Source organism: Pseudomonas sp. P1_F7 (genome assembly GCF_056405655.1).
The window spans coordinates 57,672-115,342 of the sequence record NZ_JBFUBR010000017.1 but is presented as its reverse complement, the minus strand read 5'-3'; the positions used below and the strand labels follow the sequence as shown (position 1 = coordinate 115,342).

Below are 57,671 nucleotides of genomic sequence, written 5' to 3'. Positions count from 1 at the left end.
ATGCGCTCGGTCAACGCTTCGAACGACTCGCCGTTCTCGTTGGCCCGGTTGATGATCTTGTCGTCGATGTCGGTGATGTTGCGCACATAAGTCAGGTCGTAACCGCTGAAGCGCAACCAGCGGGTCACCAGGTCGAACGCGACCATGCTGCGGCCGTGGCCCAGGTGGCAGTAGTCGTACACGGTCATGCCGCACACGTACATGCGCACCTTGTTGCCATCCAGCGGCTTGAAGACTTCTTTGCTCTTGGTGAGCGTGTTGTAGATCGTAAGCACGTTTATTGCCTATTTATAAAAGCCGGTCAGGCCTGTCGCTAAATCACTGGCCCCACGAATCACGCAGGGTCACGGTACGGTTGAATACCGGCTGACCTGGTTTCGAGTCCTTGAGATCGGCGACGAAGTAACCTTCGCGCTCGAACTGGAAACGGTCTTCCGGCTGTGCGTTGCCCAGCGAGGGTTCAGCACGACAACCAGTGAGTACCTGCAGCGAATCAGGGTTGATGTTGTCCAGGAAACTGGCGCTGTCTTCGGCCTTCTCCGGGTTCGGAGAACGGAACAGACGATCGTACAGACGCACTTCGCACTCGACGCTGGCGGCGGCTGGCACCCAGTGGATCACGCCTTTGACCTTGCGACCTTCCGGGTTCTTGCCCAGGGTGTCCGGATCGTACGAGCAGCGCAGTTCGACGATGTTGCCATCGGCGTCCTTGATCGCTTCGTCGGCACGGATCACGTAGCTGCCACGCAGACGCACTTCACCGGCCGGTTCCAGGCGCTTGTAGCCCTTCGGCGGCTCTTCCATGAAGTCGTCACGGTCGATGTAGATTTCACGGGCGAATGGCAGTGCGCGCACACCCATGTCTTCTTTCGGGTGGCACGGCAGTTCGAGGTTCTCGACCTGGCCTTCCGGGTAGTTGGTGATCACGACTTTCAGCGGACGCAATACGCACATGGCACGCGGGGCGCTGTGGTCGAGGTCGTCGCGGATGCTGAATTCGAGCATGCCGAAGTCGACCACGCCGTCGGAACGGTTGGTGCCGATCATTTCGCAGAAGTTGCGGATCGACTTCGGCGTGTAGCCACGGCGGCGGAAGCCCGACAGCGTGGACATGCGCGGATCGTCCCAGCCGTTGACGTACTTTTCATCGACCAGTTGCTTGAGCTTGCGCTTGCTGGTGATGGTGTAGTTCAGGTTCAGGCGGCTGAACTCGTACTGGCGCGGGTTGGCCGGCACCGGCAAGTTGTCGAGGAACCACTCGTACAGCGGACGGTGGCTTTCGAACTCCAGGGTGCAGATCGAGTGAGTGATGCCTTCGATGGCGTCCGACTGACCGTGGGTGAAGTCGTAGTTCGGATAGATGCACCACTTGTCGCCGGTCTGGTGGTGGTGAGCGTGACGGATGCGGTACATGATCGGGTCGCGCAGGTTCATGTTCGGCGAGGCCATGTCGATCTTGGCTCGCAGCACGCGTGCGCCGTCCTTGAACTCGCCGGCCTTCATGCGGGCGAACAGGTCCAGGTTCTCTTCAACTGAACGGTCACGGAACGGGCTGTTCTTGCCCGGCTCGGTCAGGCTGCCACGGTATTCCTTGGCCTGCTCCGGGGTCAGGTCATCGACGTAGGCCTTGCCGGACTTGATCAGCTCAACGGCCCAGTCATGCAACTGGTCGAAATACTGCGAGGCGTAGCGCACTTCACCGGACCACTCGAAGCCCAGCCATTTGACGTCGCTTTCGATCGCGTCGATGTATTCCTGGTCTTCCTTGGCCGGGTTGGTGTCGTCGAAACGCAGGTGCGTGACGCCGCCGAACTCCTGGGCCAGGCCGAAGTTGACGCAGATCGACTTGGCGTGGCCGATGTGCAGGTAGCCGTTGGGTTCAGGCGGGAAACGGGTGACGATTTGCGTGTGCTTGCCCGAGTCCAGGTCTGCCTGGATGATCGGCCGCAGGAAGTTGACCGGCACGGCAGGGCCGGTCTTGGCATTCGAGGTAGGGTCGACAGTGGGCTTGCTCATAGGATCCTTGAACGTACAAGTGCGTGGCCGTAATGAAGGCCGGACAAAACAAAGCCGCTATCATAGCCGATGCCGTCAAGTACCTGACAGAGCGCACTCTGTAAACCGTCGCATTTAATAGGCCGTAAATGAAAAAACAGCCTCGAAATTCGTGCCTGTCACGCTAAACTGCGCACCTTGGCCGAGACAGGCTGAACCGGTTGCGGGATGGAATGTCCCAAAACCACGAATTCCTTAGATATGCTTCATCTCAAAAGAGTACCGATCATGACCCAAGTCAAACTGACTACCAACCATGGCGACATCGTCCTCGAACTGAACGCCGACAAAGCCCCGATCACCGTGGCCAACTTCGTCGAGTACGTTAAAGCCGGTCACTACGAAAACACCGTTTTCCACCGTGTCATCGGTAACTTCATGATCCAGGGCGGCGGTTTCGAGCCAGGCATGAAAGAAAAGAAAGACAAGCGTCCAAGCATCCAGAACGAAGCTGACAACGGTCTTTCCAACGACAAATACACCATCGCCATGGCCCGCACCATGGAGCCGCATTCGGCTTCCGCACAGTTCTTCATCAACGTGGCGGACAACAGCTTCCTGAACCACAGCGGCAAGAACGTGCAGGGCTGGGGCTACGCGGTATTCGGTAAAGTGACCGCAGGCACCGACGTTGTCGACAAAATCAAAGGCGTGGCCACCACTTCCAAGTCCGGCCACCAGGACGTACCAGCAGACGACGTGATCATCGAGAAAGCCGAGATCATTGAGTGATATTGCTGATTTCAGATTTGCATCTGGAAGAGGAGCGCCCGGACATTACCCGGGCGTTTCTGGATTTGCTCGCCGGACGCGCCCGCTCGGCGAGTGCGTTGTACATCCTGGGCGACTTCTTCGAGGTGTGGATTGGCGACGACGCCATGACACCCTTCCAGCGCTCCATCTGCCAGGCCCTGCGCGACCTCAGCGACAGCGGCACGGCCATTTTCCTGATGCACGGCAATCGCGACTTCATGCTCGGCAAGGCCTTCTGCAAAGCAGCCGGCTGCACCTTGTTGAAAGATCCGAGTGTCGTGCAGTTCAACGGCGAGCCGGTGCTGCTGATGCACGGCGACAGCCTCTGCACCCGCGACGAAGCCTATATGAAGCTGCGCCGCTATCTGCGCAACCCGATCACCCTGTTCATCCTGCGGCATCTGCCGCTGCGCACCCGGCACAAGCTGGCGCGCAAGCTGCGCAGTGAAAGCCGTGCGCAAACGCGGATGAAGGCCAACGACATCGTCGATGTCACGCCTGAAGAGATTCCGCGGATCATGCAGGCATTCGGCGTGAAGACCTTGATCCACGGGCACACCCACCGCCCGGCGATTCACAAATTGCAGCTTGGCGAGCAAGCGGCCCGGCGCATTGTGTTGGCTCCTACAGAGTGTACACATGCCTCTGTAGGAGCTGCCGAAGGCTGCGATCCTGGCTAATCAGTGCCCTGCCGAAGCAGGCCCGGCCTTGGCGGTAAACGGTGGCTTCGCCAGCCACACGATCAATATCAACCCGAAGAACATCCAGCCCAGCAAGGTGAAGTAATCCACCGTGGACATGATGTACGCCTGGCTGATCACCATCTGATCCAGTTGCGTATAGGCCTTGGCCCCTGCTCCACCCAGGTTGGTCAGCGCTTCTCGGGTCGCAGGATCGAACGGGGTGATGCTTTCGGTCAGGTAGGCATGGTGTTGATCGGCCCGACGAATCCAGATCCAGGTGGTCAATGACGCCGCAAAACTGCCGCCCAGGGTCCGCAAGAACGTCGCCAGCCCCGAGCCATCGGCAATCTGGCTCGGCGGCAGGTCAGACAGCAGAATGGTCAGGGTCGGCATGAAGAACAGCGCCACGCCGATCCCCATGAACAGCTGCACCATGGCGATGTGCTGGAAGTCCACTTCATTGGTGAACCCGGCGCGCATGAAGCAACTCAGGCCGATGGCCAGGAACGCCCCGCCCGCCAGCACGCGCATGTCGAATCGCGGTGCGTACTTGCCGACAAACGGCGACAGCAGTACCGGCAGGATCCCCAGCGGTGCCACGGCAAAACCGGCCCAGGTCGCGGTGTAGCCCAATCGCGTCTGCAACCATTGCGGCAGGATCAGATTGATCCCGAAGAACCCGGCGTACCCCAGAATCAGCACAATGGTGCCGTAACGGAAGTTGCGATGGGCGAACAGGCGCAGGTTGACCACAGGGTGCTCGTCGGTCATTTCCCAGATCACGAAGAACGCCAGGGCCACCACCGAGATCACCGAACCGATCACGATGAAACTGGACTCGAACCAGTCGGCATCGTTGCCCTTGTCGAGCACGATCTGCAACGCGCCGACGCCGATGATCAGCGCGATCAAGCCCACGTAATCCATCGGTTGGCGGCTGGTGACCACCGGGCGCTTTTTCATCTGTTGGGTCACCACCCATGCCGCGAACAGGCCGATCGGCACGTTGATGAAGAAAATCCACGGCCAGCTGTAGCTGTCGGTGATCCAGCCGCCGAGGATCGGCCCGGCAATCGGCGCGACCACCGTGACCATTGCCAGCAACGCCAGTGCCATCCCCCGCTTCGCTGGGGGGTAAACCGCAATCAGCAGAGTCTGGGTCATCGGGTACAGCGGCCCGGCCACTACCCCCTGCAAGACCCGAAAGCCCACCAACTCCGGCATCGATGTGGAAATCCCGCACAAAAACGAGGCCAGAACGAACAGCAGTGTCGCCCAGACAAACAGCTTCACCTCGCCAAAACGACGACTGAGCCAACCGGTCAGCGGCAAGGCGATGGCGTTGCTCACCGCAAACGAAGTGATCACCCAGGTGCCCTGCTCCGAACTCACACCCAGGTTGCCGGAAATCGTCGGCAACGCCACGTTGGCGATGGTGGTGTCGAGCACTTGCATGAAGGTCGCCAGCGACAGGCCGATGGTGCTGAGCAGCAGGCTGGGCGGCGTGAAAGACGCGTTATTGCTCATCGCGAATCCTTTGGAGCTGAATTTTTTGGAGCGGGGCTCGCGCTGCGCCGGTTACCGGCGCAGCTGACGGATTGGCGAATCAGCGTTGCGCGGTCTTGCTGACTGCAGCGCTGTTGTCGTGGATCAACTGGGTGATCATCGCGTCGGCCTCGGCCAACTGACGGTCGTAGACATTGGTGCTGAACGAAGCCTTTTGCGGCGGCTGTTGCGCCAGAACCGGGCCGCTCTGGTCGCGCAGGTTCACATCGACCATGGTCGACAGACCGACCCGCAACGGGTGCCTGGCCAGTTCTTCGGCGTTGACGTGGATCCGCACCGGTACGCGCTGCACGATCTTGATCCAGTTACCGGTGGCGTTCTGCGCCGGCAGCAGGGCAAAGGCGCTGCCGGTCCCGGCACCGAGGCTGTCGATGGTGCCGCTGTATTTGACGCTGCTGCCGTAGAGGTCAGTCTCGATCTCCACCGGTTGGCCAATGCGCATGTCACGCAGCTGGGTTTCCTTGAAGTTGGCGTCGATCCACAGCTGATCCAGCGGAATCACCGCCATCAGCGCGGTACCCGGTTGCACGCGCTGGCCAAGCTGTACGGTACGTTTGGCCACGTAACCGGTCACCGGTGCGATCAAGGTGCTTCGGGCGCTGTTCAGGTAGGCCTGGCGCAGTTGCGCGGCGGCGGCCATCACGTCCGGATGCGATGAAACCACGGTGTCATCGACCAGCGCACTGGTGGTCTTGAGCTTTTGCTCGGCATTTGCCAGGGCGTTTTGCGCCGAGGTCAGGTCGTCGCGGGCGTGGGACAACTCCTCCTGGGAAATCGCCCCACCAGCGGCGAGGTTCTTGCGCCGACTGAAGTTGTCCTGAGCCTTTTGCACTTCGGCTTTCTGGGCGTTGACCTGGGCTTTCATGCCATCCACATCGCTGTACAAACCGCGCACCTGACGCACCGTGCGGGCCAGATTGGCCTGGGCGTTTTGCAGGCCGATTTCGGCATCGTTCGGATCGAAGTTCACCAGCACCTGGCCTTCATGGACCAGGTCGCCGTCGTCGGCGCCGATACTGACCACGGTGCCGGTGACCAGCGGGGTGATTTCCACCACGTTGCCGTTCACATAGGCGTCGTCGGTGCTTTCGCTCCAGCGCCCGTAGAACTCGTGATAGGCCCAGACGCCCGCGCCGCTGAGCACGACGACGGCCGCCAGGATCAACAGCATGAATTTGCGCTTGCCCGAGTTGGGATTGCCTTGAGTGTTTTCAGGGGGTTGAGTTGTATCGGCAGTGGCCATGACAAGTACCTTGAATTAGTGGGTCAGCGTGGCTGGCGTGGCGGTGGCCGAGGCAATGGCCTCAGGCTGGAAACCGCCGCCCAGCGCCTGCATCAGTTGGATCGACAGATCAATCTGCTCGGCATTCAGGTTGGCCAGCTGGCGCTGGGCCTGGAGCAATTGCTGCTCGATGCTGAGCACGTCCAGGTAGTTGCCGATGCCGGAACCGTAACGCTGGACCACGGTGTTGTAGGAATCCTGGGCGATGTCGGTGGCGTGCTGCTGGGCAGCGATCTGCCGGCCGATATCACGCAGCTGGTTGATGCTGTCACTGACATCCCCCAGCGCCTTCACCAGGCTTTTGTTGTACTGCGCCACGGCGAGGTCGTAATCGGCGTCGCGCGAATCGAGGTCGGCGCGCAGGCGGCCGCCATCGAAGATCGGCACCGAGATCGTCGGTGCGATGTTGAAGAAGCGGCTGGCCGAACCAAACATCGCATCGCCCAACAAGGATTCGGCACCGGCAGCGGCGCTGAGGTTCAAGTTGGGATAGAACCGGGTCTTGCCCGCGTCGATGCTTTTGCTCGCCGCCTCGACCCGCCAGCGCGCGGCCACCAGGTCCGGGCGACGCCCGAGCAGTTCGGCCGGCAGCACCGAAGGTAGCGCTACCGCACCCGGCTGAAGAATGTTCGGGCGGGCGATTTCATTGCCGCGGTCCGGGCCTTTGCCGAGCAGCACCGCGAGAGCGATTTTCGCGCTGTTCAAGCGCTTTTCGGCATCGATCAGGTTGGCCTGGGAAGTGGCTTCCAGGCTTTCGGTCTGCTGGAACTGGTACTGGCTGTCGATCCCGGCAGTGAGGCGCCGCTGGCTCAGGTCGAGCATTTGCCGGGTGCGCTTGAGGTCTTCGTTGGACAGGTCGTAGACGATGTGTGCCTGGCCGAGATCGCTATAGGCCCGGGCGACATCGGCGGCCAGGGTCAGTTGCGCAGCCTGCTGGTCGACTTCGGCGGCGCGGGCCTGGCCGAGGGCCGCTTCCCAGGCATCGCGCTGACCGCCCCACAGGTCGAAGTTGTAGTTGAAACTGGTGCTGATATTGCGAACGGTGGCGTACGCGTCACCCTGCCCGCGCGGGTCCTGGTCCCGGGCCAGGCGCGAGCGGCTGACACCGGCGCTGGCATCCAGGGTCGGCATCCGCTCGGCGTCGGCGGCGGAAGCGGCAGCGCTGGCCTGATGGGCACGGGCGTCAGCGATCTGCATGTCCGGGCTGTCGCGCAGGGCCTCGCGGATCAGGCCGTCGAGTTGCGGGTCGCCGAGGCTTTTCCACCAGTCGCTTTTCGGCCAGGCGGCGGGGGACAAAGTCACACCACTGAGGGATTGCCCGGCCTTGAGGGTCTTCGCGTCGAGGCTGACACCTTCGGTTTTCAGGCCGCTGTAATTGGCGCAACCGGCGACGCTCATGGCCAACAGCACAAGGCTCAGGCCGGTGCGCAAGGGGTTACTGCTCATTTGTCACCTACCCGCAGCAGGGTGATCGCGTCACCGGCTGCCAGCAAAATTTTCTTCAGGATCAACTCCAGGGTTTTCAACTCTTGCGGAGTGATGGCACCGGCCAGTTCATTCATGGCTTCGGCGCCGATGTGCGGCAACAGCCCGGCGAGCTTCTGCCCTTCTTCCGTGAGCACAAGCTGCACCTGACGGCGATCCGCCTCGGAGCGTTGGCGGGCAAGGAAACCCTTCTGTTCAAGACGATCGAGCATGCGCGTCATCGAGCCGCTGTCGAGGGACAGGTGACGGCACAACTCGCCCGGCGAATCGACGCCGTACTGGGCCATGATGATCAACACCTTGAACTGCGCGGCGGTGATGCCGTGGGGTTCCATGTGGGTGTCGATGATCCGGTCCTTGAGCAGCGCGGCACGTCCGAGCAGCAGGCCGAGATGGCAATTCTGGAAATCTTCTGGAGAGAAATGTTTCATCTGACCACCAATTAGCTGCCTAGGCAGTGAATGTATGTCGAGATGTTACTGCCTAGGCAGCGAATGTCAACGCAATAGTTAGCATGCTTGGTAAATAGCTGATCAATGGCGTCGGATAATGCAAAAAAGATTTAAGCGGGCCTAGAAATCCCGCTTGTAGAAGATGTCCAGCGAACTCGCCACGCCGCCGGCGGCTTCGAGGTAGACCTTTTTGCTCAGCTTGTAGCGCAAGGCAATGGTGTTGGCCGGTTCGAACACGCCAACGCCATAGCGCAGGCTGAGCTTCTCGGAAATATTGCCGCTGGCCACCACACTGGTGGCATCGCCACTGCCCTGGGTGTCGAGCTGGAAGTCCTGAATGCCCAGGTTCTTGGCGATGCCGCTGGTCACCCCGGAGCTGCCCATCAAGCCCAGACCGAGGGCCGCCTGGGCGAGCATGTTGTTGTCTTCGCCATTGCTGCTCAGCGGACGCCCGAGCACCAGATAGGACAGGGCCTGCTCCTGGCTCATGGCCGGCTCGGAGAAGATCTGCGTGGTCGGCTGTTCGGCGCTGCCACTCAAACGAATGCCGGCGATGATGTCGTCGGTCTTGCGAATGGCCTCGATGTCCAGGTACGGCTGATCGATGGGGCCGGCAAACAGCAAGCGTGCCCGGCGCACCGAAAGCCGCTGGCCGTAGGCGCGGTATCGCCCGTCGTTGAGCCATAGCTCGCCACGGGTGTCCATGTTGTCGCCGATGTGCACATGCCCCTGCACATTCGCGGTCAGACCAAATCCTGCAAAGCTCAGCTTGTCCTCGCCGACCACCACTTCGATATCCATCTTCATCGCCAGCGGCGGCTTGCCCTCCTCGGTTTGCTGACCGACGATCACCGTGTCATCGGAGACCTTGACTGTCGATGGCGGCAACTCGCGAATGGTGATTTCGCCCTTGGGCACCAGCACTTTGCCGGCGATGGCCAACTCGTCATCCTTCATCGAGATTTTCAGGTCCGGAGCGACTTCAAGCTTGGCGTAAGGCTCGACGGTGACCGGCAACTGCGACCCCTTGAGCGCCAGATCCACCACCAACGCCTGACCCCAGGCGATGTTGCCGTTCAGGCTGCCCTGCCCGGCCTTGCCGCTGTTCCAGCCGCCGTTCAGTTGCACGCTTTCACCGGCGATGAGCGCTTGAACGTGCAGATTTTGCAACTCCATCGGCAATTCAGGCCCGGCAACCACACCATCGCTGAGTTGCAGACTGCCATTGACCTGCGGCGCCAACAGCCCGCCGGAAATCGTGCCACTGCCATTCAGGCGCCCGGCCAGCTTTTCGACCATTGGCACAAACGGCCGCGCCACCGACAGGTCGAGCCCGCTCAAGCGGAACGAGCCGCTCAACGGTTTGTTCTTCGGCAACGGATTGAGCTGAGCCTGCACCATCAGTTCGCCGAGTTTGCCACCGACGAAATTGAGCTCGGTGTCGATGCGTTTGGGCGTGAGTTTGCTGGTGAGTTTCAGGGTCTGGTACGGGAAGTCCAGCCACTGGTCCTTTTCCTTGATGCGCAAGGTGCCACCGCCGGCATCGACGCTGATCTGGCCATTCGGGCCACTGGCCGGCAGGTCCAGTTGCAGGTCGGCGTTGAGTCGACCCTGCCAGGCGAAATCCTTCGGCAACCATTGCGCGAGGCTGTCGATCGGGAATTGCTTGAGGTGATAACGCAGCTTCGGCTCGGGCATCAGGCGCGAGTCTTCACCGCACAGGCTGGCCTGGCCGGATGCCCAGCAGTGGGTGCCAAAGTTGATTTTGCCGTCCGCCAGCCGTTCGAGTTTCGCCGGCCCTTGCAGCTTCCAGTCCTGGCCACCGGCCTGGATATCACCGCTGGCCAGACGTCCGCGCCAATTGCCTTTGTCCAGCGCACCGTCCAGGCCCAGGGCCAGTTTCAACTTCGGCCCTTGCAGATCGAGGCTCAGCTTCTGGTTTTTGATGTCGCCCTGGCCGCTGGCAGTCAGCGTTCCCAGTGAAGTGTCGCCCGCCCGGATGCCGCTGCCCTTGAGGTCGATCTTCGCCCGTTGCGCGCTGTCCAGCGTGGCGTCCAGGTTCAGGCTTTGCAGGCGATTGTCCTGGAACACCAATTGCGAGCCTTGCAGGTCAAGCTTGCCTTGGGGCGCCTTGAGTGTGCCGGCGACATCCACGCGGCCATTGAGTTGGCCGCGCAGTTGCGGCCAGAGCTGGGCCAGGCGCGGCAGCTTGAGATCGATCTGGCCGGCGAGTTTCTGTTGCAGGCTGCCCTTGCCAGTGATGCTGTTGTCGCCGAGGCGAACTTGCAGGGCGTTGAGGTTCCATTGCTCGCCGCGACCATCGGCCTTGGCCTGGATCACCGCTGGTTGACCGCGCAGTTTGCCTTTGAGGTCCAGGTCGGCATTCAGGCTGAGCACTTCGTTCTTCATCTCGCCCTGGCTGCGCAATGGCCCGGCCAGTGTGCCCGGCAGCTCCGCGACCCAGTACGCCGGGTTGATCGCCGACAAGTCCAGCGCGGTGTCCCAGGCAATGCCGTCGGCGAATTGCAGGTTCAGGTGCCCTTCGGCCTTGCCCTGCCCGGCCTGGAGTTGAATCTGTTGCAGGTAGATTTTCGTCAGATCGCCCGCGAAAGGGCTGGCCAGGGTGAAAGCGCCGGCCGGACCATCCGCCGCGGCGTCGAAATGACCGAGGTACTTGCCGTCGGTGTAGGACACCTCACCGTTGAAGCGGCGCAACGCCACCTCCGGCTCGTCGATCAACGGATAGAGACGGTGCCACGGGAAGTCCAGCCAGTCGATCTTCGCCTCGGCGCTCAGGCCTTTGCTCCAATCCAGCTGTCCGGTGAGCTTGAGGCTTTGCTTGTCGTTGACGATCAGGTCCAGCGCGGCGATCTGTGCGCCATTGGCGTCGACCTTGCCTTGCAGTGCCAAGGCGACCGGGCCTTGTTCGGCGGGCAACGTGGCTTTGCCTTGAAGTGCATAGCCGTTCTTCAAGTCGCCAGCACCCGTGAGCTCAAGCTGATTGAGTTGCAGGGTGTCCGGCAGATCGGCACTGGGCTTGAAGCCATCGGCGGTGATCCGCACCTGGGCCGGCAGGTTTTCCACCAGCGGTTGCAGTTCGCCAGTCAGTTGCCCGTTGAGGTAACCGCTGCTGTCGGCTTTCAGGTTCAGGGTCTTCAGCAGGTCGCCGTCGATCTTCAATGCCAGCGCCAGGGGTTCAGGCGTCGACAACAGGGTCAAATTGCCGGAGGCGCCGAGGGGCCAGTTGCCGGAGGGTTGTAGCAGACCGGACAGGTTCAGGCTCAGGTCATCGCGCTGTAACGACACCGAATCGATCTTCAAACCAGCCGCCGTCCAGTGCGCCGCCAGTTGCAAGCCCTTGAGCTCTTCGTTGCCATTGAACAGCAGGCGGCCCACCTTGACCTCGCCCAATTCGATGGCCAACGGTAACTTGAGCTCCGGGAGCGTGATCGGCCCGCTGCCTGGCGCCTCGGCACCCGGCGGGAATTGCAGGCTGACCTGATCGGCCTGCAACTGCTCGATGCAAAGGGTTCTGCGGGTCAGGCACAACGGCGACCAGGCGAAAATCACCTTGCTCAGTTCAATCCGGTTGTTGTCCTGCTGCCACAACACCCGGTCGGCACTCCACTGCCCGCCCAGCCGGCCCTGGAAGTTGTCCAGGGTCAAACCCGGTACGAAACCCAATGCCCAGCGGCTGCCCGTCGCGGTGCCCAACACTGTGGCCAGCGTCAGGACAACCAGCATCAACAGTGCTGCTATCGCCAGCAGCGCTACTTTCAAACCACGCGTCACAACTCAGGCCCCATGGAAAAGTGCAGTCGAATGCCGCCATCGTCGTCCAGCGCGTGGGCCAGGTCGAGGCGGATCGGCCCCACCGGCGAGACCCAGCGCACGCCGATACCGACCCCGGTCTTGAGGCTCGGCAGTTCGAGTGTGTTGAAGGAGTTGCCCTGATCGACAAAGGTCGCGATCCGCCATTTTTCGGCAATGGAATACTGATACTCCGCGCTGGCAGCCACCATGTAACGGCCACCGATGCGGTCGCCGTTGGAGTTTTCCGGGGACAGGCTCTGATAGTCGTAACCACGCACGCTCTGATCGCCACCGGCGAAGAAGCGCAGCGATGGCGGCACCGATTTGAAGCCGTTGGTGGCACTGCCGCCGACCTGCACGCGTCCAAGGAAACGATGGTTGTCGAACACCGTGGTCAGGCCTTTGACCAGCGCCGTGCCGTAGATCAGGTTGCTGTCGGAACCCAAACCTTCCTTGGCCGCTTTGGATTCAAATTGCAGCCGATAACCGTTATGCGGGTCGATGCGGTTGTCGCTCTTGAGGTACGAATAGCTCACACCGGGCATCAGCAAGGTACTCAGGCCCGAGTCGTCGCCCAGTTGGTAGTCCTCGCGTTGCCACTTCAGCGATACCACCCGTTGCCAACCGCTGGGCAACTTGCTGTGCCATTCGGGGCCGAGGGTCAACAGCTTGCTGCGGGTGTCCTTATCGGCGATTTCTTCATTCTGGTAGCCACCGGCAAAACGCAGTTTGTCGGTCAGTGGCGGGTCCAGCGGAATGTCGTAGAACAGCCCGACGTTTTGCCGCGGCGCCGAGACTTCGGTCTCCCAGCCATAACTGTGCCCTTGCGCGTTGACCCAGTGCCGGGTCCAGTTGGCCTTGGCCCGTGGACCGACGTCGGTGGAGAAACCCAGGCCCAGGCCCATGGTCCGGGGCTTGCGGGTTTCGAGTTTGACGTCCACCGGGATCGCATCGTCCTTGGACGCCGCCGGCGCCGCGTCCACCCGCACGCCTTCGAAGTAACCGCTCGACTGCAGGTTCTGATTGAGTTCGGCGATCAGTTCCGAGTCATATGGCGTACCAGCCTTGAATGGCACCATGCGTTGCAGCAGCTCGTCATCGAACGGCGTATCCCCCTCGAAACTGACTTTGCCCAAGGTATAGCGCGGACCACTTTCATAGATCAGTTCGATATCGGCGACGCCGGCCCGCGGGTCGACCGACAATTTTGAACGGGTGAAGTGGCCGCTGAAAAAGCCATACCGCGAAGCCTGATTCTGGATCAGGCGCTTGGCGTCCTCGTAACGGCCATGATTGAGCACGGCGCCGGGCTTGAGCGCGTCGCTTTTGGGGATTCGAAAGGACTTGAGGGAGGCTGCCGGACCGTCGACACGCACCGTGACGTTACGCAAGTGCACCGGCTCGCCGGGGTCGACCGTCAGCACCAGGCGCGGCTTGTCGCCACCCTTCACTTCGCTGTCGATGTGCGGCTGGTAATAACCCAAGGCCTGGGCGGCCTTGCGCGCCTGTTCTTCGGCGCCACGGCTGAAGCGCAGCAACGCCTGTTCGTCGCGATCGCCGAGGCTGCCGATATAGCCTTCTATGTTGGCCTTCAGCTCATCATTGGACGGTTTGATCCGTACATCCAATTCACTCTGAGCCAGCGCCGCACAGCTGGTAATCAGCATCAGTACGCTGCTGGTAATTCTTCCTGGAAACTTCATAGGCGCGGATGCTATCACGAGCTTGAGAGCGTGATAGAGCCTGACATGCCCGGAAAGTTCGTCACTTAAGCCGATGCGGTATGCAACACCTGGGGATTGGGGTGAAAAAACACGTGCTCGCGAATCGGTCCTACGGCGACCTCACCGATTTCCTCGTAGCCCTGACGCTTGTAGAACTCCAGATAACGCGGATTCCCGGTGTCGAGAATCACGCCCTGGGAGTTTTCATCCACCGCGCACCAGTTGTGCACGGCTTGCAGCAACTGCTCGCCGAAATGTTTGCCCTGGAATTGTGGATGCACCCCCAGCAATGGCAGGACGTGTACCGAGTCGTTTGGCACGCAGGCCTCCACGGCAGCGTGATATTCGAGGTAGCGACGGGTGCAGCGAAACCCCGTACTGAGCACCATGCGCAGGCGCCAGGCCCAACTTTCGGTGACGCCAAGGCGACGTTGCGGCGGTGCAATCAGGGCGATGCCGATCAAGCGGTCGTTGACCAGCAGGCCAATGGCCGGCAGGTCCTGGAGAAAATGCTGGGTCACCAGCTCACGCACGGTGGCGCGAACCCGCTGTTCGTAACCGGGGCGTTCGGCTTCGAACAAATAGCCGAAAGTCGGCTCGTGTCGATAAGCCTGGTACAGCAGCGAACGCGCTTCGCGGGCGTAGCCGCTGTCGAGCATATGTATATCGGCGATGGCGGTCGAGGTTTCGGGCATGACGGTTGATCTCCCCGGCACAGCTCGGGTGGCTGCGCTCTTGTTGGTACGAACTGATCGGCGCTGACACAGTTCCTTACAGATTCGCAATCAGTGTAGGCAATGAAATCGCCTTCGCGAGCAAGCTCGCTCCCACAGGTTTCGTGCCGTTTCAGATCTTGTGGTCAATACAAACCAGTGTGGGAGCGAGCTTGCTCGCGATGAGGCCATTGTTGCCGGCACAAAGCTGACAGAACACAGTAAATCCCCCCACCCCACACTGGCCCGATTCCCACATGTCAGCTAGCATCGCCCTTTTGCCAGGACTGCCGACCATGAAGATCGTCTCCTTCAACATCAACGGGCTGCGCGCCCGCCCCCATCAGCTGGCGGCGCTGATCGAAAAGCACCAACCCGATGTGATCGGCTTGCAGGAAACCAAGGTCCACGACGACCAGTTTCCCCTTGATGAAGTCAGAGCACTGGGCTATCACGTGTATTTCCACGGGCAAAAAGGCCATTACGGCGTCGCCCTGCTCTCGCGCCAGGAGCCGCTGGCCCTGCACAAGGGTTTCGCCACCGACGAAGAGGATGCCCAACGGCGCTTCATCTGGGGCACCTTCGCCGACGCCAACGGCGTGCCGGTGACCATCATGAACGGCTATTTCCCACAGGGCGAAAGCCGCGACCACCCGACCAAATTCCCGGCCAAGGAACGCTTCTACAGCGACTTGCAGCAACTGCTGGAAGGCCAGTTCAAGAACGACCAGCCACTGGTGGTGATGGGCGATGTGAACATTTCCCCGGAAGACTGCGATATCGGCATTGGCCCGGACAACATGAAGCGCTGGCTGAAAACCGGCAAATGCAGCTTCCTGCCGGAAGAACGCGAATGGATGGCCCGTCTGAAAAACTGGGGCCTGGTGGACAGTTTCCGGCACCTGAACCCGGATGTCACCGACACCTTCAGCTGGTTCGACTACCGCAGCCGTGGCTTCGAAGACGAACCCAAGCGTGGCCTGCGCATCGACCTGATCCTCGCCTCCCACGGCTTGCTGCCACGAGTGAAGGCCGCGGGGGTGGACTACGAACTGCGTGGCATGGAAAAACCTTCGGACCATGCGCCGATCTGGCTTGAATTGAGCTGATTTCTAACGGCCACATCAAGACCTTGTAGGAGCGAGCTTGCTCGCTCCTACAAGTGTCATTTTTCGGAAACCTTACTGACTTAATCTCCCGACACCTCCTTTGGCTATATAAGGTGCCGGCATGATGCTGCGCGTGTTGTTCCTTTTGATGCTGTGCATGGGCTTGCCGCGGGCGGCCTCGGCCGGCGACTTGCCGATACCCGAACACGGCACGGTGCTGCGCATCCAGGGTTCCAACACCATCGGCGCGGCATTGGGGCCGGCACTGGTCGAGGGCCTGCTGAGCGAACAGGGCCTGCGCAGGATTCGCCGCGAAACCCCGGCCACCGCCAACGAACTGCGAATTGTCGGCGAAACCGTTCAGGGCCGGCGGGTCGTCGTGGAAGTGGCGGCCCATGGTTCCAGCACCGGTTTCACCGCGCTAAAAGCAGCCAGCGCCGATCTTGCGGCCTCGTCGCGCCCGATCAAGGACAGCGAACTGGCCAGCCTGCAATCCCTCGGTGACCTGAAAAGCCCGAGCGCCGAACAGGTCATTGCCATCGACGGCCTGGCGATCATCCTGCATCCGGATAACCCGCTGAACCAACTCGACACCGAGCAACTGGCGCGAATTTTCAGTGGCGAAGTGAAAACCTGGGAAGACATCGGTGGCCGCGGCGGGCCGATTCACCTGTATGCGCGCGATGATCAGTCCGGAACTTACGATACGTTCAAGGAACTGGTGCTCAGTGGCCGCGGAAAAACCCTAAGCAGCGCAGCGAAACGCTTCGAATCCAGTGAACAACTGTCCGATGCAGTCAGCGCAGACCCACAAGGCATCGGTTTTATCGGTTTGCCCTACGTGCGCCTGGCCAAAGCCGTGGCCATTGTCGACGGGCAATCGCAAGCCATGCTGCCACTCAACAGCCTGATTGCCACAGAAGACTATCCACTGTCCCGCCGTTTGTTCTTCTACCTGCCACCCAACGGAAAAAATCCCTGGGCCAATGCGCTGGTGGCCTTTGCTCAAAGCAGTAACGGTCAGGCCATAGTCGCGTCCAACGGTTTTATTGCCCAAACCGTCCAGGCCATGGCCGTGCCCCCCAATGCGTTGATGCCCAAGGGTTATCAGGCGCTGAGTCGACATGCTCAACGGCTGTCGGTGAACTTCCGTTTCGAGGAAGGCAGCGCCACCCTGGACAACAAGGCCCGACAAGACCTGTGGCGGGTGCTCGACTATATAAAGCAGCACGACAAGACCGATGGACAGGTCACGCTGGTGGGGTTTGGCGATACCAAGAGCGACCCGGCGCGCGCCGATCTGTTATCGAAGCTGCGGGCCATGGCGGTACGGCGGGAGTTGGTGAAGAGCGGCGTGGTGTTTCGCGAGATTCGTGGATTCGGTGCCGAAATGCCGGTGGCGGCCAATAGCGCCGATGAGGGAAGGATCAAGAATCGGCGGGTTGAGGTTTGGGTGTATTGAAAAGATCGCAGCCTTCGGCAGCTCCTACAGATGTACGCATATCCTGTAGGAGTTGCCGAAGGCTGCGATCTTTTAGCTTTTCTTAATTCCCGCTGCGCATCATCTCTTTCGGCACATACTTGCCGATTTCAAACTTGCCAATCGCCGCACGGTGCACTTCGTCCGGGCCGTCGGCCAGGCGCAGGGTGCGCTGCATCGCGTACATGTAGGCCAGCGGGAAATCGTTGGAAACCCCTGCCCCGCCATGGATCTGGATCGCCCGGTCGATCACCCGCAACGCCACGTTTGGCGCGACGACCTTGATCTGCGCGATCTCGCTTTTCGCCACTTTGTTGCCGACGGTGTCCATCATGTACGCCGCTTTCAACGTCAGCAGGCGTGCCATGTCGATTTCCATCCGCGAGTCGGCGATCTTGTCGATGTTGCCGCCCAGGCGTGCCAGAGGCTTGCCGAACGCCGTGCGGTTCACCGAGCGCTTGCACATCAGTTCCAGCGCACGCTCGGCCATGCCGATCGAACGCATGCAGTGGTGAATCCGGCCAGGGCCAAGGCGACCTTGGGCGATTTCGAAGCCGCGTCCTTCGCCCAGCAGGACGTTTTCGTACGGCACCCGGACGTTTTCGAACAGCACTTCGGCGTGACCGTGAGGAGCGTCGTCGTAGCCGAACACCGGCAGCGGACGCAGAATTTTTACCCCGGGGGTGTCCACCGGCACCAGAATCATCGAGTGCTGCGCGTGACGTGGCCCGTCCGGATTGCTCAGCCCCATGAAAACCAGGATTTTGCAGCGCGGGTCGCAAGCACCCGAGGTCCACCATTTCTTGCCGTTGATCACCCACTCATCGCCATCGCGCACCGCACGGGCGGCCATGTTGGTGGCATCGGAGGACGCAACGTCCGGTTCGGTCATGGCGAATGCCGAGCGGATCTCGCCGCGCAGTAAGGGTTCGAGCCAGCGTTGTTTCTGCTCCTCGTTGGCGTAACGCACCAGCACTTCCATGTTGCCAGTGTCCGGTGCCGAGCAGTTGAACGGCTCTGGCCCCAGCAGCGAGCGGCCCATGATTTCCGCCAACGGCGCGTATTCGAGGTTGGTCAGGCCGGCACCGAGTTCGGACTCAGGCAGAAACAAATTCCACAGGCCTTCGGTCTTGGCCTTGAGTTTGAGCTCCTCCATGATCGCGGTCGGCTGCCAGCGATCGCCTTCGGCGACCTGGCGCTCGAACACGGCTTCGGCGGGATAAACGTAGGTGTCCATGAACGCAGTCACGCGCTCGCGCAGTTCCTGAACCTTGGGCGAATAAGCGAAATCCATGAGCAAGATACCTTCTGGGGGGAGGTTGTTTAGATCATGCAATCGATGCTAGAACAGCCATGAAAATTTACCTAGCCTATTCTCGGCGTGTATAAACATTCATCACCGATATATGATCGACTGATCGTCAAGGTTAGTCCGCCCACACAATAAGAGAGCCGCGTAATGAATCTGAGCAAGGTCGATCTCAACCTTTTCATCGTCTTCGACGCGATCTACACCGAAGCCAACCTGACCCGCGCCGGGCAAATCGTCGGCATCACCCAACCGGCGGTATCGAACGCTCTGGCCCGGTTGCGCGAGACCTTCAACGACCCGCTGTTCGTGCGCACCGCCCAAGGCATGGTGCCGACGCCCATGGCCCAGAACATCATCGGCCCGGTGCGCAACGCGCTTTCGCTGCTGCGCGTGTCGGTGCAGGAAAGTCGCATTTTCAACCCGCAGCAAGCGGTCAAGACCTACCGCATCAGCATGACCGACCTCACCGAAGCGGTGATCCTGCCGCCGCTGTTCCAGCGCCTGCGTCGCCTGGCGCCGACGGTGATCATCGAAAGTTTTCTGTCCAAACGCCGCGAAACCACCAAGGAGCTTGCAGCCGGACGCCTCGACTTTGCGGTCGATGCACCGCTCAACACCGACCCGCAGGTGCGTCACGTCAAGTTGATGGAGGACCGCTACGTGTGCGCCATGCGCAAGGGGCATCCGCTGACGGGCAAGGAGAAGCTCACGCTGGATGATTACCTGGGCCTGACCCACATCCATATTTCCAGTCGCCGCAGCGGCCTCGGCTATGTCGACCTGGCGCTGGGCAAGATGGGTATCCAGCGCAAGATCGCTCTGCGCTCCCAGCATTACCTGATGGCCTCGCAAGTGTTGCAGCAGACCGACATGGTCATGACCGTGCCGGAGCGCTTCGCCCGCCGCAACGACCTGCACGCCTTTTATCTGCCGGTCAACGATGTGCCGCCAGTGGAAACCCATCTTTACTGGCACGAAAGCACTGACCAGGACCCGGCGAACCGCTGGATGCGCGAGCAGATGATCGAGTTGTGCCAGCAGGTGACGGCGCAGGAGAAGAAGCTCGACACTAAAACGGTGTAAAGCCGTTCAAAAGATCGCAGCCTGCGGCAGCTCCTACATGGATATGCATTTTCCTGTAGGAGCTGCCGCAGGCTGCGATCGTTTTTCGCCACTTGACGTAAACGTCAACCTGCCATTAGCTTAGCGCCATGACCTTTTGCGAGCGCGCCCATGAGCAGCCAGACCTACAGCATTTCCGATCTCGCCCGCGAGCTCGACATCACCACCCGCGCCATTCGCTTTTATGAAGAGCAAGGCCTGCTCAGCCCCGAGCGTCGTGGCCAGGAACGCATTTACTCACCCCGCGACAAGGTCAGCCTGAAGCTGATCCTGCGGGGCAAGCGTATCGGCTTCTCGCTGGCTGAATGCCGCGAGCTGATCGAGCTCTACGACCCGTCCAGCGGTAACACCAAACAGTTGCACAGCATGCTGGCGAAAATCAGCGAGCGCCGTGAACAGCTTGAACAGCAGTTGCTGGACATCGAACAGATGAAACTGGAGCTGGATACCGCCGAGGAGCGCTGCGTGCAGGCGCTAGAGCAGACCCTCAAGAGCCAGGAATCGATTCAGTAAATCCACACTATCCACTGTGGGAGCGAGCTTGCTCGCGATAGCGGAGTGTCAGTCACCAAAAATGTTGAATGTGATGCCCTCATCGCGAGCAAGCTCGCTCCCACAGGGTTCTCAGCGCATTCAGACAATTACAACAGGTCGAACCCCATGCCCCTCCCCACCCACGTACGCATCGTCGAAGTCGGCCCGCGCGACGGCCTGCAAAATGAAGCCAAGCCCATCAGTGTTACCGACAAGGTGCAACTGGTCGATGCGCTGACCGCAGCCGGACTTGGTTATATAGAAGTCGGCAGTTTCGTTTCGCCCAAGTGGGTGCCGCAGATGGCCGGTTCCGCCGAGGTCTTCGCGCAGATCCAGCGCAAACCGGGCGTGGTCTACGGCGCGCTCGCTCCCAACCTGCGCGGTTTCGAAGATGCCCTCGCCGCCGGGGTCAAGGAAGTGGCCGTGTTCGCGGCGGCATCCGAAGCGTTTTCCCGGCGCAACATCAATTGCTCGATCAGCGAAAGCCTGGAGCGTTTCGGGCCGATCATGGACGCCGCCAGACAACATGGAGTGACCGTACGCGGGTATGTGTCCTGCGTGCTGGGCTGTCCCTATGAAGGTAACGTCGCCCCGGAGCAGGTCGCCGTGGTCGCCCGCGAGCTGTATGCCATGGGCTGCTATGAGGTCTCGCTGGGGGACACCATCGGCACCGGCACCGCTGGCGCAACCCGCAGGATGTTTGAAGTGGTATCGAAAGATGTGCCCCGGGAGAAACTCGCAGGGCACTTCCACGACACCTACGGCCAGGCTGTGGCCAACATCTACGCCAGCCTGCTGGAAGGCATCTCGGTGTTCGACAGCTCCATCGCAGGTCTGGGCGGCTGCCCCTATGCCAAGGGCGCCAGCGGTAACGTCGCCACCGAAGACGTGGTTTACCTGCTCAACGGCCTGGGCATCGACACCGGAATCGACCTCGACGCCTTGATGCTCGCCGGCCAGCAGATTTGCACAGTATTGGGTCGCCCTACCGGTTCCCGCGTGGCCAAGGCCCGCAGCGCACAGTGAGTGGGGCGTGTGTGTCCGGGTGTTACCGCACGGACTCAAACGTGGGCGCAAGCGAGTAACACGGAAACAAAATGTAGGGTTTTGCCTGAGGCGCAAAACCCTACAAAACTACAAACCATTGATTTTAAAGGCTTTTAAAAAGTTGGCACGGCTCCTGCTATCTCTATCGCACAACAAGAATAAAAAAATTGCGGCAAACCTAATAAAAACAAGACGTAACGACTCTGACATAACAAAAACAACACGGCAGAGACGCAGCTAACAGATTTTTTTGGAGAAGATGTGCTTTTCAGGGTGCTTTTCGGAGTCACCCGCGACCAGACAGAGAATAATAAAACTACCTTCAGGTAGCTCCCGTACTGGTTGGATCGCTCAGCGAGAAAGTAGATCAGCGCTCAAAAAAATACGTTTGCTCTTGATCCTGAATGGGGATCGCCAAAAACAGCGGTAAAGGGCAACGGTTGCCAAAAACAACAACAGACCGACCCTCAATAATAAAAAAAGAGCACGCGCAACGAAATTAAAGGGGAGCTTCGGCTCCCCTTTGTGCTGTCTGGCGTTTGAGATCTCCAAGAGAATTACAACCTTGTAGGAGCTGGCGCAGCCTGCGATCTTTTGATCTGACCGTCGCCAACCCTAAAAGATCGCAGCCTTCGGCAGCTCCTACCGTATCGCTTTGAGCTCCTCGATACTGATCTCACGCATCCGGAATTTCTGGATCTTGCCGGTCACCGTCATCGGAAACTCCTCGACGAACTTGAAGTAACGCGGCGTCTTGAAGTGCGCGATGCGCTCCTTGCACCAGGTTTGCAGTTCTTGCTCGGTGGCGGTGTGGCCGGGGTGGAACTTGATCCAGGCGACGATCTCTTCGCCGTAGCGCGAGCAAGGAATGCCGATCACCTGCACGTCCGCAACGGCCGGATGAGTGAAGAAAAATTCCTCCAGCTCCCGCGGGTAAATATTCTCACCGCCGCGGATGATCATGTCCTTGTTGCGTCCGGCAATGCACACGTACCCCTCATCGTTCATGCTCGCCAGATCACCGGTGTGCATCCAGCCTGCCTGATCGATGGCTTCTGCCGTGCCTTCGGGGTTGTTCCAGTAACCCAGCATCACGCTGTAACCGCGGGTGCACAGCTCACCGATGGTGCCACGCGGCACCAGGTTGCCCGCTTCATCGATGATCTTGCTTTCGAGTTGTGGCTGGGTGCGGCCGACGGTGGTCACGCGCAGCTCCAGGTCGTCTGAAGGACCGGTCTGCAACGACACTGGACTGGTTTCCGTCATGCCGTAGGCAATCTGCACTTCACTCATGTGCATTTCGCTGATGACCCGGCGCATCACCTCGATAGGACAGGTTGCGCCTGCCATGATCCCTGTGCGCAGGCTCGACAGGTCGAACCCGGCACGTTGTGGTTGATCGAGCATGGCGATGAACATGGTCGGCACGCCGTACAGCGCCGTGGCTTTTTCTTCCGCCACGGCGCCAAGGGTCAGCAATGGATCGAACGCGTCGTTTGGATAAATCATCGTGCTGCCATGGGTGATGCAGCCGAGGTTGCCCATGACCATGCCGAAGCAGTGATACAACGGCACTGGGATCACCAGGCGATCGGCCGCCGTCAGCCCCAGGCTTTCGCCGACCATGTAGCCGTTGTTGAGAATGTTGTAGTGACTGAGGGTCGCGCCCTTGGGGAAACCGGTGGTGCCGGAGGTGTACTGGATATTCACCGGCTGATCGAAATGCAGGCTGTCCTGGCGCTCATGCAGTTGCTCGACCGTCACGCTGCCCGCCAGATCGGCCAGTTGCGACCATGGCAGGAACCCCGACGGTGGCTGCGCATCCAGGCTGATGACGCCACGCAACTGCGGCAGTCGCTCGCAGTGCAGTATGCCGATGGATTGCTCCGCCAGCTCCGGCACCAGGCCTTGCAGCATCGCGTGATAGTTGGAGGACTTGAAGGCGCCAGCGCAGACTAGCCATTGGCAACCGGATTGCTTCAGCACGTACTCGAGTTCAGAACTGCGATACGCGGGATTGATGTTGACCAGGATCACGCCGATTTTCGCGGTGGCGATCTGAGTGATGCACCATTGTGCGCAATTCGGCGCCCAGATGCCGAGGCGATCTCCGGGTTGCAGCCCCAGCGCCAGCAGGGCTCTGGCGTGCAGGTCCGCGGCCTCGGCCAATTTCCGCCAGGTGTAACGCAGCTGTTGATGGCGCACTACCAGCGCCTCCCCGTCCGGGTATTGCGCGACGGTGTTATCGAACGCCTGGCCGATGGTCATCGCCAGCAAGGCTTTGTCCTGGGAACCACGGGTGTAACTGCGTTGCGGGCTTGCACTGGGTTGATCCATGACGACCCCTATTGTCTTTATTTTGTAGGAGCGAGCTCGCTCGCGAAGAACGTCAGGGCACCGCGTTTATCCAGACAACACGCGTTATCGTTGACGTCCTTCGCGAGCAAGCTCGCTCCTACAGAATCACCCAAGTTGACGTTAACGTAAAGGGTGATTGACAGCCATTCGTCACAGGCTTACGTTAACGTAAAGGTGAGAACCAAATCACGGCCCTCCCCGCCCTACAAAAAAAGCCAAAAGGTGACCCATGAGCTATCCATCCCTGAACTTTGCCCTCGGTGAAACCATCGACATGCTGCGCGATCAGGTTCAGTCCTTCGTCGCCAAAGAGATCGCCCCGCGCGCCGCTCAGATCGACATCGACAACCTGTTCCCCGCCGACCTGTGGCGCAAATTCGGCGACATGGGCCTGCTGGGCATTACCGTGCCGGAAGAGTACGGCGGTGCCGGCCTGGGTTACCTGGCCCACGTGGTGGCGATGGAAGAAATCAGCCGTGGCTCGGCCTCGGTGGCCCTGTCCTATGGCGCGCACTCCAACCTGTGCGTCAACCAGATCAACCGCAACGGCAACCACGAACAGAAAGCCAAATACCTGCCCAAGCTGATCAGCGGCGAGCACATCGGCGCCCTGGCCATGAGCGAGCCAAATGCCGGTTCCGACGTGGTCTCGATGAAACTGCGTGCCGACAAACGCGGCGACAAGTACGTGCTCAACGGCAGCAAGACCTGGATCACCAACGGTCCGGATGCCAACACCTACGTGATCTACGCCAAGACCGACCTGGAAAAAGGCCCCCATGGCATCACCGCCTTCATCGTCGAGCGCGACTGGAAAGGCTTCAGCCGCAGCAACAAGTTCGACAAGCTCGGCATGCGCGGTTCGAACACCTGCGAGCTGTTCTTCGATGACGTTGAAGTGCCGGAAGAAAACATCCTCGGCGTGCTCAACGGCGGCGTGAAAGTGTTGATGAGTGGTCTGGACTACGAGCGCGTGGTGCTCTCGGGTGGCCCGACCGGGATCATGCAGGCGTGCATGGATTTGATCGTGCCGTACATCCATGACCGCAAGCAGTTTGGCCAAAGCATCGGCGAATTCCAGCTGATCCAGGGCAAGGTCGCCGACATGTACACCCAACTCAACGCCAGCCGCGCCTACCTGTACGCCGTGGCCCAGGCTTGCGAGCGCGGCGAAACCACGCGCAAGGACGCCGCCGGCGTGATCCTCTACAGCGCCGAACGCGCCACGCAAATGGCCCTCGACGCGATCCAGATTCTCGGTGGTAACGGCTACATCAACGAATTCCCGGCCGGGCGTCTGTTGCGTGACGCCAAGCTGTACGAAATCGGCGCGGGCACCAGTGAGATCCGTCGCATGCTGATCGGTCGCGAACTGTTCAACGAAACCCGCTAAACGGAGCTGCCCATGGCTACCCTGCATACCCAGCTCAACCCCCGTTCAGCGGAGTTCGCCACCAATAGCGCGGCGATGCTCAAACAGGTCGACGCCCTGCACACCCTGCTCGCCCAAGTGGCGCAAGGTGGCGGGCCGAAGGCTCAAGAACGCCACACCTCGCGGGGCAAACTGCTGCCCCGCGAGCGCATCAACCGTTTACTCGATCCGGGCTCGCCGTTTCTGGAAATCAGCCAGCTGGCGGCGTACGCGGTGTATGGCGAAGACGTTCCAGCGGCTGGCGTGATTGCCGGGATCGGCCGTGTGGAGGGCGTCGAATGCATGATCGTCGCCAACGACGCCACGGTAAAAGGTGGCTCGTATTACCCACTGACGGTGAAAAAACACCTGCGTGCCCAGACCATCGCCCAGCAGAACCGTCTGCCGTGCATCTATCTGGTGGATTCGGGCGGCGCCAACCTGCCGCGCCAGGATGAAGTGTTTCCCGACCGCGAGCACTTCGGGCGGATCTTCTTCAACCAGGCCAACATGAGCGCCATGGGCATTCCGCAGATTGCCGTGGTCATGGGTTCCTGCACCGCTGGCGGCGCCTATGTACCGGCGATGGCCGATGAAGCAATCATGGTCCGCGAACAGGCGACGATCTTCCTCGCCGGCCCGCCGCTGGTGAAAGCCGCGACCGGTGAGGTGGTCAGTGCCGAAGACCTCGGCGGGGCCGATGTGCATTGCAAGATTTCCGGGGTGGCCGACCATTACGCCGAGAGTGATGAGCACGCTCTGGCGCTGGCCCGCCGCAGCGTCGCCAACCTCAACTGGCGCAAGCAAGGTGAGGTTCAGCAACGCACGCCGATCGCCCCGCTCTACAGCAGCGACGAGTTGTACGGCGTGGTCCCGGCCGACGCCAAGCAACCGTTTGACGTGCGCGAAGTGATTGCGCGGCTGGTGGACGGATCGGTGTTCGACGAGTTCAAGGCGCTGTTCGGGACAACGCTGGTCTGCGGTTTTGCTTACCTGCACGGTTACCCGATCGCGATCCTCGCCAACAACGGCATTCTCTTCGCTGAAGCGGCGCAGAAAGGCGCGCACTTTATCGAACTGGCGTGCCAGCGCGGCATCCCGCTGCTGTTCCTGCAGAACATCACCGGCTTCATGGTCGGCCAGAAATACGAGGCCGGCGGCATCGCCAAGCACGGCGCGAAACTGGTGACGGCGGTGGCTTGCGCCAAGGTGCCGAAGTTCACCGTGATCATCGGCGGCAGCTTCGGTGCCGGTAACTACGGCATGTGTGGCCGCGCCTACGATCCGCGTTTCCTGTGGATGTGGCCAAACGCACGCATCGGCGTGATGGGCGCCGAGCAGGCTGCAGGCGTGCTGGTGCAGGTCAAGCGCGAACAGGCCGAGCGCAGTGGCCATGGTTTCAGCGCCGAGCAGGAAGCCGAGATCAAGCAACCGATCCTCGACCAATACGAAGAACAGGGTCACCCCTACTATTCCAGCGCGCGCTTGTGGGACGACGGTGTCATCGACCCGGCCCAGACCCGCGATGTACTGGCCCTGGCCTTGTCCGCGTCGTTGAACGCGCCAATCGAACCGAGCCGCTTCGGCGTGTTCCGGATGTGATTTTTTTTGTAGGAGCGAGCTTGCTCGCGATGGACGTTAACGATAACGCGCGTTTTCTGAATAAACGCGCCGCCCTGTAATCCATCGCGAGCAAGCTCGCTCCTACAGGGACCGTGGAGACGGACGAATATGAGCGACTTCAACACCCTCGAACTGCTGAGCGATCCAAGGGGTTTTGCGACTCTCTGGCTCAGCCGTGAAGAAAAGAACAACGCCTTCAATGCCGAAATGATCCGCGAACTGATCCTCGCTCTCGACAAAGTCGCGAGCGATGCCAGCCTGCGGTTTCTGATCGTGCGCGGTCGCGGCAAGCATTTCAGCGCTGGCGCCGACCTGGCCTGGATGCAGCAATCCGCCGAGCTCGATTACGCCACCAACCTCGATGACGCCCGGGAACTGGCGGAGTTGATGTACAACCTGGCCAAACTGAAAGTCCCAACCCTGGCGGTGGTGCAAGGTGCAGCCTTTGGTGGCGCGCTGGGCCTGATCAGTTGCTGCGACATGGCCATCGGTGCCGATGACGCGCAGTTCTGCCTGTCGGAAGTGCGCATCGGCCTGGCGCCGGCGGTGATCAGCCCGTTCGTGGTGCAAGCCATCGGCGAGCGCGCTACCCGTCGCTATGCCTTGACCGCTGAGCGCTTTGGCGGGCAACGGGCGCGGGAAATCGGCCTGTTGTCGGAGAGCTATGCAAGTGCCGAGCTGGAACAGAAAGTCGATCAATGGATCGACAATCTGCTGCTCAACAGTCCGGCCGCGATGCGCGCCAGCAAGGACCTGTTGCGCGAAGTCGGCGACGGCTCACTGACCCCGGCATTGCGCCGCTACACCGAAAACGCCATCGCCCGCATCCGCGTCAGCCCCGAAGGCCAGGAAGGCCTGCGCGCCTTCTTGCAAAAACGTCCACCGAGCTGGCAAGCCGAAACCACCAAGGAGCCCCGTTGATGAGCGCACCTGTCCTCACCACCCTGCTGGTGGCCAACCGTGGCGAAATCGCTTGCCGGGTGATGCGCACCGCCAAGGCCCTGGGCCTGACCACCGTGGCCGTGCACAGCGCCACCGACCGTGACGCCCGGCACAGCCGAGAAGCCGACATTCGTGTCGACCTGGGTGGCAGCAAAGCCGCCGACAGCTATCTGCAGATCGACAAACTGATCGCCGCCGCCAAGGCCAGCGGGGCCCAGGCGATTCACCCCGGCTATGGTTTTCTGTCGGAGAACGCCGGGTTCGCCCGCGCCATCGAAAACGCCGGTCTGATATTCCTCGGCCCACCCGCCTCGGCCATCGACGCCATGGGCAGCAAGTCCGCCGCCAAAGCCTTGATGGAAACCGCCGGCGTGCCGCTGGTGCCCGGTTATCACGGCGAAGCCCAGGACCTGGAAACCTTCCGCGCCGCCTGCGAACGCATCGGCTACCCGGTGCTGCTCAAGGCCACCGCAGGTGGTGGTGGCAAAGGCATGAAAGTGGTTGACGACGTCAGCCAACTGGCCGAAGCACTGGCCTCGGCCCAACGTGAAGCGCAATCGTCGTTCGGCGATTCGCGGATGCTGGTGGAGAAATACCTGCTCAAGCCACGTCACGTGGAAATCCAGGTGTTCGCCGACCAACACGGCAACTGCCTGTACCTCAATGAACGTGACTGCTCGATTCAGCGGCGGCACCAGAAAGTCGTCGAAGAAGCCCCGGCACCGGGCCTGAGCCCGGAGCTGCGTCGCGCCATGGGTGAGGCCGCCGTGCGTTCAGCGCAGGCCATCGGCTATGTCGGCGCTGGCACCGTGGAGTTTCTGCTGGATGCGCGCGGTGAATTCTTCTTCATGGAGATGAACACCCGCCTGCAAGTGGAACACCCGGTCACCGAAGCCATCACCGGCCTCGACCTGGTGGCCTGGCAGATTCGCGTGGCACGCGGCGAAGCATTGCCGATGACTCAGGATCAGGTGCCGCTGGTCGGACATGCGATCGAGGTGCGGCTGTATGCCGAAGATCCGGGCAATGATTTCCTGCCGGCGACCGGTCGCCTGGAGTTGTATCGCGAATCCGCCCAGGGGCCTGGGCGTCGAGTGGACAGCGGCGTTGAAGAAGGCGACGAAATCTCGCCGTTCTACGACCCGATGCTCGGCAAGTTGATTGCCTGGGGCGAAGATCGTGAACAGGCGCGCTTGCGCCTGCTGAGCATGCTGGACGAGTTCGCCATCGGCGGGTTGAAGACCAACATCAATTTCCTGCGGCGCATCATCGGCCACCCGGCGTTTGCCGCTGCCGAACTGGATACCGGCTTCATTCCGCGCTATCAGGAACAGTTGCTGCCGACGCCAGCGGAACTCAGCGACGATTTCTGGCAAGCCGCCGCCCAGGCGTTTGCCCAGAGCCAGCCACATGCAACCCGCGCCGATGACCCGAGCTCACCGTGGGCGGCGCGTAATGGGTTGCGTGCCGGTTTGCCGAGAGAAATCACCCTTCACCTGAGTTGTGAAGGCCAGGACCGTGCGCTGACGCTGGGCGACATCAATGCCCACAGCGCTCAGCTCAAGGGCGAGCATCTGCTGACCGAGCAGGCGGGCGTGCGCCGTCAGCACCGCGCAATACGCCGTGGCGAACATGTGTATTTGCAGTGGGATGGCGAGTTGCGTCGCATCGAGGCTTACGACCCGATCAGCGCCGTCGAGGCCAGCCACAGCCATCAGGGCGGACTGACCGCACCGATGAACGGCAGCATCGTCCGTGTGTTGGTGGAGGCCGGGCAATCGGTCGAAGCCGGGGCGCAATTGGTGGTACTTGAGGCGATGAAAATGGAGCACAGCATCCGCGCGCCCCACGCCGGGGTAATCAAGGCGCTGTATTGCCAGGAAGGCGAGATGGTCAGCGAAGGCAGTGCGCTGGTCGAACTGGAAGAAGCGTGAAATGAAGATCGGTCCTACGCATCGCGAGGACCGATCTGATCAGAACTTGGCTGTTGCCTGAACCACTACGCCGATGATTCGACATTCTTCGGCGTACAAGGCCTTCGGATACGTCGGATTGAGCGGGACCAGATAACGCTGCCCGCCCTCTTCGATGAGCTTGCGGAACGTGGCTTCGGCGCTGTCCGGCCACTGGGCAATAACCAGTTTGCCAGGCACGGCCTCCACGGCCGGGTCCACCAGGATCAGCATGCCTTCCGGAATGCTGATGCCATTGGGTGCGGTCATCGCATCGCCTGCCACTCTCAACCAGAATGCCGGCCCCCGGGCGTGATAGTCGGACAATTCAAAGTGCCCTTTCCCATACACCGCGACCTCGCCGTCGCGCACTTCGGCAGGTTCGCGCCAGTCACTGACCGGGTAGCGAAAATACGGGTTGTACTTCTGTGTCAGGGGGATTTCGTCGTCCGTTGACGCCTGCGGTTCCCGGATTACCAGCGCCACTTCGAGAAACTCAAGGCCCAGTGCCCGCAAGACACGGTTCATGTCTTCGATGCCGGGTTCACGACGTTTGTTGAGCCAGTGGCCAATGCCGCCCTGGGACATCCCGAGGCGCTCGGCGAGTATCTCTTGAGTGATTTTGAGTTCACTCATCTTGGCCTTGACCAATTCAATCCATTTATCCATGTGCGGCACGATACGTGGGCGACTCCGACCATCAAAACACAAATTGTAGTATTTAAATACTCGTCACAAATACAGTTCGTATTAGGATCGACTCACGGATCTGAATCCAACACGGAGCTTGCCATCGCCATGAACCCACCCGCCAATGACCTGCCGGACATGCAAATCGACACCACCTTCACCTCGCCCCTGGATTCAGCGGCGGCACAACGCGCGCTGGACTATTACTTGAAACCAGCTATTTCGGAGGAAGTGACCGAGCCGCGTTTTTTTGATGTGAATCGCAACATCAGCGGCGAAGAGGCGCTGGTCCATGCTTTGGACCTGCTGCGCTGTGCTGCCGCCACCGCGTACGAGTCAGCCAATCACCTGCAAGGCGCAAACCGCGATCTGGCGTTTTCGACGGTGCACATGATCGACATGGCCAAGGCGATGGTCGATCGATCACTGGAGAAGTATGAAAACGGTTGAGGTGAGAAGGCAAATCGAGAGGACAGGAAAGAATTTTCCTATCGCGCAGGTAAAAACGTTTGACTTGCAAACGAGAATGATTACTATTGCATCAGCTGGTCGCGAGATCAGTCGATGGACCAGGTGACCTTAGGTCGGTCTCCTGGACTATCTCCTCATCAGGCTAATCACGGTTTTTGACCCGGCTTTTTGCCGGGTTTTTTTTGCCAGTTTTCTGGCTTTTGGCTTCAGGCTAATGAAGTCTTCAGGTGTCGCAAATTCGATGGCGCGGATGATATCAAAAGAATACTAGTTGGCAAGAGAAGCCCGGCATCATGGGTTCAAACCAGCGACAGATAGCACTTGAGAATCAATCGCACAGTCTCTAAGCTGCGACAGCGTCAAGGAGGACGCCCCCACCCTTGCACCCCGCAATTTCCCTCGGTTTCACCCCACTCTTGCGTGTAAAGTAGCCGCCATAAAAATCATATTCAGGACCCGATTATGGCCGTGGCTAAATCCTCTTTCGACATCAGTGCCAACTTCGACAGCGGCAACATCCAGGTCATCGACCTCAGCGATCCGCTCAAACCGCTTCTGGCTATTCGCCCGGACACCCGCAGTCCCCATTTCCAGTGGTTCCACTTCAAGGCCAGCGGCCTGCACGTCGGTCAGGAGCACTGGTTTCGCCTGAACAATGCCAGCCAATCCTCCTATAACAAGGCGTGGACCGGCTATCAGGCAGTGGCGTCCTACGATCACGTCAACTGGTTTCGCGTACCGACCATTTTCGAAGGCGACTGCCTGCGATTCAGTCTCGAAGCCGAGCAGACCCACGCCTGGTTTGCCTACTTCGAACCCTACAGCCGTGGCCGTCACGACTGGCTGATCGAGCAGGCGCTGAGCAAAGCCGGTACCGAGTTGCTGGCCACCGGCAAAAGTGTCGAAGGTCGCGACATCCAGTTGTTGCGCAAAGGCACCGGGGCCGAAGGCCGACGCAAGGTGTGGATGATTGCCCAGCAACATCCGGGCGAGCACATGGCCGAGTGGTTCATGGAAGGCGTGATCGAGCGCCTGKAAAAACACGACGACCCTGTGCTGAATAAACTGCTGGCCAGCGCCGACCTGTACCTGGTGCCAAACATGAACCCGGACGGTGCTTTCCACGGCCACCTGCGCACCAACGCCATGGGCCAGGACCTCAATCGCGCCTGGCAGAACGCCAGCCAGGAGACCAGCCCGGAAGTCCTGTTCGTTCAGCAACAGATGGAAAAGTACGGCGTCGATATGTTCCTCGACGCCCATGGTGACGAGGAAATCCCTCACGTATTCACCGCCGGTTGCGAGGGCAACCCCGGTTACACGCCGCGAATCGAAAAGCTTGAGGAACACTTCCGCAGTCATCTGAAGCACACCACCAAAGACTTCCAGACCAAGTACGGCTACACCCGCGACGAACCAGGCCAGGCCAACATGACGCTGGCCTGCAACAGTGTGGGTCAGAAGTACGACTGCCTGTCGTTGACCCTGGAAATGCCGTTCAAGGATCACGATGATCATCCGAACCCGTTGACGGGCTGGTCGGGCAAGCGCTCGAAGCAGTTGGGGAAGGATGTACTCACCACCATTGCGGATATGGTCGACACCTTGCGTTGATTGCCCTTTAAGATGAAAAGATCGCAGCCTGCGGCAGCTCCTACATTGGAATGCGTTTCCCTGTAGGAGCTGCCGCAGGCTGCGATCTTTTTTTGCCCGGCTATTATCCGCGATCCTTGCCCCGCAACATGCTATCCAGCACCTCATCCCGACGCACCCAGCCGTGAAACAACGCCGCCGCCAAATGCAGCAACACGGTCAGGAACAGCAGATACGCCAGATACCCATGCGCCTTGCGCAAAAACGCAAACACCTGCGCATTCGCCGGCACAATCGACGGCAACTGCAGCGAACTGCTGAGCATCACCGGTTCACCGGAGGCCGAAATCATCGCCCAGCCCAGCAGCGGCAAAACCAGCATCAATACATACAACAAGACATGCGAGGCCTTGGCCGCAAGTACTTGCACACCCGGCATGTCCGCAGGCAGCGGTGGCTGCGTGGTGGAAAAGCGCACCACCAGCCGCACGATCACCAACAGCAAGATCGCGACGCCCAAGGGTTTGTGCAGATGAATCAGCCATTCATGACGCTCGGACACCGAGGCGACCATTCCGGCGCCGATAAACAGCATGGCGATAATCATCAGCGCCATCAGCCAGTGCAGCAGGCGCGCCAGCGGGGCGAAGTGGTTCGGTTGGTTGCTCATTGCTGGGCCTCCTGTTTGGCGGCGGGCAACTGGCTGACTTCGCTGGTGCGACGCAGGTAGGAATTGGCGTAACCGGCTGAACGGGTGGCGAGCAACGGGTCGTCGGAACCTTCGATCCCGGCAGGCAACACCAGCGGATCGTAGTTGATGTCACGGCATTCACCATTGAGTTGCGGTTGAGTCTTTTCAAGCACCAGGGTGCCAGCGTTCAACACCTTGCGCCCTTCGGGCCACGCCTTGCTGGCGTCATTGACCGGATCGCCGGGGTTGGCCAGGGTGATGTTCAACTGCCAGCGCAACGGGCCGGCGGCGATTCGCTGAACCAGGTCTTTCTCCAGGAAATCATTGCCCTCCGGTGCCGTGCCCCCCGGAGCGTCCTGTGCCAGTGGCACCATGTTCCAGCGCACGGCCTGGCGTTGGCCGGCCGCGTTGACCAGGTAGAACGCATTCACGCTGTTGTAGTTTTCGGTCACGTAACTGGCCGACGGCTTGGCGGTCTTGATCCAGGCCAGGAACGGTGCGGCTTCCGGGTGCGAAGCAAAAAACGCTGGTACCGCCTTGGGGTCCGGTTTGCCGGTGGCCGGGTCTGGCGACTGGGCTTTTTGCAGTTGATAGAACGCCTCGGGCGTGCCCACCGGGAACACCGGCATGCTGTTCATCCCGGTGCGCCACTGCTGGCCGTTGGCCTGAGTGAAACGCAAGGCCATGCTGCGGATCGGCACGGCACTGTCCGCCGCGTAAGGGTTGCCGGACCCCAAGGCGAAACGCCCCACCACCGGTGTCCGCGCTTCGTTGAACACTTGAGCGGTGGAATAGCTGCGCGCATCAGAGCTGCTCTCGAAATGCCCGATCACGCACACGCCTTTGGAATGGTTGCGACGGAAACCCGGATGCACGCCGTTGTTGGCTTCCAGCAGGTTGATCAGTTTTTTCGGGGTCAGGCGCTGTGGGTCTAAGGTGCCGTTGACGTAGGCAAATGCCCCAGCCACTGCGGCAACGACCACGGCAATGCCAGCCAGGCGCAACGCCAGGCTCGCCGCACTCAAGGGTGGCCGGGTTGGCGGTGATGATCGATCTACCATGAAAGACTCCAGGGCCGTCGGCCACAAGTGAGAAGAATCAAGCAGACGAACCGCACACAGGTTTATTCCCACACGCGGTTTTTATTTTTTCTGACGTGGAATAACCTCGAATACCGAGCGTCTTCCTGGTCCACTGTCCAGCGTAGCGACTAGTCAGAACTTCATGAACGATATCGACGAACAACTGAGAGAAATCATTCCCCGATTGCGACGGTTTGCCGTGTCGCTGACGCGCAATACCAGCAGCGCTGACGACCTGGTGCAGGCCAGTCTGGAGCGAGCGCTGTCGAGTTGGGGCGGCAAACGCGCCGAGGGCGACTTGCGCGCCTGGCTGTTCTCGATTCTCTACCGACAGTTTCTCGATGCGCACCGCCGCTCCCGACGCTATGCGCGCATGCTCGATTTTTTCACTGGCCGAGACGATGCCCAGCCCTCAGTGGAGCGCACCGTTATCGCCCAATCGACCCTCAGCGCTTTCGATCAACTGCCCACCGAGCAACGCGCGCTGCTGCTCTGGGTGTCGGTAGAAGGCTTGAGTTACAAAGAGGTCGCCGAGATTCTCGACGTCCCCACCGGCACCGTGATGTCCCGCCTGTCCCGGGCTCGCCAGGCCCTGCGCCAACTCAGCGATGGCGAAATCAACCGCCCATCCCTGCGGAGACTCAAATGATCAGCATGCCCCCCAGCGAGCGTGACCTGCACGCCTACGTCGACCACCAACTGAGCGACGTCGATCGACGCCTTGTGGAGACTTTTCTGGTCAGTAACCCGGAGATGGCCGCGCAAGTGCGCGCCTGGCAGCAGGATGCCCAGACACTGCGCGCAGCCCTGGGTGGTGCCTTGCAACAACCGTCGAACCCGGACCTGGATCCGGCCGTGATACGCCTGCGCCTCAAACGCCAATCCCGTCGGCACCTGGCCAGTGCGGCGGTGTTGCTCATCGCCGTCAGCGTCGGCGGTTTCAGCGGTTGGCAAGCGCGGGAGATGACACTCGCGAGCCCCCAGCTTCCAATGACCGATGCCCTGCAGGCGTATCGGCTGATCGCCCAGCAAGGCCTCTTGCCGGCGGATTTCCAGGCCAGTGACGACGGCGACATGCAGGGTTGGCTCGACCGCTACTTCACCCAGGCCAATCGCCTGCCCGACCTCTCGGGTGCCGGGTTCAAACCGGCCAGCGGGCGCTTGCTGAGTACCGAGCAAGGCCCTGCTGCAATGGTGGTTTACGAGAATCAGGGCGGGCAGAAAATCAGTTTCTATGTGCGCCCGCCAGGGCCGAAAAACTTCCTGCTGCCCAGGGGCAGTCGCAGCGATGGCGAGCTGCAGGCCGAGTACTGGTCGGGAAGTGGCTACAACTATGCGATGGTCAGCCCGACGGATACGCCCGCGGCGCGGATGCTCAGCAAAACCGCACAGTTTTGAACACACCCCCCTGTGGGAGCGAGCTTGCTCGCGATGACGGCCTGACAGTCACTGAGACATTGCCTGACAGAGCGCTATTGCGAGCAAGCTCGCTCCCACAGGGTTTGCGGCGTTCCTTTAGAACCCAGTGACGGTGGCCCGGATACGCCGACACCGCTGGAAGCAAATTCCCTGCTCTGGTTACACTATGCCGCCGCAGCTCGGAGAGCCTGCCCGCACACCAGAGGTGATATCTCAGTGGCCGTTCGACCGCCCAACCGTTCGCGAATCAAATCGCGCTGGCAAACGTTGCGTCGCCTTCTCGGCAAGGTACCGGCTGCTGGCAGCGCCGCGGCAGGCCAAGTCATCCACGACTACTTTCGCCACCAGGCCCATGCCCGGGGCTACACCCTCAGTCACAGCCAACAGCGCGTGATCGACTGCATGGCCCGGCATGCCTGCATGCTGATGGGTGCTCCGGCGAAACCCCTTCCGGGTCTTTACCTGCATGGTGCCGTGGGGCGCGGCAAAAGCTGGCTGCTCGACGGGTTTTTTCGGGCCATTCCCCTCGCGTCAAAACAACGCCTGCACTTCCATGAGTTTTTCGCTCAACTGCACCAGGGCATGTTCAAGCATCGCGATCAGGCCGACGCCTTGGCGATTACCCTTGATGAACTGCTCAGCGACTGTCGGGTGCTGTGTTTCGATGAGTTCCATGTGCACGACATCGGCGATGCGATGCTCATCACCCGTTTGTTCAAGGCGCTGTTTCAGCGCGGCATCCTGTTGCTGATCACCTCCAATTACCCGCCCGAAGGCCTGCTGCCCAATCCTCTTTACCACGCGCGCTTCAAACCGGTGATCGACTTGATCAATGCGCGCATGCAAGTGATGGAAGTCGGCGGGCCGCACGACTATCGAAGCCAGGTCCGAAGCCACGCGCAACAGCTGTTCACCCAAGGCCATTACGTGTGGCCGGCCAGCGCGGCGCAGCGTCAGTCATTGAACCTGCCGGATCGCGACGCCCCGGCCGTGTCGTTACCCGTCGGCACCCGGCATTTCCAGGCCCGTTTCTGCGATGAGCGCCGCATCGGTTTTACTTTCGCCGACCTGTGCGACCAACCCACGGCCGTGATGGACTATCTGGAGTTGTGCCGGCGTTTTGACCGCTGGATCATTGATGACCTGCCGCCTCTCGGTGAGTGCTCGATTGCCGCCCAACAGCGCTTCATCAACCTCATCGACGTGCTGTACGACCAGGACAAGCATCTGACGCTGCTCGGACAGCACGCCCTGCGCGAAAGCCTGGACGGCGATGCCATTGATCTGGCGCGTACCCGCAGTCGATTGGGGCAACTGGTCGAAGTCAGCGAACCGGCATGATCGGTGTTTGTCGGCTGCGCGGGCTGACAGCCAACCTGTCTTTACCGCTATCATGTCGCGCATTTCCGGGGCCACGCGCCTTTCCCTGATCAATAGCGAATCTGTTCATGCATACCCTTGCTCAATTGCGCGCCGGCGAGTTATCAGGCATCACGCGGCTGGATCTGGTCGACAGCCTCACCGAATTCCCTCGGGAGATTTTCGATCTGGCGGACTCGCTGGAAGTGCTCAACCTCAGCGGCAATGCCTTGAGCGCCCTGCCGGAGGACTTGCATCGCCTGACCCGTTTGCGCGTGCTGTTCTGTTCCGACAACCGCTTCACCGAGTTGCCGGCCTGCCTGGGCCAATGCGCCGCGCTGACGATGATCGGCTTCAAGGCCAACCGTATCGCCCACGTACCCGCCGCAGCGCTGCCACCGCTGCTGCGCTGGCTGATCCTGACCGACAACTGCATCGAGAGCTTGCCGAGCGAACTGGGAGAGCGACCATTCCTGCAAAAGCTCATGCTCGCCGGCAACCGTTTGCAGGCACTGCCAGAGTCGTTGCGCCAGTGCCATCGACTGGAACTGATCCGCATCGCCGCCAACCAGTTGACCGAGCTGCCGCAATGGCTGCTGGAATTGCCGAGCCTGACTTGGCTGGCCTATGCCGGTAACCCGCTGGAAACCGAAGCCGATGCCGCGGCCCTCGACGCCACTCCGCGCATTGAATGGTCGGCGTTACGTCTGGAGAAGAAACTCGGCGAAGGTGCGTCCGGAGTGATTCATCAGGCCGTCTGGCAACCCGCCGGGCAGCCGCCCATGGCCGTTGCGGTGAAGCTCTACAAGGGCGAAATGACCAGCGACGGTTCGCCACTGCACGAGATGAACGCCTGCATCACCGCTGGCCTGCACCCAAACCTGATTCGCGTCGAAGGGCGGATTGTCGATCACCCGCAGCAAACCGCCGGACTGGTGATGCAACTGATCGCACCGAGCTACCGCAACCTCGCCGCGCTGCCGAGCCTGGCATCGTGCAGCCGCGACATTTACCCCGACAATTTGTGTTTCAGTGCCGCGGTGGCGCTGCGTATTGCCTCGGGCATTGCCTCGGTTGCCGAACACCTGCACGGCCATGGCATCACCCACGGTGACCTCTATGGGCACAATATTCTGTGGAATGAACAGGGTGATTGCTTGCTGGGGGACTTTGGTGCGGCGTCGTTCCACGCGATTTCCAACAGCCTTGAAAGCCGTGCCTTGCAGCGGATCGAGGTGCGGGCGTTCGGGGTGCTGCTGGGGGAATTGCTGGAGCGGGTTGATTCGGGGTTGAGCGATGAGCAGCGTCGGGCGCTGGAAGATTTGCAGCAGCGTTGCTGCCAGCCGCGAGTGCTGGAGCGGCCGGGGTTTAGCGAAGTCGTGCAGCAATTGGAAAATCTGTGACCGCTATGCGGTCAATCGCGAGCAAGCTCGCTCCCACAGTTGACCGAGTTGCCTGGTCGGGTGCGATCTAATGTGGGAGCGAGCTTGCTCGCGATGACGGCCCGCCAGACAACAGAACCGTCATAGACACAAAGACTTAACCCGCCAACCCGACAAACATGTCCTGCACGTCGTCGTGGTTATCGAGGCCTTCGAGGAACGCTTCGACTTCCGCCATCTGCTCATCGCTCAGGCCGCTGACCGGGTTCTTCGGCTGGTAGCCCAGTTTGGCCGACAGCACGGTGAAGCCTTGTTCCGGCAGGGCTTTCTGTACCGCGTCGAGGTCGGTCGGTTCGGTCAGGAACAGGGTCGCACCCTCTTCACCCGGTTCGAAATCCTGTGCACCGGCTTCGATGGCGGCCATTTCCGGATCCGCGTCCGGGGTGTCCGGCGACGCTTCGATCATGCCGACATGGTTGAAGTCCCAGGCCACGGAACCGGAAGCGCCCAGTTGGCCCTTGCGGAATGCAACACGGATTTCAGCGACGGTACGGTTGATGTTGTCGGTCACGCATTCAACGATCAACGGCACCTGATGCGGGGCGAACCCTTCATAAGTCACGCGATGATATTGCACGGTCTCGCCCAACAGGCCCGCGCCCTTCTTGATGGCGCGATCCAGTGTTTCCTTGGGCATCGAAGCTTTCTTGGCCTGTTCAACCACCAGACGCAAGTGCGCGTTGGTAGCAATATCAGCGCCGTTGCGCGCAGCAATGGTGATTTCCTTCACCAGTTTGCCGAAGATCTTGCCCTTGGCATTGGCTGCCGCTTCTTTGTGTTTAACCTTCCACTGTGCGCCCATTTCTCACTCTCTTATCTGTGGCATCTGTGGCGCCGAGACATCTATTGGCCGACGCTTTGCACAAGTTTATACGGCCTAAAGTTGGCAATCGACCAAAAAATCCCGACTTGCATCGACATCTTCACCAGCGGTTGTAGGGCGATTCTGAAATGTCGATTTACGATGCCCGCAAAGCGCTGGGGTTTCGTACGCTTTGCGCCCTAATTCCACGGCAGCAGCGTGTTCGATGCACAACGACAAGGAAAGTCCTACCACCCTGACGCTTCTCGACGACCAGCTGAGTTTTCAGGTGGTCCGGTTCAGTGGTCATGAAGCACTCAACCAACCCTATCGATTCGACATCGAGGTTATCGGGCTGGCACCGGCCCTGAGCCTCGAACGATTGCTGCAGCAACCGGCGCTGCTCGAGTTTGGCCACGACCAAGGCATTCATGGCGTGCTGCACAGCGCCAGCTGTGAACATCGAAGCGCGCACCGGGTCGCTTACAAGCTGGTGCTGGTGCCCCGTGTCCAGACGCTGGAACAGCAACGATGCCGACGTATTTTCCAGCGCGCCAGCGTGCCCATGATCCTGCGCCAATTGCTGGAAGAACATGGACTGCCCGCCGGCAGCTATCGCTTTGAACTGGCAACCGGGCACTATCCTCTGCGCCCTTTTTGCATTCAGTACGAAGAAACCGACCTGGCGTTGCTGCAACGGCTGTGCGAGGAAGAAGGCATCCACTACCACTTCGAGCATCAACGCGACGATCATGTGCTGGTACTCGCCGATGACAGCCTGAGTTTTCCCCAGGAACCCCTGCTCATGTCGATGAGCAGCGATGCCCTCGGCGACCACCAGGAACTGGTGATCAGCGAATTGTTCCAGCGTCATGATGCCCCACTCTCCCCTGTGCGCCCAGGCGCCAGGAATCCGGGTGCAGCGGACATCAGCGAAGGCGCAGCCAATCACTCGTTCGCCACGGCGAGGCACTGTCCCGCTGGCGAACAACAACATCGCGACCAGCTCAGCCGTCGACAACTGGAACGCCTGCGCTGCCGACACCTGCAGATCCACGGTCAAAGTAACCAGAGGGCATTACGCAGTGGCCGGATCCTGCAGGTGGCCGAGCATCCGCTGGCGAATTTCAATGATCAATGGCTGGTCACCGAAATCCGCCATCAGGGGTGTCAGTCATCCATTCTGCTCGATGACCCACCCGACATGGCCCCGGGTTACCGCAATCAATTCAGCGCCATCCCTTGGTCGACGGTGTTCAGGCCAGCGCTCAAACAACCCAGACCGAGCATTCCCGGGTATCAGCCCGGCCAGGTGTGCGGCCCGGTCGGGCAACCGCCGACGGTGGATGAGGATGGCCGGGCTCAGGTGAACCTCTGGCCCGCCACACAATCAGCCGCAGAGGCGTCCGATGGCCTGTGGTTACCGCTGGCGTTGACCACCGCCGAGGACTGGATCGATCCGTCCCGCCTGCCCGTGGCTGGCAGCGAGGTACTGGTGATTTTCCTCGACAGTGACCCGGATCGCCCGGTGCTGTGTACAGCCATGGGCCCTCGGCCACAACCTCGCCACCCTCGCCCGCGTGAGCCCCGTGGCGATACCCGCCTGCTGTTCGACTGGCTGCTCAGCCGCTCGGACCTTGCGCCCTGACGCTCAGCCCTTGTCAGCCTTGCCGGCTGCTGCGGCGAACTTCGCCAGACGCACGTCCAGATGCCGCGGCCGACGCCCGTGATCCTCCGCACGCTCCTTGCGGCGGATGGCGTTGCGCACCATCAGTGAGCCGATGTAGCGAATCGGCTCCGGCGGGAAAAAACCCAGCGGTCCATTAACCAGCGGCGAGCGGGTCCAGGGGTTGTCCAGGCCCTGGGCCATCGACGCCAGAATCTGCCCGCCCATATGGCAGGGCCCGACACCGCTGCCGGAGTAGCCGAAACCGTAGAACACATTGCCACTGGCGCTCATCTGCCCGAAGAACGGCAGCCCGGTCACCGAACGGTCCGACGGACCATTCCAGGTCGCCTCGACCTTGACGTCGGCAAACGCCGGGAAGAAATCCGCCAGGCTGCTCTGCAACAAACCGGCATAAGGCGAAGGCTGATCGAACACCGGCAGCATGCGCCCGCCATAAGCGAAGGTGTTGCCGCCCTTGCCGAGCATGATCCGGCCGTCCGGGGTGTTGTGGTAGTAGTGCACGAAAATCCGTGAATCGAGCACCGTGACGCCGCTGGTCAAGCCGATTCCATCGAGCAAATCCGGCCGCGGCTCAGTGATCAGCATGTCGCTGGACACGATCGCCACGCTGCGTTCGAACTGCGGGAACGCCCGGGCCATCCAGGCGTTCATCGCCAGCACCACACGGTCGGCGCGAATCGTGCCGTTGGGGGTTTGAATACCCGCCGGCTTGCCCTCTTCCAGCCCGGTCATCGCGGTGTTTTCGTGAATCCTCACGCCCAATTCCAGGGCGACCCGGCGCAAACCGCGCACCAGCTTGCCCGGCTGCACACTGGCCGCTGCCGGGGAAAACCAGCCTTCCAGGTGCTTGCTGGAACCGGCCATGCGCTGCACATCGGCCACCGGCCGCTGGGTGAACGAGTTGATGCCGTGGCGCTCCAGTGCGGCGATGACCGCATCGGTCGAGCCGCATTGGGCACGGTTGGTGGCGGTGTAGAGCGTGCCGTCGAGGCGGTAATCGGCGTCCACCGCATACTGTTCGCAGAAGGCCCCGATGGCATGGATGCTGCGCTCGGACTCCTTGACCAGACGCACCGCTTCTTCGACGCCGAACAAACGCTCAAGGGTGAAATACTTGGCCGACCACGACAACGCACAACCGCCATTGCGTCCACTGGCCCCGGCACCGCAGATGTCCGCTTCGATCAGCAACACATCAAGCTCGGGGTTCTGTTCCTTGAGCATGATCGCGGTCCACAACCCGGTGTAACCACCGCCGACGATGCACACGTCGGCGCGGCTGTCGCGTGCCAGTGGCGGACAGGTTTCGGATGCATCAGCCTTCAAGGCCTGGTCCAGCCAAAAGGGTCTCATGGGTCAATCTCCAGTCAGTGGCCCACACGCCAGCCTGCCGCAGACGCAGCAGGCGACGCGGGACAGGATTCAGGTGCGCAGGGGTTTGATGGTGATCGCTTGATTGGGTACATAGGCGAAGTGAGTACCCAGGCCACCGGGGCGGCTGTTCCAGTGCGGGATCAGCACCAGCGCCGAGAACATGGCGCAGCCGGCGAAGACAATGAACACGGTAACGGTGTCGAAGTAGCCTGGCAGCAGGCCACCGAGAATCGCCCCGACCGAGCCGCAGCCGTTAACGAAACCGGCTGCTGTGGCGCCGGCCTTGGCGGTGCCGAAGTCGATGGCCGCCGCGCCGCTGATCATCGAGTCCGGTCCGTAGAGGGTCAGGCCCATGACGAACAGCAGCGCCACCACCAGCAGCACACTACCTGTATGCAGGGCGCCCATGAAAAACGCCAGGGACACCGTTAGCGCCAACAGGCTGATCACGCAGGCCGGCATGCGCCGGGCGCCGAACAGTTTGTCCGAGGCCAGGCCAATCAGGATCGGCCCGAGCAATCCGGCCAGTTCAAACGCGGTCGGAATGATCGCCGCGCCGACTTTGCCCACCGAAGGCATCTGCTCGAAAACGATCACCGGCCCCCACAGCAGAATCGCGTAGCGCGCCGGCTTGAGCATGAAGTACGCCAACCCCAGCACCAGCACCGTGCGGTTGCGCAGGATTTCCTTCAACGGCTCCCACATGCTGATTTTGCTTTGCGCGTCAGCTTGTTCGGCGGTCAGCTCAGGTTCCGGCTCCACCGCCGGCAAGCCGACGTCTTCCGGTTTGTTGCGTTGGAAAATAAAAAACAGCACGGCGACCAGCCCAACCACCGCCGCACTGGAAACAAACGCCGCATGCCAGGTGCCGATGAGCGTATACGCCCACCAACCGGCAAACGGCGACGCCACGAGCCCACCAAAGGCGTAGCAGGAACTCCACAGGCCCAGTACCCGCCCGCGCTGCTCGGAGGGAAAGAAACTGCCGAGGTTCTTGCACAACCCTGACCAACCGGTGGACTGCGCCAGCCCCTGGATCAGCATGCAGGTAGCGAAAATCGGTAACGTTGCAAAGTTACCCATCACCAGCGCCGCACAGGCGGAGATCAGCAACCCGCCAAGCACCACCACCCGCGGCCCGAAGCGGTCGGCGAGGATGCCCCAGGTGAATTGGCCGACGGCGTAGGCCGTCAGGTAGATGGCGTCGAGGTTGGCCATGGCCATTTTGTCGAGCATGAAGGTCGGGTCTTCGCCGATGCCCAGTTTGGCGACCGAGAATGCTTTGCGGGTGAAGTAGAAAGCGGCGTAGGCGAGCCAGGTGATCGCGAAGATCTGCACGCGCCAACGCTTGATGGTGCCGATGTGCTTGTTCATTGTGGTTCTGACCTCAGGGTGTGAGTGTGCCGGCAGAATTGGAAGAAAACGCCTGTGTTTTTATTGTTGAGCACTGCGATATCGCCCTGTCCCTACGGCGGATACCGGTCAGATGAGTCCTGTTGTTGCACGCTCAGACTCATGGCACCCGCTGCTGTTCGACTGACCAGTCAGCGGCGCTGAGGTGGATAAAAACAATTACTGATTAATAAGTGAAATCGATTTATCGTATTTCCAAAATAAGCTCAGCTTGTTACTGGAGATTCCCATGTCGGTTTCCCACGCCCAACTCAAAGCGTTCCATGCCGTGGCGGTCCATGGAAGCTTTACCAAAGCCGCCGAGCGCCTGTTTCTGACGCAACCGGCGATTTCCGACCAAGTGCGCAAACTTGAAGAGCGCTACGGGGTTTTGCTGTTTCACCGTAACAAGCGTTCGGTGCGCCTGACCGATCTGGGCGAGCGCCTGCTGAGCGTTACCCAGCGGCTTTTTGTGATTGAAGCGGAAGCTCAGGAACTGTTGCAGGATTCCCAGGCCTTGCAGACCGGCAGCCTGATCCTGGCGGTGGATGCGCCGGTGCATGTGCTGCCGCAGATTGCCCGGTTCTGCGAACGCTACCCCGGCATCAGCGTGAAGATCGAAACCGGCAACACCGATGAGTCGCTGTTTCGACTGTTCAACTATCAGGCCGACCTGGCGCTGCTGGGCCGTGATGTCAGCGATGAACGCCTGATCTCACTGCCCTTGCGCAACGACCCGATGGTGGCGTTCGTGTCGCGCAACCACCCGTGGGCCGACCGCGAATCCATCACCCTCGCGGACCTCGACGACACGCCACTGGTGTTGCGGGAGATTGGTTCGGTGACCCGGCAGACCCTGGAAGAGGAAATGCAACGCGCCGGGTTCCGTATTCGCCCGGCAATTCAGGTCGAAGGTCGGGAGGCGGCGCGGGAAGCGGTGGTGGTCGGGATTGGGGTGGGCGTGGTGTCGGCTGCCGAGTTTGGCGCGGATTCGCGGGTGTGTGCGTTGCCGATTACTGATTGCAAGCGACGGTTGACTGAAACCCTGGTGTGCCTGCGCGAGCAGAGTTCGCGGCGGGTGGTGGCGACTTTTCTGGAGATGGTTCGCGAGAGTCTTGTGTAGGCAGGTTCGGCCCCATCGCGAGCAAGCTCGCTCCCACAGGGATTGAGGGTGGACACACGCTTTGTGTACGACGCAAAACACTGTGGGAGCGAGCTTGCTCGCGATGCAGGCGACTCGGTCTACCCGTCCGGCGCCAACCCGAAAAACGCCTGTATCAAACGCAAATCCCTGCGCCGCTCCATGCACCCGATCATGTGCCGATTCACCAACCCTTCACCAATGATCGGTATCGCCGCCACCCGTGGATCGTGGCTGACCTCCACCGACGACACCACCCCCACTCCCAGCTCGGCGGCCACCGCCTCGGTCACCGCTTCGCGGCTGTCGAGTTCCAGCAACACCCGTGGATTGACCCTGGCCTGGGCGCAAGCCTCATCGAAGGTGCGCCGGGTAATCGAACTCGGTTCGCGCAGCACCATGATCACCTGATCCAGCTCCTTGAGCTGCACGCCTTTGGTCTTCTGCGCCCAAGGATGCCCGTCGGGCACCAGCGCGCAAATCCGTGATTCGTTCAGCGCTTGCAGATGCAAGCCCTTGCGCGGCTCGACTTCGGTCAACACCGCCACGTCGGCATGTTCGGACAGCAGCGCCGCCAGGGTTTCCTGGGCGTTGCCCAGGCGCAGGTTCACCGTGATCCCCGGATAGCGCGCGCGCAGGCTGGCGAGCATCGGCATGACCAGGTGCGGACCGTCCGCCGCCACTTCCAGGCGCCCGGTCAGCAGCTGCCGGTTGGCTTCGAGCATCACCTGCGCCTCTTCGGCCAGGCCGAACATCGCCCGGGTGATGGCCGCCAGTTTGGTGCCCTCCTCCGTCAGCTCCACTCGACGGGCTGTGCGACGCAGCAAGGTGATCTGGTAGTGCTCCTCCAGGGCCTTGATGTGCCCGGTAACCGCCGGCTGGCTGATGAACAGCCGCGCCGCTGCCCGGGTAAAGCTGCCTTCCCGGGCCACGGCATCGAAGGCGCGCAGCTGAAACAGGTTCATGAATAACTCTCACTGATGGTTGGCATAACAACAAACAATTTGATTGATAACACGGCAAATTGCAATTTAAGCCCCGTAGCTTCATCCCATCGATTGCGAGGACACGAGAATGAGTACTGCCGAACCCATCCTGCTCACCCCCGGCCCGTTGACCACGTCGGCCCGCACCCGCCAGGCGATGATGGTCGACTGGGGTTCATGGGATGACCGCTTCAATCAACTGACCGCCAGCCTCTGCGAGCAACTGCTGGCAATCATCAACGGCGCCGCCACTCACCACTGCGTGCCCCTGCAAGGCAGTGGCACCTTCGCGGTCGAGGCAGCGATCGGCACGCTGGTGCCTCGCGATGGCAAGATTCTGGTACTGATCAACGGCGCCTACGGCAAACGCCTGGCGAAAATCTGCGAAGTGCTGGGCCGCTCCTTCAGCACCTTCGAAACCGCCGAAGACGAGCCCACCACCGCCGCCGATGTCGACCGCCTGCTGCGCGCCGATCAAGGCATCACCCACGTCGCGCTGATTCACTGCGAAACCAGCACCGGCATCCTCAATCCGCTGCCGGAAATCGCCCAGGTCGTCGCAGAACACGGCAAGCGTCTGATCATCGACGCCATGAGTTCCTTTGGCGCCCTGCCAGTGGATGCACAGCAAGTGCCGTTCGACGCACTGATCGCCGCCTCGGGCAAATGCCTGGAAGGCGTGCCGGGCATGGGCTTCGTCTTTGCTCGCAAAGAATCCCTGGCCAGCGCCGCCGGTAACTCGCATTCGCTGGCGATGGACCTGCAGGACCAGCACGCCTACATGGCCAAGACCGGCCAGTGGCGCTTCACCCCGCCGACCCACGTGGTCGCGGCGCTGCACGAAGCCCTGCGGCAATACAACGAAGAAGGCGGCTTGCCGGCGCGACACGAACGCTATGCCGCCAACTGCCAGGCATTGATGGAAGAGATGGGCAAACTGGGGCTGCGCAGCTTCCTGCCGGCGGCTATCCAGGCACCAATCATCGCCACCTTTCATGCCCCGAAAGATCCTCGCTACCAGTTCAAGGAGTTCTACGAACGGGTCAAGGCCAAGGGTTACATCCTCTACCCCGGCAAACTGACCCAGGTCGAAACCTTCCGTGTCGGCTGCATCGGCCATGTCCAGCCAGCCGAAATGCGCGAAGCCGTGGCGGCGATTGGCGAAGTGTTACGCGAGATGGAAGTACTCGATATCTAAACCACACCACATCCCCTGTGGGAGCGAGCTTGCTCGCGATGAGGCCCGATCAGTCGACACACATGTTGAATGTAAGACCGCTATCGCGAGCAAGCTCGCTCCCACAGAAAAGCTGAATTTCCGAATAGATCGATATCACAGGAATCCAAACGCCATGAACTACTCCAACCCAACCAAACTGCAAGCCGCCATCCTCGACTGGGCCGGCACCGTGGTCGACTTCGGCTCCTTCGCCCCGACGCAGATTTTCGTCGAGGCCTTCGCCGAGTTCGACGTCCAGGTGTCCATCGAAGAAGCCCGTGGCCCGATGGGCATGGGCAAGTGGGACCACATCCGCACCCTGTGCGATCTGCCGGAAGTTGCCGAGCGTTATCGCAAAGTGTTCGGCCGCACGCCGACCGATGATGACGTCACCGCGATTTACCAACGCTTCATGCCGCTGCAGATCGAAAAAATCGCCGAACACTCGGCGCTGATTCCGGGGGCGCTGGAGACCATCGCCAACCTGCGCCAGCAAGGGATCAAGATCGGTTCCTGCTCCGGTTACCCGAAACAGGTCATGGACAAAGTGGTCGAACTGGCCGCCACCAACGGCTACGTCGCCGATCACGTGGTCGCCACCGACGAAGTCCCGAGCGGCCGCCCATGGCCCGCCCAGGCGCTGGCCAACGTCATCGCCCTGGGCATCGACGATGTCGCCGCGTGCGTGAAGATCGATGACACCGTGCCGGGCATTCTCGAAGGTCGTCGCGCCGGCATGTGGACCGTGGCGCTGATCTGCTCGGGCAACGCCCTGGGCCTGGACTACGAAGGTTATCGCGCGCTGGGCAGCGACCAACTGGACAGCGAGCGCAAGCGCATTCACACCATGTTCGAAGGTTCGCGTCCGCACTACATGATCGACACCATCACCGATCTGCCGGAAGTGATCGCCGACATCAACAAGCGTCTGGCCAACGGCGAAATGCCACAGTCCAGCTAAAAAACGCAACTCCCCCCTGTAGGAGCGAGCAAGCTCGCTCCTACAATGTTTTTCTGCCTGTTACCCGAACCAGAGCATCCCGCGACCGATCGCCACAGACAAATCCGGTGAAACAGGATTACAGTTAAAGCACACCGTCGGACAAGAACGGTGGCTTTAAACCGGACCTCTGAGGAACACCGTATGCCGTGGAAAAACTCTGAATCGCGCTACAGCACCGTATCGATCGCACTGCATTGGTTGATGCTGGTCCTGCTGGTGCTGGTTTACGCCTGTATCGAGTTTCGCGGGATCTTTCCCAAGGGCAGTGGCGGGCGCACGCTGATCGTCGAATCACACTTCATGCTTGGCCTGACCGTATTCGTTCTGGTCTGGGTGCGATTGTTCGCACGCAGTCTCGGCCCTGCCCCGCAGGTCTTCCCGGCCTCGCCGCACTGGCAAACGACGCTGGCCAGGCTGATGCACTGGGCGTTGTACATTTTCATGATCGTCACGCCGATTCTCGGGTGGCTGGTCACCAGCGCCAAGGGCAATCAGGTGATGTTCTACGGTGTCGACCTGCCGATGCCAGTAGCGGAAAACAAGGACCTGGCCAAACAACTCCAGGGCTGGCACGAGCTCGGCGGCACTATCGGCTATTGGCTGATTGGCCTGCATGCCGTGGCCGGGCTGTATCACCACTATGTGGTGGGCGACAACACCTTGCTGCGGATGATGCCCAAGGGCGTGAACCGCGATACCTGAACTTGACGGCAACCCCCATTGATTTGCGGTGCGTTTCAGGCTTGTGAATCAAACCCCCGTCGCCCCTGCAAGCCGCCGGTGTGGACGAAGATCAGCCGCGATCCTCGAGCGAACTTGCCCGCCTCGACTTGCTGCTTGAGTGTCAGCAGCGCTTTGCCGGTGTACATCGGCTCCAGGGGAATGCCGCTGGCCTGTTCGGTCTTTTCGATGTAGTCGAGCAGCAGCGGATCGACCTTGGCGAAGCCGCCGCGGCTGGCATCGATCAGTTCATACCTCGCATTGACTACACCGGCTTCCTGCACGATCCGCTCGACCTGCTGCGCCACGCCATGATCGCCAGGCACCGCCAGCGCACCGTAAACCGGGTGATCCCCCGCTTCGGCCATTACCAGGCCCGCCAGAGTCGTGCCGGTTCCGCAGGCCAGCCACCAGGCGTCGTAGTCGGTCCAGCCCAAGCCCTCCAATTGCGCGCAAACTTGAGCACGCAACTGCATGCACCCTTCAGCGCCGGGCAATCCGCCTCCACCTTCAGGCACCGGATGCAACGTCGGGTAGCGGGTTTGCCAGGGTTGCCAGAAGCCGGCTTCATGCCTCGCTCGATAGCCTGCGTAACCCAGCCAGTGCAACTGCATGCCGAACGCGTGCAAGTCTCTGACCGTCGGGGTTTCCTGAGGGTGCCCGCGCAACAGGCCGACGGTGGAAAAGCCGAAACGCTTGCCTGCCGCCGCCAACGCATGGAGGTGATTGGAATGCGCGCCACCGAGACTGATGATGCCTTCGGCACCCAAGCGCTCGGCGGTCTTCAGATGTTCGATGAGCTTGAACCATTTGTTGCCGCTGATCAGCGGGTCGATCTGGTCCAGACGCAGGATTGCCACTTCGATACCGGCGTGAGTGAGCCAGTCGAGATCAAGGCGTTCGAGTGGAGCCTGGGGTAGCCAGGTGTCGGAAGGGAGGAGCATCGATGCCGGCTCTGGGTGAAGAGCCAGCATCTTAACAGCTGACTTGTGGCGGTGCGGGTTCCGATAAGCCCCCCTCGCCACAGGTTTTGTGAACAGCCTGATTAAGTGGATTACAACTGCGCCGCCAACCGCGAACCCTGATTGATCGCACGCTTGGCATCCAGCTCTGCCGCGACATCCGCGCCACCGATCAGGTGCACACTCTGCCCTGCCGCCACCAGGCCTTCATGCAATTCACGCAGCGGGTCCTGCCCGGCGCAAATCACGATGTTGTCCACTGGCAGCACCTGCGGCTCGCCGGTTTCGCCGATGCGGATGTGCAGGCCTTCGTCGTCGATCTTCAGGTATTCAACGCTGTTGAGCATCTGTACCTGCTTGTTCTTCAAACCGGTGCGATGAATCCAGCCAGTGGTCTTGCCCAGGCCGTCGCCGACCTTGGACTTCTTGCGTTGCAGCAGGAACACCTCGCGGGCCGGCGCATGGGGCGCTGCCTTGATTCCGGCAACACCGCCGCGTGCTTCAAGGTGCGTATCGATGCCCCATTCTTTCCAGAACGCAGCACGATCCTGACTGGTAGCGACGCCTTCATGCACAAGGAACTCGGAGACGTCGAAACCGATACCACCGGCACCAATCACTGCGACACGCTTGCCGACCGGTTTACGCTCCAGAATCACGTCCAGGTAGCTCAGCACCTTGGCGTTTTCCACCCCCGCAATCGCCGGCACACGCGGCGCAATGCCGGTAGCCAGAATGATCTCGTCGTAGCCGCCTTCGACCAGTTTGGCCACGTCGACGCGGGTGTTCAGGCACACCTCGACGTTGCTGGTCTGCAATTTGCGGTTGAAATAGCGAATGGTTTCGTAGAACTCTTCCTTGCCCGGAACGCGCTTGGCGATATTGAACTGACCGCCGATTTCGCTGGCCGAATCGAACAGCGTCACCTGATGGCCACGCTCGGCGGCCACGGTCGCGGCGGACAAACCGGCAGGGCCGGCACCGACCACGGCGATTTTCTTCAGTTGCTGCACGGGCAAGTAATTGAGTTCGGTTTCGTGGCAGGCACGCGGGTTGACCAGGCAACTGGTCAGCTTGCCGCCGAAGGTGTGATCGAGGCAGGCCTGGTTGCAACCGATGCAGGTGTTGATTTCATCGGCGCGACCAGCAGCGGCCTTGTTGACGAAATCCGGGTCGGCGAGGAACGGCCGCGCCATGGACACCATGTCGGCATCACCCTCGGCGAGAATCTGCTCGGCGATTTCCGGCGTGTTGATGCGGTTGGTGGTGATCAGCGGAATAGTGACCGAACCCCGCAGCTTGGCCGTGACCTTGCTGAAGGCCGCGCGCGGCACTTTGGTAGCAATGGTTGGAATCCGCGCTTCGTGCCAGCCGATACCGGTGTTGATGATGGTCGCACCGGCCTGCTCGATGGCCTTGGCCAGTTGCACGATTTCTTCCCAGGTGCTGCCGCCTTCGACCAGGTCGAGCATCGACAGGCGGAAGATGATGATGAAGTTCGGGCCGACCGCTTCACGCACGCGACGAACGATTTCCACCGGCAGGCGCATACGGTTTTCGTAGCTGCCGCCCCAGCGGTCGGTACGGTGGTTGGTGTGGGCTGCGAGGAACTGGTTAATGAAGTAGCCTTCGGAGCCCATGATTTCCACCCCGTCGTACTCGGCGGTTTGCGCCAGTACCGAGCAGGTGACGAAATCGCTGATCTGCTTCTCGATGCCTTCCTCGTCCAGTTCCTTGGGTTTGAACGGGTTGATCGGCGCCTGGATCGCGCTTGGCGCAACCTGTTTCGGGCTATAGGCATAACGACCGGCGTGGAGGATCTGCATGCAGATCTTGCCGCCTGCGCCGTGCACGGCACGGGTAACGATGCGGTGTTTCAGCGCTTCTTCTTCGGTCGTCAGCTTGGCCGCACCGGAATACACGCCGCCTTCATCGTTCGGGCCGATACCGCCGGTGACCATCAGGCCGACACCGCCACGGGCACGTTCGGCGAAGTAGGCGGCCATGCGCTCGAAGCCACCCGGTTTCTCTTCAAGGCCAGTGTGCATCGACCCCATCAGGGTGCGATTGCGCAGCGTGGTGAACCCCAGGTCCAGCGGAGCCAACAGGTGCGGGTATTGAGCGGCGGTCATCAGTAACTCCACATCGAGCGATCACGGAAAGTGCAGGAGCTCTACGGCCCCCATCAGTCATGTTCGACAGACTAAGAGTCGCGCCGCCATCCCTCAATGACTGAAACTGACAACTTATTGATCGAAATGAGCAGCTACAACTCAAAACGAAAACGACCTTCCGGTGCAGGTCCGGGTTGAAACCGGCACCATGAAGGTCGCTATTTTTCGGACTCTGGACAAGCCCGCAAGATTTACGCGCAGAACCGGCTCAGCATGCGCTTGCGACTGTCCGCTGAGGCGCAACGTAGTCGTTCTGTTGTTTCGCTCGCTGAGTCAGCGCCAGCATCGTCAGGAACCCAAGCACAATCAGTACCGGATAAGCCATCAACAGTTCGGAGAGGGAGAACTTCCAGGCCAGAGGACGTCCGACACCCAGCATGGCGGCATACATCCAGGACACTGCCGACAACGACCCGCAGGCCAACGCCAGCATCCGCGCACTGAATCCGAGATTGAGCAACGAGCCTGCCTTTTGCAGTGCCGGCAGTACCAGGCGATGCAACAAGACGCCGTTGTAACTCAGCAGCGCGACAATAATGACTTTGGCTTGAAGCTTTGGATTCATAAAGTATTCGACACCTTTACCCAGGTAATCAATACCGACGACAGCAACACCCGTTACCCACAGAGCTATTAGTGCAACGATGACAGACTTCTGAAGACTTTCCATATGAGCATTATCATGCTCAGTAAATACTTTGCGCCTTAACAGGTCTCTAACCATAGCGACATCACTGGTCAACACCAATCCAATGGCCACACAACACGCCACTAAATGAACGTAAATAACGCCCAGACGTAAAAACTCCAGGAATTCTTTATTTTCCAGCAGATTCATAATTGTATTTATCGCCACGGTATTTTCTCCACCTTATTCGACAGTACAGATCGACTACTTGACAGGATTTTTACTTATTCAAAACCCTGTGCGACCTTACTTCTAAAAGATAAGCCAAATCATGGACTCGGCACTGTTAACCTCATTGACTCGCTCGGCAAATCAATGAACGGCTTGTTTATCACCTCCCTGAACTTCAGATAATAAACCCCAATTTGCACTCACTGCATTTGAGATCCAACTTCCACTTCTTTTTTTGCGATCGCGGGGGCAGGTCATGGCTGACGTGCTTGAGAATCAGAGGCCACAGACGCTCCAATGTTCACTTTTCGAACAAACCACCGACAAACGGCGCGTAGCGCAAGTGCGCCTGAAGCGACAGTAATGAGCCAACTTTCGCGCTATGCCCCACCACAACTGGCTTGCTTGATTACATGCAGTTTTACAACTGCATATTGGATCCGCTAGTTGTTATACATCCGACAACGCGCGCAATAGCGAGCGACTCTCATCCAGAGCAAATTCCAACTGCGGATCCCACGGTATTCCGGACACCCTTTCAGGCTGACAGCAACGCAGGATTAATTGAAACATTCTAAATGCGCCTGGCGCGTTTTTTACACAGCCAAGGCTCTTTGCAGACATTCAACACGTTTTGGTTACAGGTAACTGCACGCGATCAAAGTGCATCGGATGGCGAATACCTCGAAACGGTCTATCCGCTAACTCTGGTCATGCTCAAAACCCGAAGTAAAAAAATGCCGTAGCTGCCGCTATGCCCCATGCGGCCAACGCCATGACTGTTGAATTGTACGGTAATCGGGATTCGCTCAATCGCTGCAAGCCAGGCTTCAAAAACCCGGTTTGGTCATAACGGCAATCCATGATTGCCCGGTAGGTTTGTCGGAGGCCGATTAACAGAAACAGGGTGATCAGACCGAGGACAAGTCCACGCCTGATAGGCGGTTTAACCGATGGTGCAAGGTGATCCCGTTCGCAGGCAATGCTATCGACTTGCGCAACGGTAATTAGTTGATAGTCCGTCGAAAACCGCTTTTGGCCAATCTGGATCGCCGCCTGTTGCTCTAGATCCAACACCTGATACTTCCAGAGCGTTGACGAACCTTTGCGGCAGAAGGTAAACGCAACAGGACTTGAGACGGCGATAATACCAGCGTCGTTGATGTCCAGTTTTTTCAGCGTTTCTGTGGCTGACCTGGTGAAGTCCAGGTCGAAGACCGAAGTAACCCCGGTAGCAGAAGCCGCGACCGCAACCAATAGGCCGCTCAAGACGCAGATGACTGAAATGTTCAAGGCCAGGTTTTCCTTTTTCCATTGTTTCTTTGGTTTCGCAGCTCGGTTCCAACCTGCTTTGATGAGCACCAGTACGTTGCTGGCACCCCGATACCTGGCGGGCAATTGAATGGAAGGAGAAAGGGAGGGCATCCATTGCCCTCCCCTCTTCTGTTCCGCCCTCCTTCGACGGTACTGACCAGGACCTCAAGTGGCCAGAATGAAGTCCGTCTGATCAACGGCCGCGCTGCTGACACCAACAAGACGGATGGAGTCCGCCCCGAACCCAACCACCGTGTCTGCCCCGTCAGCCGCTATGCTCACGTTGGCAGCGAACGTCGCGCTGGTGATCCCCAGCCCCGTGACATTGAGCAAGTCCTGCTCTGCGGCCAAATTGGCTCCGAAGTTCAGGATCGTATCGTTGCCGAAACCCGCGGCAGCAAACACGAACGTATCGTTGCCGACGCCGCCACTCATCACGTCGTTACCGCCACCGCCGATGAGAACGTCGTTACCCGCACCACCCACGATATTATTGCCGAGCACGTTGCCGGTGCCCGCGAAGTTGCCGCTGCCGCCGAAAGACAGATTTTCGACGTTGGCACCCAGGGTGTAGCTCGCGAGCGAGGTCCAGACCGTGTCGTTGCCGCCACCGGCATTCTCGCCTACCACGTCCCCAAGGTCGGTGACTTCGTAGATATCGTTGCCAGCACCGCCGGCCATCGTGTCGGCACCTGCGCCACCGATGAGGACGTCGTTACCAGCACCGCCCACCAGTGTGTTGTCGAGCACGTTGCCGGAGCCCGCGAAGTTGCCGCTGCCGCCGAAAAACAGATTCTCGACGTTGGCACTCAGGCTGTAGCTCGCGAGCGAGGTCCAGACCGTGTCGCTGCCGGCACCGGCGAGCTCGATCACCACGTCCCCAAGGTCGGTGGCTTCGTAGATATCGCTGCCAGCACCGCCGGCCATCGTGTCGGCACCTCCGGCACCGATGATGACGTCGTTACCTGCACCGCCCGCGATCGTATTGCCGAGCACGTTACCGGTGCCCGCGAAGTTGCCGCTGCCGCCGAAAAACAGATTTTCGACGTTGGCACCCAGGGTGTAACTCGCAAGCGAGGTCCAGACCGTGTCGCTGCCTGCACCGGCGAGCTCGCTCACCACGTCCCCAAGGTCGGTGACTTCGTAGACATCGCTGCCGCCACCGCCGGCCATCGCGTCGGCACCTGCGCCACCGATGAGGACGTCATTACCCGCACCACCCACGAGCGTGTTGTCGAGCGCGTTACCGGTGCCCGCGAAGTTGCCGCTGCCGCCGAAAAACAGATTCTCGACGTTGGCACTCAGGGTGTAGCTCGCGAGCGAGGTCCAGACCGTGTCGTTGCCGGCACCGGCGAGCTCGGTCACCACGTCCCCAAAGTCGGTGACTTCATAGATATCGTCGCCATCACCGCCGACCATCGTGTCGGCACCCGTACCCCCGATGAGAATGTCATTGCCCGCGTCACCATTGAGGAGGTCGTTGCCGCCCAAGCCGTTCAGGATGTCGTTGCCAGCACCTCCGCTGGCAATGTCGTCGCCTGTCGTGCCGGTCCATATGTCGACACCGGCAGTACCGACAAACACATCACCGGCGGCCACCGGGGCTGTAGCGTCGGACGCAATGCTTTCGGCCGCACCGAAGTCATCCACGTAACTGACCACCACGCGCACCTGATCGCCGACCTGAGCCAGGCCAAGCGTGAACGTGCTGGCGGTGGCTCCGACGATGTCGACGAAGGTGACCCCGTTGGTCTCCTGCCACTGGAAGGTGAACTGCGCATTGCTGAGGCCATCGACGTCGATGATGGACGACGTGTCGGCGGTCAACACCTGGTCCGGAAACGCAACCCCGAGGATGGTCGGCCCTGCAGTCGGTGCGTTGTTCCCCGACGAGTCGACGATCTCCAGCGTACCCTGGGCATCCTGATACACCGCCCGAACACGGATGTTCAGACCGGCGACATCGTCCGCCACCAGATAGGTGGCGCCGATCGCCCGCGAAGCCTCACCTGCGGCGATAAAGGTGATGTCCTCAAAGACGCCCGAACCAGGGATGTTTTCGACCTGCCAGTAGTAAGCCACCGGACCGGTAACCGCGCCGGTGGGATTGGCCGCACTCACGCTGTCCGCGTCGCGTATCGACTGATCGCTGACGCGCAACAGTTGGCCGGCGACAGGCGCATCCGTACGCGCACCGGTGGCAGCATCGAGGATTGCCAGACGCCCCACAGGACCACTGTTCAGGGCGGTGCCAACGCCGGACGCCTGCGCCTGGTCTGCGAACTGCAGACGTTCGATGCCCGTCAGGCGATCGGCGCCATCACGCCCAGCCACCAGGTCGGTCACGATGACGGTGTTGCCATCGACAGCGACGCTGTACTCCGAAAAATTACCGGAGAACACCGCGGTGTCAAAGCTGTCAGTGCCGGTCAGAATCTCCCGCACGATGACCAGCTGGCCCGGGTTGTAAGTACCGTTCAGCATTGCCTGAACCATCGGCGCCATGCTGTCGAACGTGGCGATTTCCGCGCCAGTGCCATCAGCGTTTTCCCGTACGCTGATGCGTACGTTCAGCCACTTGTCACCATCGATGATGTCGTCACCACCGCGGCCTTCGATAAGGTCGCTGCCGCTGCCACCGAGGATGATGTTGCCGCCGTCGAAGAACGTCGCTCCGACTGGCAACAGACCCGCCAGACCGTTGATCAGACTGATGTTGGTCAGCACACTGCCGGTTGCACCCGCGGTAGGTAACGATGTCGCATCTTCGTTATCACCGCGCAGGAAGTCACCGTGGGACGAACCCGACAGACCTTCCATGATGTCGAAACGCACCAGCGCCGAGGCTCCCGAACCCGGCTGCACTGGCACATCGAAGAAGCGGTCGCTGTAATCGATGGTCACGCCCTGGGCGAGATCCTTGAAGGTCGCCCAGTCATAGCCGGAGCCGCCGATATAGCGGTCACCAAAGCCGAGACTGCCGACCATGATGTCGTCGCCGCCTTCTCCGTTGAACTTATCGTTCTCGTTGCCGCCGATGTAGACATCGTGGCCGATCACCGGATCGTTGCCGAGCGGGTCGAAGTTGTCGCCAGGTGCACCGTCCGAAGTGCCCTTCTCGATCCAGTCGTCGCCTTCGTTACCCATGTCCTGTTCGTTGGCTTTGCTGCCCAGGATGAAGTCATTACCCTGGCCACCAATGGCCTCGGAGGCGTCCTCACCGGTCACGATGAAGTCGCTGCCGAACCCGCCAATGATCAGGTTGATGCCGTTGCCTCCGTGCAGTACGTCGTTGCCGTCGCCACCCTGGAGGTTATCGTCGCCGCCGGTGTCGGTGATGATGTCGTCGCCGGCACCACCGCGCAGCTGGTCGTTGCCGTCACCGCCATCGATGCGATCGTTGCCGGCATCACCCCAGACCGTGTCATCGCCTTCACTGGAGATGAGAATGTCTGCGTTGTCTGTGCCACCCAGCACGATGTGCTCGGCACCGTTGTAGCGGATGTAGTTGGTGTCCAGCCCCACGGTCAGCGGGTTGTCACGGAACACCACCTGCTCTCCGTTCGGCCCGAGCGGATCGACTGTGAGCAGACCTTCGTTGAACTGCCTGCCCTGGTCCACTTCCAGGTAGAGCCCAGGATCCGAGAACACCAGGCCCGGCAAGTGCGTGGCCGAGGTGTTGGCCATGATCAGCTTGGCGAACGAGTTGCTTTCAAGTTCGGCATTCATGGACAGGCCAGAGGTACGCTCCAGGTAGTAGAAGCGGTCGCCGTCCTGCAGTTTTTCCAGCTGGTTCTCGAACACGAAGTTGAAGGTCGTGCCGAGCATGCCGCCGAACGGGGTTTTCTGTTCGGCCAGGCCGCCGATCCAGA

Annotated in this window: 44 protein-coding genes and 1 pseudogene (2 of these 45 cut by a window edge); 22 read left to right on the top strand and 23 right to left on the bottom strand. The window is 60.5% G+C overall.

The features are described from left to right. Both cysS and AC1D1M_RS24185 read right to left on the bottom strand, forming a co-directional pair. Window positions 1–275, bottom strand: partial view of a cysteine--tRNA ligase gene (cysS, locus tag AC1D1M_RS24190; RefSeq protein ID WP_007970481.1) — the start only. Its footprint begins 1,108 nt before the window's first position; 275 of the gene's 1,383 nt are visible here — the first part of the coding sequence; it begins with the start codon at window positions 273–275; its stop codon lies beyond the left edge, outside the window. Between the two features lie 43 nt (window positions 276–318). Next, on the bottom strand, window positions 319–2,016 hold the full coding sequence (locus AC1D1M_RS24185; RefSeq protein WP_477777554.1) for a glutamine--tRNA ligase/YqeY domain fusion protein: 1,698 nt from the start codon (window positions 2,014–2,016) through the stop codon (window positions 319–321). A 267-nt stretch (window positions 2,017–2,283) separates the two neighbouring features. Between AC1D1M_RS24185 and AC1D1M_RS24180 the strand changes: the two genes are divergently transcribed. Next, the gene (locus AC1D1M_RS24180) at window positions 2,284–2,787 is read left to right on the top strand and encodes a peptidylprolyl isomerase (RefSeq protein WP_477777553.1); all 504 of its coding nucleotides are present in this window, start codon (window positions 2,284–2,286) and stop codon (window positions 2,785–2,787) included. Continuing rightward, window positions 2,784–3,428: pseudogene (gene lpxH, locus AC1D1M_RS24175) on the top strand (UDP-2,3-diacylglucosamine diphosphatase); the annotation flags it as partial. The gene AC1D1M_RS24180 and the pseudogene lpxH, both read left to right, overlap by 4 nt. Before the next feature lie 60 nt (window positions 3,429–3,488). Here lpxH and AC1D1M_RS24170 read toward each other — a convergent pair. From AC1D1M_RS24170 to AC1D1M_RS24140, 7 genes are all read right to left on the bottom strand, one after another. After that, window positions 3,489–5,018 carry a DHA2 family efflux MFS transporter permease subunit gene (locus AC1D1M_RS24170; protein WP_477777552.1) on the bottom strand — a complete coding sequence of 510 codons (1,530 nt, stop codon included), beginning with the start codon at window positions 5,016–5,018 and terminating at the stop codon, window positions 3,489–3,491. A gap of 79 nt (window positions 5,019–5,097) precedes the next feature. Then, window positions 5,098–6,300 carry an EmrA/EmrK family multidrug efflux transporter periplasmic adaptor subunit gene (locus AC1D1M_RS24165; protein ID WP_477777551.1) on the bottom strand — a complete coding sequence of 401 codons (1,203 nt, stop codon included), beginning with the start codon at window positions 6,298–6,300 and terminating at the stop codon, window positions 5,098–5,100. 15 nt (window positions 6,301–6,315) lie between these two features. Beyond that, window positions 6,316–7,785, bottom strand: a complete 1,470-nt coding sequence (locus tag AC1D1M_RS24160; RefSeq protein WP_477777550.1) for an efflux transporter outer membrane subunit — start codon at window positions 7,783–7,785, stop codon at window positions 6,316–6,318. Continuing rightward, window positions 7,782–8,255, bottom strand: a complete 474-nt coding sequence (locus AC1D1M_RS24155; RefSeq protein WP_477777549.1) for a MarR family winged helix-turn-helix transcriptional regulator — start codon at window positions 8,253–8,255, stop codon at window positions 7,782–7,784. Before AC1D1M_RS24155 ends, AC1D1M_RS24160 begins: the two co-directional genes overlap by 4 nt. 141 nt (window positions 8,256–8,396) lie before the next feature. Further along, complete coding sequence (locus AC1D1M_RS24150) at window positions 8,397–12,068, bottom strand: translocation/assembly module TamB domain-containing protein (protein ID WP_477777548.1); 3,672 nt, start codon at window positions 12,066–12,068, stop codon at window positions 8,397–8,399. Next, complete coding sequence (locus AC1D1M_RS24145) at window positions 12,065–13,792, bottom strand: autotransporter assembly complex protein TamA (RefSeq protein ID WP_477777547.1); 1,728 nt, start codon at window positions 13,790–13,792, stop codon at window positions 12,065–12,067. The genes AC1D1M_RS24150 and AC1D1M_RS24145 overlap by 4 nt, the downstream gene beginning before the upstream one ends. Before the next feature lie 65 nt (window positions 13,793–13,857). Next, window positions 13,858–14,508 carry a GNAT family N-acetyltransferase gene (locus tag AC1D1M_RS24140; protein WP_150758938.1) on the bottom strand — a complete coding sequence of 217 codons (651 nt, stop codon included), beginning with the start codon at window positions 14,506–14,508 and terminating at the stop codon, window positions 13,858–13,860. Between the two features lie 314 nt (window positions 14,509–14,822). On the opposite strand from AC1D1M_RS24140, the gene xthA reads away from it, so the two are divergent. Continuing rightward, window positions 14,823–15,635, top strand: coding sequence for an exodeoxyribonuclease III (xthA, locus tag AC1D1M_RS24135; protein WP_477777546.1), 813 nt, complete (start codon window positions 14,823–14,825; stop codon window positions 15,633–15,635). Between the two features lie 121 nt (window positions 15,636–15,756). Beyond that, a complete protein-coding gene (locus AC1D1M_RS24130; RefSeq protein ID WP_477777545.1) occupies window positions 15,757–17,097 on the top strand; it encodes a phosphate ABC transporter substrate-binding/OmpA family protein in 1,341 nt (446 codons plus the stop codon). Between the two features lie 82 nt (window positions 17,098–17,179). On the opposite strand, the gene AC1D1M_RS24125 is transcribed toward AC1D1M_RS24130, so the two are convergent. Continuing rightward, window positions 17,180–18,409, bottom strand: coding sequence for an acyl-CoA dehydrogenase (locus AC1D1M_RS24125; protein ID WP_477777544.1), 1,230 nt, complete (start codon window positions 18,407–18,409; stop codon window positions 17,180–17,182). Between the two features lie 165 nt (window positions 18,410–18,574). Here AC1D1M_RS24125 and AC1D1M_RS24120 point away from each other — a divergent pair, with 165 nt between their 5' ends. From AC1D1M_RS24120 to AC1D1M_RS24110, 3 genes are all read left to right on the top strand, one after another. After that, window positions 18,575–19,510, top strand: a complete 936-nt coding sequence (locus AC1D1M_RS24120) for a LysR family transcriptional regulator (protein WP_477777543.1) — start codon at window positions 18,575–18,577, stop codon at window positions 19,508–19,510. A gap of 150 nt (window positions 19,511–19,660) precedes the next feature. Next, window positions 19,661–20,062: a MerR family transcriptional regulator gene (locus tag AC1D1M_RS24115; RefSeq protein WP_007980992.1), complete on the top strand. Its 402-nt coding sequence runs from the start codon at window positions 19,661–19,663 to the stop codon at window positions 20,060–20,062. Window positions 20,063–20,209: 147 nt separating this feature from the next. After that, on the top strand, window positions 20,210–21,109 hold the full coding sequence (locus AC1D1M_RS24110) for a hydroxymethylglutaryl-CoA lyase (RefSeq protein ID WP_477777542.1): 900 nt from the start codon (window positions 20,210–20,212) through the stop codon (window positions 21,107–21,109). Between the two features lie 663 nt (window positions 21,110–21,772). On the opposite strand, the gene AC1D1M_RS24105 is transcribed toward AC1D1M_RS24110, so the two are convergent. Beyond that, on the bottom strand, window positions 21,773–23,467 hold the full coding sequence (locus AC1D1M_RS24105) for an AMP-binding protein (RefSeq protein WP_477777541.1): 1,695 nt from the start codon (window positions 23,465–23,467) through the stop codon (window positions 21,773–21,775). Window positions 23,468–23,717: 250 nt separating this feature from the next. On the opposite strand from AC1D1M_RS24105, the gene AC1D1M_RS24100 reads away from it, so the two are divergent. The 4 genes from AC1D1M_RS24100 (at window position 23,718) to AC1D1M_RS24085 (ending at window position 29,398) form a co-directional block, all read left to right on the top strand. Continuing rightward, on the top strand, window positions 23,718–24,881 hold the full coding sequence (locus AC1D1M_RS24100) for an isovaleryl-CoA dehydrogenase (protein ID WP_056724068.1): 1,164 nt from the start codon (window positions 23,718–23,720) through the stop codon (window positions 24,879–24,881). A gap of 12 nt (window positions 24,882–24,893) precedes the next feature. Beyond that, a complete protein-coding gene (locus AC1D1M_RS24095; RefSeq protein WP_477777540.1) occupies window positions 24,894–26,501 on the top strand; it encodes a carboxyl transferase domain-containing protein in 1,608 nt (535 codons plus the stop codon). A gap of 129 nt (window positions 26,502–26,630) precedes the next feature. Next, window positions 26,631–27,443: a gamma-carboxygeranoyl-CoA hydratase gene (locus AC1D1M_RS24090; RefSeq protein WP_477777539.1), complete on the top strand. Its 813-nt coding sequence runs from the start codon at window positions 26,631–26,633 to the stop codon at window positions 27,441–27,443. Beyond that, entirely contained in the window at window positions 27,443–29,398 is a 1,956-nt protein-coding gene (locus AC1D1M_RS24085; protein ID WP_477777538.1) for an acetyl/propionyl/methylcrotonyl-CoA carboxylase subunit alpha, read from the top strand. The genes AC1D1M_RS24090 and AC1D1M_RS24085 overlap by 1 nt, the downstream gene beginning before the upstream one ends. A gap of 39 nt (window positions 29,399–29,437) precedes the next feature. Here AC1D1M_RS24085 and AC1D1M_RS24080 read toward each other — a convergent pair whose 3' ends face one another. After that, window positions 29,438–30,085: a LexA family protein gene (locus AC1D1M_RS24080; protein ID WP_477777537.1), complete on the bottom strand. Its 648-nt coding sequence runs from the start codon at window positions 30,083–30,085 to the stop codon at window positions 29,438–29,440. 129 nt (window positions 30,086–30,214) lie between these two features. Between AC1D1M_RS24080 and AC1D1M_RS24075 the strand changes: the two genes are divergently transcribed. Together AC1D1M_RS24075 and AC1D1M_RS24070 are read left to right on the top strand one after the other, a co-directional pair. After that, the gene (locus AC1D1M_RS24075) at window positions 30,215–30,556 is read left to right on the top strand and encodes a DUF6124 family protein (RefSeq protein WP_477777536.1); all 342 of its coding nucleotides are present in this window, start codon (window positions 30,215–30,217) and stop codon (window positions 30,554–30,556) included. Window positions 30,557–31,039: 483 nt separating this feature from the next. Continuing rightward, window positions 31,040–32,191, top strand: coding sequence for a M14 family metallopeptidase (locus AC1D1M_RS24070; protein WP_477777535.1), 1,152 nt, complete (start codon window positions 31,040–31,042; stop codon window positions 32,189–32,191). Window positions 32,192–32,294: 103 nt separating this feature from the next. Here the strand turns inward: AC1D1M_RS24070 and AC1D1M_RS24065 are convergent, their stop codons facing one another. Both AC1D1M_RS24065 and AC1D1M_RS24060 read right to left on the bottom strand, forming a co-directional pair. Continuing rightward, on the bottom strand, window positions 32,295–32,840 hold the full coding sequence (locus AC1D1M_RS24065; RefSeq protein WP_477777534.1) for a cytochrome b: 546 nt from the start codon (window positions 32,838–32,840) through the stop codon (window positions 32,295–32,297). Next, the gene (locus tag AC1D1M_RS24060; RefSeq protein ID WP_477777533.1) at window positions 32,837–33,922 is read right to left on the bottom strand and encodes a catalase family peroxidase; all 1,086 of its coding nucleotides are present in this window, start codon (window positions 33,920–33,922) and stop codon (window positions 32,837–32,839) included. The genes AC1D1M_RS24065 and AC1D1M_RS24060 overlap by 4 nt, the downstream gene beginning before the upstream one ends. A 163-nt stretch (window positions 33,923–34,085) precedes the next feature. Between AC1D1M_RS24060 and AC1D1M_RS24055 the strand changes: the two genes are divergently transcribed. The 4 genes from AC1D1M_RS24055 to AC1D1M_RS24040 all read left to right on the top strand — a co-directional run bounded on the left by AC1D1M_RS24055 (window position 34,086) and on the right by AC1D1M_RS24040 (window position 38,124). Beyond that, a complete protein-coding gene (locus AC1D1M_RS24055) occupies window positions 34,086–34,592 on the top strand; it encodes an RNA polymerase sigma factor (protein WP_477777532.1) in 507 nt (168 codons plus the stop codon). After that, complete coding sequence (locus AC1D1M_RS24050) at window positions 34,589–35,341, top strand: anti-sigma factor family protein (RefSeq protein WP_477777531.1); 753 nt, start codon at window positions 34,589–34,591, stop codon at window positions 35,339–35,341. The genes AC1D1M_RS24055 and AC1D1M_RS24050 overlap by 4 nt, the downstream gene beginning before the upstream one ends. 237 nt (window positions 35,342–35,578) lie before the next feature. Then, window positions 35,579–36,703, top strand: coding sequence for a cell division protein ZapE (zapE, locus tag AC1D1M_RS24045; protein ID WP_477777530.1), 1,125 nt, complete (start codon window positions 35,579–35,581; stop codon window positions 36,701–36,703). 107 nt (window positions 36,704–36,810) lie between these two features. Next, on the top strand, window positions 36,811–38,124 hold the full coding sequence (locus AC1D1M_RS24040) for a leucine-rich repeat-containing protein kinase family protein (protein ID WP_477777529.1): 1,314 nt from the start codon (window positions 36,811–36,813) through the stop codon (window positions 38,122–38,124). A 136-nt stretch (window positions 38,125–38,260) separates the two neighbouring features. On the opposite strand, the gene AC1D1M_RS24035 is transcribed toward AC1D1M_RS24040, so the two are convergent. Next, the gene (locus AC1D1M_RS24035) at window positions 38,261–38,965 is read right to left on the bottom strand and encodes a YebC/PmpR family DNA-binding transcriptional regulator (RefSeq protein ID WP_008051121.1); all 705 of its coding nucleotides are present in this window, start codon (window positions 38,963–38,965) and stop codon (window positions 38,261–38,263) included. A 226-nt stretch (window positions 38,966–39,191) separates the two neighbouring features. Between AC1D1M_RS24035 and AC1D1M_RS24030 the strand changes: the two genes are divergently transcribed. Continuing rightward, window positions 39,192–40,613 carry a type VI secretion system Vgr family protein gene (locus AC1D1M_RS24030; RefSeq protein WP_477777528.1) on the top strand — a complete coding sequence of 474 codons (1,422 nt, stop codon included), beginning with the start codon at window positions 39,192–39,194 and terminating at the stop codon, window positions 40,611–40,613. Between the two features lie 3 nt (window positions 40,614–40,616). Here AC1D1M_RS24030 and AC1D1M_RS24025 read toward each other — a convergent pair whose 3' ends face one another. Together AC1D1M_RS24025 and AC1D1M_RS24020 are read right to left on the bottom strand one after the other, a co-directional pair. Continuing rightward, window positions 40,617–42,008: an FAD-dependent oxidoreductase gene (locus AC1D1M_RS24025; RefSeq protein ID WP_477777527.1), complete on the bottom strand. Its 1,392-nt coding sequence runs from the start codon at window positions 42,006–42,008 to the stop codon at window positions 40,617–40,619. A gap of 69 nt (window positions 42,009–42,077) precedes the next feature. Further along, window positions 42,078–43,403 carry an MFS transporter gene (locus AC1D1M_RS24020; protein ID WP_477777526.1) on the bottom strand — a complete coding sequence of 442 codons (1,326 nt, stop codon included), beginning with the start codon at window positions 43,401–43,403 and terminating at the stop codon, window positions 42,078–42,080. A gap of 268 nt (window positions 43,404–43,671) precedes the next feature. Between AC1D1M_RS24020 and AC1D1M_RS24015 the strand changes: the two genes are divergently transcribed. Continuing rightward, window positions 43,672–44,544: a LysR family transcriptional regulator gene (locus AC1D1M_RS24015; protein ID WP_477777525.1), complete on the top strand. Its 873-nt coding sequence runs from the start codon at window positions 43,672–43,674 to the stop codon at window positions 44,542–44,544. Between the two features lie 119 nt (window positions 44,545–44,663). On the opposite strand, the gene AC1D1M_RS24010 is transcribed toward AC1D1M_RS24015, so the two are convergent. Then, window positions 44,664–45,527, bottom strand: coding sequence for a LysR substrate-binding domain-containing protein (locus tag AC1D1M_RS24010; protein WP_477777524.1), 864 nt, complete (start codon window positions 45,525–45,527; stop codon window positions 44,664–44,666). Window positions 45,528–45,636: 109 nt separating this feature from the next. On the opposite strand from AC1D1M_RS24010, the gene AC1D1M_RS24005 reads away from it, so the two are divergent. The 3 genes from AC1D1M_RS24005 (at window position 45,637) to AC1D1M_RS23995 (ending at window position 48,472) form a co-directional block, all read left to right on the top strand. Further along, window positions 45,637–46,746, top strand: a complete 1,110-nt coding sequence (locus tag AC1D1M_RS24005) for a 2-aminoethylphosphonate--pyruvate transaminase (protein WP_477777523.1) — start codon at window positions 45,637–45,639, stop codon at window positions 46,744–46,746. Window positions 46,747–46,900: 154 nt separating this feature from the next. Continuing rightward, the gene (gene phnX / locus AC1D1M_RS24000) at window positions 46,901–47,728 is read left to right on the top strand and encodes a phosphonoacetaldehyde hydrolase (RefSeq protein WP_477777522.1); all 828 of its coding nucleotides are present in this window, start codon (window positions 46,901–46,903) and stop codon (window positions 47,726–47,728) included. A 183-nt stretch (window positions 47,729–47,911) separates the two neighbouring features. Then, complete coding sequence (locus AC1D1M_RS23995; protein WP_477777521.1) at window positions 47,912–48,472, top strand: cytochrome b; 561 nt, start codon at window positions 47,912–47,914, stop codon at window positions 48,470–48,472. Between the two features lie 35 nt (window positions 48,473–48,507). On the opposite strand, the gene AC1D1M_RS23990 is transcribed toward AC1D1M_RS23995, so the two are convergent. The 5 genes from AC1D1M_RS23990 to AC1D1M_RS23970 form a co-directional block, all read right to left on the bottom strand. Further along, window positions 48,508–49,434 (bottom strand): 1-aminocyclopropane-1-carboxylate deaminase/D-cysteine desulfhydrase, encoded by a 927-nt coding sequence (locus tag AC1D1M_RS23990; RefSeq protein WP_477777520.1) that lies wholly within the window; start codon window positions 49,432–49,434, stop codon window positions 48,508–48,510. 110 nt (window positions 49,435–49,544) lie between these two features. After that, window positions 49,545–51,584 carry an oxidoreductase gene (locus AC1D1M_RS23985; protein ID WP_477777519.1) on the bottom strand — a complete coding sequence of 680 codons (2,040 nt, stop codon included), beginning with the start codon at window positions 51,582–51,584 and terminating at the stop codon, window positions 49,545–49,547. 250 nt (window positions 51,585–51,834) lie between these two features. Further along, complete coding sequence (locus AC1D1M_RS23980) at window positions 51,835–52,482, bottom strand: hypothetical protein (protein ID WP_477777518.1); 648 nt, start codon at window positions 52,480–52,482, stop codon at window positions 51,835–51,837. Window positions 52,483–53,202: 720 nt separating this feature from the next. Further along, window positions 53,203–53,778 carry a hypothetical protein gene (locus AC1D1M_RS23975; protein ID WP_477777663.1) on the bottom strand — a complete coding sequence of 192 codons (576 nt, stop codon included), beginning with the start codon at window positions 53,776–53,778 and terminating at the stop codon, window positions 53,203–53,205. 186 nt (window positions 53,779–53,964) lie between these two features. Beyond that, window positions 53,965–57,671: the 3' end of a peroxidase family protein gene (locus AC1D1M_RS23970; RefSeq protein ID WP_477777517.1), read on the bottom strand. The gene runs 6,985 nt beyond the window's last position; only the last 3,707 of its 10,692 coding nucleotides appear in the window; its start codon lies beyond the right edge, outside the window; its stop codon occupies window positions 53,965–53,967.

What these genes read in the sequence shown, in the direction of transcription:
- AC1D1M_RS24155 (WP_477777549.1), bottom strand. Translation starts at nt 8,255, where the DNA reads ATGAAACATTTCTCTCCAGAAGATTTCCAGAATTGCCATCTCGGCCTG.
- AC1D1M_RS24010 (WP_477777524.1), bottom strand. Translation starts at nt 45,527, where the DNA reads ATGAACCTGTTTCAGCTGCGCGCCTTCGATGCCGTGGCCCGGGAAGGC.
- AC1D1M_RS24085 (WP_477777538.1), top strand. Translation starts at nt 27,443, where the DNA reads ATGAGCGCACCTGTCCTCACCACCCTGCTGGTGGCCAACCGTGGCGAA.
- AC1D1M_RS24115 (WP_007980992.1), top strand. Translation starts at nt 19,661, where the DNA reads ATGAGCAGCCAGACCTACAGCATTTCCGATCTCGCCCGCGAGCTCGAC.
- AC1D1M_RS24060 (WP_477777533.1), bottom strand. Translation starts at nt 33,922, where the DNA reads ATGGTAGATCGATCATCACCGCCAACCCGGCCACCCTTGAGTGCGGCG.
- AC1D1M_RS24040 (WP_477777529.1), top strand. Translation starts at nt 36,811, where the DNA reads ATGCATACCCTTGCTCAATTGCGCGCCGGCGAGTTATCAGGCATCACG.
- AC1D1M_RS24015 (WP_477777525.1), top strand. Translation starts at nt 43,672, where the DNA reads ATGTCGGTTTCCCACGCCCAACTCAAAGCGTTCCATGCCGTGGCGGTC.
- AC1D1M_RS24030 (WP_477777528.1), top strand. Translation starts at nt 39,192, where the DNA reads ATGCACAACGACAAGGAAAGTCCTACCACCCTGACGCTTCTCGACGAC.
- AC1D1M_RS24100 (WP_056724068.1), top strand. Translation starts at nt 23,718, where the DNA reads ATGAGCTATCCATCCCTGAACTTTGCCCTCGGTGAAACCATCGACATG.
- AC1D1M_RS24095 (WP_477777540.1), top strand. Translation starts at nt 24,894, where the DNA reads ATGGCTACCCTGCATACCCAGCTCAACCCCCGTTCAGCGGAGTTCGCC.
- AC1D1M_RS24140 (WP_150758938.1), bottom strand. Translation starts at nt 14,508, where the DNA reads ATGCCCGAAACCTCGACCGCCATCGCCGATATACATATGCTCGACAGC.
- AC1D1M_RS24050 (WP_477777531.1), top strand. Translation starts at nt 34,589, where the DNA reads ATGATCAGCATGCCCCCCAGCGAGCGTGACCTGCACGCCTACGTCGAC.
- AC1D1M_RS24020 (WP_477777526.1), bottom strand. Translation starts at nt 43,403, where the DNA reads ATGAACAAGCACATCGGCACCATCAAGCGTTGGCGCGTGCAGATCTTC.
- AC1D1M_RS24170 (WP_477777552.1), bottom strand. Translation starts at nt 5,018, where the DNA reads ATGAGCAATAACGCGTCTTTCACGCCGCCCAGCCTGCTGCTCAGCACC.
- AC1D1M_RS24005 (WP_477777523.1), top strand. Translation starts at nt 45,637, where the DNA reads ATGAGTACTGCCGAACCCATCCTGCTCACCCCCGGCCCGTTGACCACG.
- AC1D1M_RS24125 (WP_477777544.1), bottom strand. Translation starts at nt 18,409, where the DNA reads ATGGATTTCGCTTATTCGCCCAAGGTTCAGGAACTGCGCGAGCGCGTG.
- AC1D1M_RS24080 (WP_477777537.1), bottom strand. Translation starts at nt 30,085, where the DNA reads ATGGATAAATGGATTGAATTGGTCAAGGCCAAGATGAGTGAACTCAAA.
- AC1D1M_RS24090 (WP_477777539.1), top strand. Translation starts at nt 26,631, where the DNA reads ATGAGCGACTTCAACACCCTCGAACTGCTGAGCGATCCAAGGGGTTTT.
- AC1D1M_RS24035 (WP_008051121.1), bottom strand. Translation starts at nt 38,965, where the DNA reads ATGGGCGCACAGTGGAAGGTTAAACACAAAGAAGCGGCAGCCAATGCC.
- AC1D1M_RS23985 (WP_477777519.1), bottom strand. Translation starts at nt 51,584, where the DNA reads ATGACCGCCGCTCAATACCCGCACCTGTTGGCTCCGCTGGACCTGGGG.
- phnX (WP_477777522.1), top strand. Translation starts at nt 46,901, where the DNA reads ATGAACTACTCCAACCCAACCAAACTGCAAGCCGCCATCCTCGACTGG.
- AC1D1M_RS24110 (WP_477777542.1), top strand. Translation starts at nt 20,210, where the DNA reads ATGCCCCTCCCCACCCACGTACGCATCGTCGAAGTCGGCCCGCGCGAC.
- AC1D1M_RS24055 (WP_477777532.1), top strand. Translation starts at nt 34,086, where the DNA reads ATGAACGATATCGACGAACAACTGAGAGAAATCATTCCCCGATTGCGA.
- AC1D1M_RS24180 (WP_477777553.1), top strand. Translation starts at nt 2,284, where the DNA reads ATGACCCAAGTCAAACTGACTACCAACCATGGCGACATCGTCCTCGAA.
- AC1D1M_RS24130 (WP_477777545.1), top strand. Translation starts at nt 15,757, where the DNA reads ATGATGCTGCGCGTGTTGTTCCTTTTGATGCTGTGCATGGGCTTGCCG.
- AC1D1M_RS24105 (WP_477777541.1), bottom strand. Translation starts at nt 23,467, where the DNA reads ATGGATCAACCCAGTGCAAGCCCGCAACGCAGTTACACCCGTGGTTCC.
- AC1D1M_RS24120 (WP_477777543.1), top strand. Translation starts at nt 18,575, where the DNA reads ATGAATCTGAGCAAGGTCGATCTCAACCTTTTCATCGTCTTCGACGCG.
- AC1D1M_RS24185 (WP_477777554.1), bottom strand. Translation starts at nt 2,016, where the DNA reads ATGAGCAAGCCCACTGTCGACCCTACCTCGAATGCCAAGACCGGCCCT.
- AC1D1M_RS24065 (WP_477777534.1), bottom strand. Translation starts at nt 32,840, where the DNA reads ATGAGCAACCAACCGAACCACTTCGCCCCGCTGGCGCGCCTGCTGCAC.
- AC1D1M_RS24025 (WP_477777527.1), bottom strand. Translation starts at nt 42,008, where the DNA reads ATGAGACCCTTTTGGCTGGACCAGGCCTTGAAGGCTGATGCATCCGAA.
- xthA (WP_477777546.1), top strand. Translation starts at nt 14,823, where the DNA reads ATGAAGATCGTCTCCTTCAACATCAACGGGCTGCGCGCCCGCCCCCAT.
- AC1D1M_RS24075 (WP_477777536.1), top strand. Translation starts at nt 30,215, where the DNA reads ATGAACCCACCCGCCAATGACCTGCCGGACATGCAAATCGACACCACC.
- AC1D1M_RS23995 (WP_477777521.1), top strand. Translation starts at nt 47,912, where the DNA reads ATGCCGTGGAAAAACTCTGAATCGCGCTACAGCACCGTATCGATCGCA.
- AC1D1M_RS24160 (WP_477777550.1), bottom strand. Translation starts at nt 7,785, where the DNA reads ATGAGCAGTAACCCCTTGCGCACCGGCCTGAGCCTTGTGCTGTTGGCC.
- AC1D1M_RS23990 (WP_477777520.1), bottom strand. Translation starts at nt 49,434, where the DNA reads ATGCTCCTCCCTTCCGACACCTGGCTACCCCAGGCTCCACTCGAACGC.
- AC1D1M_RS24145 (WP_477777547.1), bottom strand. Translation starts at nt 13,792, where the DNA reads ATGAAGTTTCCAGGAAGAATTACCAGCAGCGTACTGATGCTGATTACC.
- AC1D1M_RS24165 (WP_477777551.1), bottom strand. Translation starts at nt 6,300, where the DNA reads ATGGCCACTGCCGATACAACTCAACCCCCTGAAAACACTCAAGGCAAT.